Annotated in this window: 47 protein-coding genes and 5 tRNA genes (1 of these 52 running past the window's edge); 9 read left to right on the top strand and 43 right to left on the bottom strand. The window is 67.4% G+C overall.

The features are described from left to right. From HMPREF1868_RS07965 to HMPREF1868_RS07935, 7 genes are all read right to left on the bottom strand, one after another. Window positions 1-921, bottom strand: partial view of a lipid II:glycine glycyltransferase FemX gene (locus HMPREF1868_RS07965; protein WP_062531601.1) — the 5' portion only. 132 nt of this gene lie to the left of the window's left edge; only the first 921 of its 1,053 coding nucleotides appear in the window; it begins with the start codon at window positions 919-921; its stop codon lies off the left edge, out of view. Window positions 922-1,187: 266 nt separating this feature from the next. Beyond that, window positions 1,188-1,736: an NADPH-dependent FMN reductase gene (locus HMPREF1868_RS07960; RefSeq protein ID WP_062531600.1), complete on the bottom strand. Its 549-nt coding sequence runs from the start codon at window positions 1,734-1,736 to the stop codon at window positions 1,188-1,190. Window positions 1,737-1,877: 141 nt separating this feature from the next. After that, window positions 1,878-2,069 (bottom strand): hypothetical protein, encoded by a 192-nt coding sequence (locus tag HMPREF1868_RS07955; protein WP_062531599.1) that lies wholly within the window; start codon window positions 2,067-2,069, stop codon window positions 1,878-1,880. Window positions 2,070-2,243: 174 nt separating this feature from the next. Next, on the bottom strand, window positions 2,244-3,242 hold the full coding sequence (locus HMPREF1868_RS07950) for a DMT family transporter (RefSeq protein WP_082719591.1): 999 nt from the start codon (window positions 3,240-3,242) through the stop codon (window positions 2,244-2,246). 84 nt (window positions 3,243-3,326) lie between these two features. Further along, a tRNA-Pro gene (locus tag HMPREF1868_RS07945) sits at window positions 3,327-3,403 on the bottom strand. Window positions 3,404-3,503: 100 nt separating this feature from the next. Then, complete coding sequence (locus HMPREF1868_RS07940; protein WP_062531598.1) at window positions 3,504-4,397, bottom strand: 4-(cytidine 5'-diphospho)-2-C-methyl-D-erythritol kinase; 894 nt, start codon at window positions 4,395-4,397, stop codon at window positions 3,504-3,506. Between the two features lie 132 nt (window positions 4,398-4,529). Continuing rightward, window positions 4,530-4,823: a Veg family protein gene (locus tag HMPREF1868_RS07935; protein ID WP_009278373.1), complete on the bottom strand. Its 294-nt coding sequence runs from the start codon at window positions 4,821-4,823 to the stop codon at window positions 4,530-4,532. Between the two features lie 187 nt (window positions 4,824-5,010). Between HMPREF1868_RS07935 and HMPREF1868_RS07930 the strand changes: the two genes are divergently transcribed. Continuing rightward, the gene (locus HMPREF1868_RS07930) at window positions 5,011-6,087 is read left to right on the top strand and encodes a M24 family metallopeptidase (RefSeq protein ID WP_062531597.1); all 1,077 of its coding nucleotides are present in this window, start codon (window positions 5,011-5,013) and stop codon (window positions 6,085-6,087) included. 144 nt (window positions 6,088-6,231) lie between these two features. Here the strand turns inward: HMPREF1868_RS07930 and nagB are convergent, their stop codons facing one another. From nagB to HMPREF1868_RS07905, 5 genes are all read right to left on the bottom strand, one after another. Next, a complete protein-coding gene (gene nagB / locus HMPREF1868_RS07925) occupies window positions 6,232-6,966 on the bottom strand; it encodes a glucosamine-6-phosphate deaminase (protein WP_009278371.1) in 735 nt (244 codons plus the stop codon). Window positions 6,967-7,138: 172 nt separating this feature from the next. After that, window positions 7,139-7,777: an RdgB/HAM1 family non-canonical purine NTP pyrophosphatase gene (rdgB, locus tag HMPREF1868_RS07920; RefSeq protein WP_062531596.1), complete on the bottom strand. Its 639-nt coding sequence runs from the start codon at window positions 7,775-7,777 to the stop codon at window positions 7,139-7,141. A gap of 72 nt (window positions 7,778-7,849) precedes the next feature. Then, on the bottom strand, window positions 7,850-9,082 hold the full coding sequence (locus HMPREF1868_RS07915; protein WP_009278369.1) for an ATP-binding protein: 1,233 nt from the start codon (window positions 9,080-9,082) through the stop codon (window positions 7,850-7,852). Between the two features lie 145 nt (window positions 9,083-9,227). Then, the gene (gene rph, locus HMPREF1868_RS07910) at window positions 9,228-9,971 is read right to left on the bottom strand and encodes a ribonuclease PH (RefSeq protein ID WP_062531595.1); all 744 of its coding nucleotides are present in this window, start codon (window positions 9,969-9,971) and stop codon (window positions 9,228-9,230) included. 50 nt (window positions 9,972-10,021) lie between these two features. Next, a tRNA-Val gene (locus tag HMPREF1868_RS07905) sits at window positions 10,022-10,097 on the bottom strand. A 140-nt stretch (window positions 10,098-10,237) separates the two neighbouring features. Between HMPREF1868_RS07905 and HMPREF1868_RS07900 the strand changes: the two genes are divergently transcribed. Together HMPREF1868_RS07900 and HMPREF1868_RS07895 are read left to right on the top strand one after the other, a co-directional pair. Further along, window positions 10,238-11,779 (top strand): Mur ligase family protein, encoded by a 1,542-nt coding sequence (locus tag HMPREF1868_RS07900; protein WP_231782279.1) that lies wholly within the window; start codon window positions 10,238-10,240, stop codon window positions 11,777-11,779. 44 nt (window positions 11,780-11,823) lie between these two features. Then, on the top strand, window positions 11,824-12,765 hold the full coding sequence (locus tag HMPREF1868_RS07895) for an HAD family hydrolase (RefSeq protein WP_062531593.1): 942 nt from the start codon (window positions 11,824-11,826) through the stop codon (window positions 12,763-12,765). 164 nt (window positions 12,766-12,929) lie between these two features. On the opposite strand, the gene HMPREF1868_RS07890 is transcribed toward HMPREF1868_RS07895, so the two are convergent. From HMPREF1868_RS07890 to deoC, 3 genes are all read right to left on the bottom strand, one after another. After that, on the bottom strand, window positions 12,930-13,751 hold the full coding sequence (locus tag HMPREF1868_RS07890) for an ElyC/SanA/YdcF family protein (protein WP_062531592.1): 822 nt from the start codon (window positions 13,749-13,751) through the stop codon (window positions 12,930-12,932). Window positions 13,752-13,788: 37 nt separating this feature from the next. Then, window positions 13,789-14,229 (bottom strand): kinase/pyrophosphorylase, encoded by a 441-nt coding sequence (locus HMPREF1868_RS07885; protein ID WP_197414982.1) that lies wholly within the window; start codon window positions 14,227-14,229, stop codon window positions 13,789-13,791. A gap of 96 nt (window positions 14,230-14,325) precedes the next feature. Continuing rightward, on the bottom strand, window positions 14,326-15,057 hold the full coding sequence (gene deoC, locus HMPREF1868_RS07880; protein WP_062531590.1) for a deoxyribose-phosphate aldolase: 732 nt from the start codon (window positions 15,055-15,057) through the stop codon (window positions 14,326-14,328). 146 nt (window positions 15,058-15,203) lie between these two features. Between deoC and HMPREF1868_RS07875 the strand changes: the two genes are divergently transcribed. Beyond that, complete coding sequence (locus tag HMPREF1868_RS07875; protein WP_062531589.1) at window positions 15,204-15,986, top strand: GntR family transcriptional regulator; 783 nt, start codon at window positions 15,204-15,206, stop codon at window positions 15,984-15,986. A gap of 141 nt (window positions 15,987-16,127) precedes the next feature. Here HMPREF1868_RS07875 and HMPREF1868_RS07870 read toward each other — a convergent pair whose 3' ends face one another. Then, on the bottom strand, window positions 16,128-17,342 hold the full coding sequence (locus HMPREF1868_RS07870) for an iron-containing alcohol dehydrogenase (RefSeq protein WP_062531588.1): 1,215 nt from the start codon (window positions 17,340-17,342) through the stop codon (window positions 16,128-16,130). 403 nt (window positions 17,343-17,745) lie between these two features. Between HMPREF1868_RS07870 and HMPREF1868_RS07865 the strand changes: the two genes are divergently transcribed. The 3 genes from HMPREF1868_RS07865 to HMPREF1868_RS07855 all read left to right on the top strand — a co-directional run bounded on the left by HMPREF1868_RS07865 (window position 17,746) and on the right by HMPREF1868_RS07855 (window position 19,901). After that, a complete protein-coding gene (locus HMPREF1868_RS07865) occupies window positions 17,746-18,810 on the top strand; it encodes a hypothetical protein (RefSeq protein WP_062531587.1) in 1,065 nt (354 codons plus the stop codon). Continuing rightward, a complete protein-coding gene (locus HMPREF1868_RS07860) occupies window positions 18,811-19,776 on the top strand; it encodes a hypothetical protein (RefSeq protein ID WP_062531586.1) in 966 nt (321 codons plus the stop codon). It begins immediately after the preceding gene. Between the two features lie 50 nt (window positions 19,777-19,826). Then, window positions 19,827-19,901 (top strand) — tRNA-Glu (locus HMPREF1868_RS07855). Between the two features lie 314 nt (window positions 19,902-20,215). Here HMPREF1868_RS07855 and HMPREF1868_RS07850 read toward each other — a convergent pair. From HMPREF1868_RS07850 to glgB, 14 genes are all read right to left on the bottom strand, one after another. Beyond that, a complete protein-coding gene (locus HMPREF1868_RS07850; protein WP_062531585.1) occupies window positions 20,216-21,214 on the bottom strand; it encodes a transketolase family protein in 999 nt (332 codons plus the stop codon). 13 nt (window positions 21,215-21,227) lie between these two features. Beyond that, entirely contained in the window at window positions 21,228-22,916 is a 1,689-nt protein-coding gene (locus HMPREF1868_RS07845) for a UTRA domain-containing protein (RefSeq protein ID WP_062531584.1), read from the bottom strand. Window positions 22,917-23,107: 191 nt separating this feature from the next. Next, window positions 23,108-23,192, bottom strand: a tRNA-Leu gene (locus HMPREF1868_RS07840). A gap of 51 nt (window positions 23,193-23,243) precedes the next feature. Then, window positions 23,244-24,227: a Ppx/GppA phosphatase family protein gene (locus HMPREF1868_RS07835; protein WP_062531583.1), complete on the bottom strand. Its 984-nt coding sequence runs from the start codon at window positions 24,225-24,227 to the stop codon at window positions 23,244-23,246. Further along, entirely contained in the window at window positions 24,215-24,787 is a 573-nt protein-coding gene (locus tag HMPREF1868_RS07830; RefSeq protein ID WP_197414981.1) for a septum formation initiator family protein, read from the bottom strand. The genes HMPREF1868_RS07835 and HMPREF1868_RS07830 overlap by 13 nt, the downstream gene beginning before the upstream one ends. A gap of 419 nt (window positions 24,788-25,206) precedes the next feature. Further along, entirely contained in the window at window positions 25,207-26,097 is an 891-nt protein-coding gene (mazG, locus tag HMPREF1868_RS07825; protein ID WP_062531581.1) for a nucleoside triphosphate pyrophosphohydrolase, read from the bottom strand. A 277-nt stretch (window positions 26,098-26,374) separates the two neighbouring features. Further along, on the bottom strand, window positions 26,375-27,148 hold the full coding sequence (locus tag HMPREF1868_RS07820; RefSeq protein WP_062531580.1) for a ChbG/HpnK family deacetylase: 774 nt from the start codon (window positions 27,146-27,148) through the stop codon (window positions 26,375-26,377). Between the two features lie 289 nt (window positions 27,149-27,437). Continuing rightward, a complete protein-coding gene (mfd, locus tag HMPREF1868_RS07815; RefSeq protein ID WP_062531579.1) occupies window positions 27,438-30,902 on the bottom strand; it encodes a transcription-repair coupling factor in 3,465 nt (1,154 codons plus the stop codon). Between the two features lie 337 nt (window positions 30,903-31,239). Further along, window positions 31,240-34,524 carry a 4-alpha-glucanotransferase gene (locus HMPREF1868_RS07810; protein ID WP_062531578.1) on the bottom strand — a complete coding sequence of 1,095 codons (3,285 nt, stop codon included), beginning with the start codon at window positions 34,522-34,524 and terminating at the stop codon, window positions 31,240-31,242. 22 nt (window positions 34,525-34,546) lie between these two features. Beyond that, on the bottom strand, window positions 34,547-36,022 hold the full coding sequence (gene glgA / locus HMPREF1868_RS07805; protein WP_197414980.1) for a glycogen synthase GlgA: 1,476 nt from the start codon (window positions 36,020-36,022) through the stop codon (window positions 34,547-34,549). 9 nt (window positions 36,023-36,031) lie between these two features. Continuing rightward, window positions 36,032-37,126 (bottom strand): glucose-1-phosphate adenylyltransferase subunit GlgD, encoded by a 1,095-nt coding sequence (gene glgD, locus HMPREF1868_RS07800; protein ID WP_062531577.1) that lies wholly within the window; start codon window positions 37,124-37,126, stop codon window positions 36,032-36,034. A 2-nt stretch (window positions 37,127-37,128) separates the two neighbouring features. After that, complete coding sequence (locus HMPREF1868_RS07795) at window positions 37,129-38,277, bottom strand: glucose-1-phosphate adenylyltransferase (protein WP_062531576.1); 1,149 nt, start codon at window positions 38,275-38,277, stop codon at window positions 37,129-37,131. A 30-nt stretch (window positions 38,278-38,307) separates the two neighbouring features. Continuing rightward, window positions 38,308-40,737, bottom strand: a complete 2,430-nt coding sequence (locus HMPREF1868_RS07790) for a glycogen/starch/alpha-glucan phosphorylase (protein ID WP_156439445.1) — start codon at window positions 40,735-40,737, stop codon at window positions 38,308-38,310. A 65-nt stretch (window positions 40,738-40,802) separates the two neighbouring features. Beyond that, the gene (gene glgB, locus HMPREF1868_RS07785; protein WP_062531575.1) at window positions 40,803-43,109 is read right to left on the bottom strand and encodes a 1,4-alpha-glucan branching protein GlgB; all 2,307 of its coding nucleotides are present in this window, start codon (window positions 43,107-43,109) and stop codon (window positions 40,803-40,805) included. 281 nt (window positions 43,110-43,390) lie between these two features. Between glgB and nth the strand changes: the two genes are divergently transcribed. Together nth and HMPREF1868_RS07775 are read left to right on the top strand one after the other, a co-directional pair. After that, window positions 43,391-44,083 carry an endonuclease III gene (gene nth, locus HMPREF1868_RS07780; protein ID WP_062531574.1) on the top strand — a complete coding sequence of 231 codons (693 nt, stop codon included), beginning with the start codon at window positions 43,391-43,393 and terminating at the stop codon, window positions 44,081-44,083. A 25-nt stretch (window positions 44,084-44,108) separates the two neighbouring features. After that, window positions 44,109-44,408, top strand: coding sequence for a DUF6485 family protein (locus HMPREF1868_RS07775; RefSeq protein ID WP_062531573.1), 300 nt, complete (start codon window positions 44,109-44,111; stop codon window positions 44,406-44,408). A 128-nt stretch (window positions 44,409-44,536) separates the two neighbouring features. On the opposite strand, the gene HMPREF1868_RS07770 is transcribed toward HMPREF1868_RS07775, so the two are convergent. From HMPREF1868_RS07770 to HMPREF1868_RS07710, 13 genes are all read right to left on the bottom strand, one after another. Beyond that, complete coding sequence (locus HMPREF1868_RS07770) at window positions 44,537-45,388, bottom strand: PLP-dependent transferase (protein ID WP_082719587.1); 852 nt, start codon at window positions 45,386-45,388, stop codon at window positions 44,537-44,539. A gap of 182 nt (window positions 45,389-45,570) precedes the next feature. Further along, window positions 45,571-46,116, bottom strand: coding sequence for a rubrerythrin (gene rbr, locus HMPREF1868_RS07765; protein WP_009278343.1), 546 nt, complete (start codon window positions 46,114-46,116; stop codon window positions 45,571-45,573). An 87-nt stretch (window positions 46,117-46,203) separates the two neighbouring features. Further along, a complete protein-coding gene (locus HMPREF1868_RS07760; RefSeq protein ID WP_062531572.1) occupies window positions 46,204-47,109 on the bottom strand; it encodes an HhH-GPD family protein in 906 nt (301 codons plus the stop codon). Then, a complete protein-coding gene (locus HMPREF1868_RS07755) occupies window positions 47,099-47,581 on the bottom strand; it encodes an RrF2 family transcriptional regulator (RefSeq protein WP_062531571.1) in 483 nt (160 codons plus the stop codon). Before HMPREF1868_RS07755 ends, HMPREF1868_RS07760 begins: the two co-directional genes overlap by 11 nt. A 47-nt stretch (window positions 47,582-47,628) precedes the next feature. Next, on the bottom strand, window positions 47,629-48,327 hold the full coding sequence (locus HMPREF1868_RS07750) for an HAD family hydrolase (protein ID WP_197414979.1): 699 nt from the start codon (window positions 48,325-48,327) through the stop codon (window positions 47,629-47,631). A gap of 244 nt (window positions 48,328-48,571) precedes the next feature. Next, window positions 48,572-48,648, bottom strand: a tRNA-Asp gene (locus tag HMPREF1868_RS07745). A gap of 157 nt (window positions 48,649-48,805) precedes the next feature. Beyond that, window positions 48,806-49,648 (bottom strand): hypothetical protein, encoded by an 843-nt coding sequence (locus HMPREF1868_RS07740; protein WP_009278339.1) that lies wholly within the window; start codon window positions 49,646-49,648, stop codon window positions 48,806-48,808. A gap of 55 nt (window positions 49,649-49,703) precedes the next feature. Then, window positions 49,704-50,312, bottom strand: a complete 609-nt coding sequence (gene recR, locus HMPREF1868_RS07735) for a recombination mediator RecR (protein WP_009278338.1) — start codon at window positions 50,310-50,312, stop codon at window positions 49,704-49,706. A 2-nt stretch (window positions 50,313-50,314) separates the two neighbouring features. Continuing rightward, window positions 50,315-50,623, bottom strand: coding sequence for a YbaB/EbfC family nucleoid-associated protein (locus HMPREF1868_RS07730; protein ID WP_009278337.1), 309 nt, complete (start codon window positions 50,621-50,623; stop codon window positions 50,315-50,317). Window positions 50,624-50,749: 126 nt separating this feature from the next. Then, window positions 50,750-53,170, bottom strand: coding sequence for a DNA polymerase III subunit gamma/tau (gene dnaX / locus HMPREF1868_RS07725; RefSeq protein ID WP_062531570.1), 2,421 nt, complete (start codon window positions 53,168-53,170; stop codon window positions 50,750-50,752). Between the two features lie 403 nt (window positions 53,171-53,573). Further along, window positions 53,574-54,065: a GtrA family protein gene (locus HMPREF1868_RS07720; RefSeq protein WP_009278335.1), complete on the bottom strand. Its 492-nt coding sequence runs from the start codon at window positions 54,063-54,065 to the stop codon at window positions 53,574-53,576. A 72-nt stretch (window positions 54,066-54,137) separates the two neighbouring features. Next, the gene (locus HMPREF1868_RS07715; protein ID WP_197414978.1) at window positions 54,138-56,600 is read right to left on the bottom strand and encodes a glycoside hydrolase family 3 C-terminal domain-containing protein; all 2,463 of its coding nucleotides are present in this window, start codon (window positions 56,598-56,600) and stop codon (window positions 54,138-54,140) included. A gap of 138 nt (window positions 56,601-56,738) precedes the next feature. Next, window positions 56,739-57,407 (bottom strand): DedA family protein, encoded by a 669-nt coding sequence (locus HMPREF1868_RS07710; protein ID WP_062531568.1) that lies wholly within the window; start codon window positions 57,405-57,407, stop codon window positions 56,739-56,741. Window positions 57,408-57,459: the final 52 nt, after the last annotated feature.

The following is a 57,459-nucleotide window of genomic DNA, read 5'->3' as shown; positions in this document are numbered from 1 at the left end:
GGGGGCGACCTCGGCGACCTCCTTGCAAAACTTGGTCTTGAACTCGTTGAGGCCCATCAGGCTGGGCGAGAACTCGGAGCCGATGGCCATGAGGTCGTACTCCTCGCAACCCAGGCGACCCATCTCGCAGCACTCGAAGTAGACCAGCTTGTCCGAGACGTGCCTGCGCATGGTCTCGTTCCTCGAGGCGGCGTAGTAGCGCGTGGCGCGCGTGCCCGAGATCGTGCAGATCGACCAGGTGACCACGCGGCCGCCCTCGTCGCGCCCGGCGAGCAGGCGGCAGTGCTCGGGGCCAAGGACCTCGAGCATCGTGACATAGTCGGACGCGGGGGCGGGAACGAAGCCGTCGCGCTCGCCCGTCTCGACCATGACCTCGTAGTACTCGTCGAAGGACTCGATCGCGCGCTGGGTCTCGTCCGCGCAGGTGACGGGCGCCTCGCGCAGGGCCTTGCGTACGTCTCGCCTGCCGCGCGGCTTCATGCGCGAGAGGATCGCCTCGTCGCCTCCCGTGACGTCGACGATCACCGTGCGGTCGTAGGGGATCGTGGAGAGCGTGGGGCGAGTCGCGTCGAGCTCGTGCGCCACGGCCATGCGAACGAAGACGGCGTGGGAGCCCATGCCACGCAGGCAGGAGCGAATCGCCTCCACGGCCTGGCGCTCCTGGGCCTCGTCGGGCTCGTCGAGCCAGACCGGGCCATGCTCCGAACGCAGGTAGTGATAGCCGTGGGTCTGGAAGTCCATGACCGACATGATGGCGGCGACTCTCGTGCCGTCGACCAGCTTGAAGTAACCGTAGGGGGTGCGACCCTCGACGGTCTTCTGGTACTCGGCCCAGGACTCGGTCTGCTCAATGGGGAGGGGACGCCCGATGCCCTCGGCAATCTGGCGGTATTCGTCGTAGTCGATCTTCTGCAGCTCCATGATGCCTCCGGAAGCGGCTCGCGTGTTGGTGTGCCCGCGCGATGATGGCGCACGGGACCTGGCTCCATGGTACAGGGGGCGGACGCGGGCTTGCTCGCGGTCGGCGTCGCTGCTCCATAAAGACAGAGGCGCAGACGCCGAGGGAGATTGGCGCCCACCGTCCTGCGAGCCTCCCCCGGCACAAAAAAGCGGGCGGCACGCGATGTGCCACCCGCCCGGGTGCTGCAAGCGATGAGTCGCGCGGAGAGCGTCCCGCCAGCGAGCGCCTACGCCTCGATGAAGGCCTGGAAGTCCGCGACCTGCTTCTTGAGCGCCGCGACCTGCTCGTCGCTGAGCTCGACCACGTTGCTCATCCATGCGCTGCCGTTCACGGCGTAGCCGGTGCCCTCCTCGTCCATGGTGTCCATGCCGATGAAGCGCAGGAGCGAACTCAGGGCTGCGCGCATCTGGGCGGTAGCGGTCTTGCCACCGATGCCGGTGACGGTAACCTTCTTGCCCTTGATGGCGGTGGCGGGCTTACCCTGCTCGACGGGGCGGGACAGCCAGTCGAAGAGGTTCTTGACGTGGCCGGGGAAGCTCGCGTTGTACTGCGGGGTGACGACCCAGATAGCGTCGGCGGCCATGAGCCGCTCGCGCACCTTGGCGACGGCGGCGGGGGTGGGCCACTCGACGTCCTGGTTGATGAGGGGCAGCTCGGAGTAGTCGAGCTCGCTAACCTCGACGGAGTCGCCGAACTCCTCGACGATTGCGGCCTGGACCTGGCGGTTGAAGGACTGCTTGCGGAGCGAGCCCTGCACGAAGAGAACCTTCTTCATGGTAGTTTCCTCTCGATTGGCCCGGACGCGTCCAGGTTCGACCCTCCCCTGCGACGCGCGACCCTGCGTCGCCCGTCCTCGTTGGTAGGCTTCTACCCTCTGCGCGCAGAGATATACAGTGCGCTATTTAATTTTTCGCGATTAATCTTTGGGGAGAAGGGCGTCGTCCGAACCCCGGCGCTCGAGGCTCCTGGCGATGGAGTCCAGGTCCTCCCGCACCGCCCTTCCCCAGCGGTACACGCCACGACCCACGAGGACGATCACGACCACCGGAAGCGCGACGTAGACCAGGAGGACGACAAGCTCCGGCAATCCGAGCCCAAGAACGTGCATCACAACCACCTCCGGACGTAGGAGAGCAGGCAGAGGGGTCGAAGGGCCCCTTCGACTCTTATGCCCAATGCCACGGAGCCCAAGGCATGCGTCCCTGCCGAGCGGAGCGCGCGGTTCGGCCGGCGGCTCTCGGCCCTGCGGCAAGGGCGACGAACGGCCTCGGAAGAGGCGGCCCTACGCCGCCCTGCCCCTCGCCCCCGGCGCCACGTTGACCACCACGATTCCGGCCGAGACCAGCACGAGCGCCAGGACCGAGCGCAGCGGGTCGATGGAACCGGCCTCGCCCAGCAAAAGCGCCGAGAGCAGGAAGCCGAAGACCGGCGTCATAAAGCGGAAGACCGCGATGCGCGACACCGCGTTGACCGAGAGCAGCTGGCTCATGACGGAGTACGCGGCGGCAGAGATGAACCCCATGTACAGGACCAGCAGCACGCCAGCGATGCCGGGGCTCGAGAGGTGGCCGCCCAGGGCGAGTCCGAGACCCGCGAGCACCAGGCCGCCCAGCATGAACTGCCAGCCGCTCAGCATCACGGGATCATGCTCTTGGGTGTGGCGGCGCAGGAGGCAGGTGACGAGCCCGCCGGAAAGCGCGGAGATGAGGATGAGGCCCTCTCCCCCCAGGGCGAAGCCGCCCTTGCCAAGGCTTCCCAGGTTGACCACCACGACGCCGGCGAATCCCAGGACGCAGCCCAGGAGCTTGCGACCGGTGAGCCTCTCCTGCCTGAACGCGAGCGCCGAGAGCAGGATGGCGAAGAAGTTCGAGCTCGCCGTGATGATGGAGCTCGTGGTGCCCATCGCAAAGGCGAGCCCCACATAGAAGCAGAGGTACTGGACGATGGTCTGGAAGGTGGAGAGGAGCATCACCACCGGAAGCTCGTCCACGCGGGGACGCAGGAAGTGACCGCGCCTGACGCTCATGAACGCAGTAACCATGACACCTGCCAGGAAGAAGCGCACGCCCGCAAAGAGGAGCTGGGAGCCATAGTCCCCTGCGGGGATGGAGAAGAGGCGATACCCGAGCTTGATGCAGGGGAAGGCGCTGCCCCAGAGCAGGCAGCAGAACGTGCAGAGGAGGAAGACTCCCCAGCCGGAGGTGAAGAAGGGCGAGAGCCGCGCGCCCTCGTCGCCGTTGCCCGTTGCCGCCGCAATCGCTGAAGCTTCCTTGACGCCCATGAGACTCCTCACGCCGGGATGGTCGCAGAGCGGCGCCCGGCATCAAAAAGGCCGTCGGCACGGATGCCGACGGCCGAACTCTCGTGGTCGGGACGACTGGATTCGAACCAGCGACCTCACGGTCCCGAACCGTGCGCGCTACCAAACTGCGCTACGTCCCGAAAAGCTTGTCTACTCTAGCAGATTTGCCCGGGCGAGAGTGACGTGAAGACAATCGCCGCAAACGCGCCTCGTACTGCCTCGTGCCGTCAGCCTGCCGCCCTAGGCGAGAAGCCCCCCTCGCCTGGAAACCGTACGCGTGGCGCGGGACCAGAGGCCGAGCTCCGAGCTCGCGCGACCGGCGACGCGAGACGCCGCGACCTCGTCCTCGCAAATCGCGAACACACAGCTCCCCGAGCCCGTGACCTGCGCGGCAAGCACGCCCTCCTGGTCGCGCAGCCACCCCTCGACGAGCGCGACCCCTCCCTCGACCCGGGCGGCGGCGTCGGCGAGGTTGTTGTGGAGGGCATCCACGACCGCGCGCACGTCGCCCACGCGAAGGGCCCGGCACATGCCCTCCGGCGAGGGCGGCTCGCTGGGCGCCAGGTCGAAGGCCCGGTAGGCCTCGGCCGTGGAGACGCCTCCCCTGGGTCTGACCAGCGCCACGGGAACACCGTCGAGCGGGGAGAAGGACTCGCGCAGCACGTCTCCCGCGCCGCCCAGGAAGGAGGGAGCCAGGTTGAGGAAGAAGGGCACGTCGGCACCCACGCCGCGGGCCACCGTGACCACGTGCTCGTCGGCGGGATCCTCTCCCCAGAGCTCGCAGAGGGCGAGCAGCATGGCCGCCGCGTCCGACGACGACCCGCCGAGCCCGCTCTGTGCCGGGATGCGCTTGGTGACCTCGACCTGGAAGCAAGGCTCATGGCCGTACTCCTCGCAGAGGCGCTGCGCTGCGACCCACACCGTGTTCTTGCGTGGGTCGACCCCCACGTCCTCGCTCATGCGCAGGCCGGGCTCGCGGCCCGACTCCTCCCAGACGAGCAGCTCGTCGGCAAGGGAGACGGCCACCATGACGGAATCGGCCCGGTGGTAGCCACGCTCGTCCCTGCCCGGATGGATTCCCAGGTGCAGGTTCAGCTTAGCCGGCGCGGCGATCCTGACTCGTTCCGTGCCCATGCGCCTCTCCCCCGTCTGATGGCTCGACATCATCTTGGACGCCCCCCGCCTCCGCCTTCCACAGGCGGGCGGAGGCACGGCTGCCACGGATGCGAGGCGCCCCGCCGGCATCCGACGGGGCGCGCTTCCCTCTTACATCTCCACCTGCGAGTAATCGAGCAGGCGCTCCCCGGTGTCGGGATCATAGAGCTCGACGGTGGAGGTCAGCACGTCCACGTACTGGTAGGACTGGCGGGCGGTGCGGCCGCGCCTCTCCTCTACCTCGATGACGAAGAGGGAGGGGTGGGCGCCCACCAGGGTGCCCGAGCGCTCGATGACGCGGGAGCGACCCATGTTCGCGCGGACCCTGACTCGCTTCCCCTGGAGCCTGACCAGCTCGTCGCGGATCTCGTCCACCCGGTTGACGGGGGAAGTCTCGTTATCCATCGCTTACCTCCAAGAAGTGGCCGCGGCGTGCACGCGATTCCGCAGCCTTGTACCATGCAGCCTTTGAGTGTATATCAGCAGGTGAGTATTCACCAAAGGTAGACAGCCGCAACGCGCCGAGACGGCACCTCGGGCAGCGCGACCCCAGGCCAGCGCGCCAGAACGCGGCCCATCACGAGGAGGACCCATGAACCAGGGACGCAAGGAACGCGTGCTCGAGGGACTCGAGTCGATGGGACTCGAGCAGATGCTGGTGTGCGACCCGCTCTCGATCTGGTACCTGACCGGCTACTACACCGAGCCCTACGAGCGCTTCCTGGCGCTCTACCTGGGCAAGGGCCAGACCGTCCTCTTTGCCAACCGCCTCTTCCCCGACGCCACGGGGGCGGCAGACCGCGTCGTGGGCTTCGACGACACCCAGGACCCCATACCCCTGGTGGCCGAGGTCACGCGCCACGACGCGCCGCTGGGCGTGGACAAGGAGCTCGCGGCGCGCTGGCTCCTGCCCCTCATGGACGCCGGCGCGGCGAGCGGCTTCAGGCTCGCCTCCTCCGCCGTCGACGAGGCACGCTCCGTCAAGGACGAGCGCGAGCGCCAGCTCATGCGCGACGCCAGCCTCACCAATGACCAGGCCATGGACTGGCTCGTGGCACAGCTACGCGAGGGCGTCACCGAGCAGCAGATAGCCGAGGGGCTGCTGGCGGAGTACCGGCGCCTTGGCGCGCAGGACCATTCCTTCACGCCCATCGTGAGCTTTGGCACCAACGCCGCCGACCCCCACCACGAGCCCGACCAGACCGCTCTGACCAAGGGCGACATGGTCCTCTTCGACGTGGGCTGCAAGCGCGACTGGTACTGCTCGGACATGACCCGTACCTTCTTCACCGCCCGTCCCAGCGAGCGCCAGCTCCTGGTGTACGACACCGTGCGCCGCGCCAACGAGGCTGCCGAGGCCATCGTGCGCCCCGGCGTGACCTTTGCCCAGATCGACCTCACGGCCCGCAAGGTCATCGAGGACGCCGGGTTCGGCCCCCGCTTCACGCATCGCCTGGGGCACCAGATCGGCCTGCAGGACCACGAGCCCGGCGACGTCAGCGCGACCCACGACGAGCCGGTCCAGGTCGGCCAGTGCTTCTCCATCGAGCCCGGCATCTACATCCCGGGAGAGATCGGCGTGCGCATCGAGGACCTGCTCATCGTCACCGAGGACGGCTGCGAGGTGCTCAACCACTACAGCCACGAGCCGCGCGTCGTAAAGCTGTAGTCAACGCAGGCGCGAACGGCGCAGGCGCGGGACAACGGGCCCGAGACAAGCGAGAGGGACGCCCGACCTTGGTCGCGACGTCCCTCTCGCCTTGCGCGTTGACTCCGCCACCCGTCGAGCGGACGGCGTCCCCCCTGCCGGCGGCTACTCCTCAGGACACCTGGCCAGTGCCGCCTCGTCCGCTATGACGATGCAGTCGGGATGCAGCTGCAGCGCAGACGCGGGGCAGCTCGGAACCACGGGGCCGTAGCACATGGCCCTGACCGCATCGGCCTTGGCGGCGCCACTCGCCAGGACGAGCACGCGACGGGACTTCATGATGGTCCCCACGCCCATGGTGTAGGCCTGGCGGGGAACGTCGTCGGGGTCGTCGAAGAGGCGACTGTTGGCCTGGATGGTGCTGGGCGTCAGGTCGACGCAGTGGGTGCCCACGGGAAAGCCCTCGGCAGGCTCGTTGAAGCCGATGTGACCGTTGTTGCCGATGCCCAGGAGCTGGAGGTCCGGGTAGCCCGCCTCCTCGACCATGGCGTCGTAGGCTCGGCAGGCGGACTCGGCGTCGGGGTCGGAGCCGTCTGGCACGTGGGTGTTTGCCATGTCGATGTTCACGTGCTTGAACAGGTTGTCGGCCATGAAGTAGTGGTAGCTCTGGGAATCGTCGTGCGAGAGCCCGCGATACTCGTCCAGGTTATAGGTGCGGACCTGCGAGAAGTCTATCTCGCCGCGACGGTTTTTCTCGACGAGGAGGCGGTAGGCGCCGACGGGCGTGGTGCCCGTGGCGAGGCCCAGGACGCTCCTGGGGTCAAGGATGAGCTGGGCGGCGATGACGTCAGCCGCACGGCTGCTCATCTCATCGTAGTCTGCGACGCGAATGATTCTCATGCTTCCTCCGTAGACGCTCACGTTGTGCGGCGGCGCGCGGGCCCGCGCCCTTGGACAAGGACATTATAGAAAGGGCGGTTGCGGACCCCAGGAAGCGCTCGGCATGCGGAGGGTGGGGCGCGCCGGCGGCGTGGACGGCGGCGACTGGCGCGCCGCCCGACGCGACAACGGACTAGAGCTTCGCCGCGAGGTCCATGAGGGCGTGGAAGCGATGCGAAATGGCGTTCTTCTCCTCGGGCAGGAGCTCGGCCATGGTCTTGCCGGGGAGCTCCGCCACGTTGAAGAGCGGGTCGTAGCCGAAGCCGTTGGCTCCGCGGCGCTCGAAGCCGATGGTCCCGGGCACGTCGCCGTCGCCGCGGAGAACCCCCTCGCCGTCCTCGTCGCGCTCGACCAGCACCACAGTGGAGTGGAAGTGCGCGCCGCGCTCGCGCTCGGGGACGTCCGTAAGCTCGGCGAGGAGCTTGTCGTTGTTGGCGTCGTCGTTCCCGTGCTCCCCCGCCCAGCGCGCGGAGAAGATTCCGGGGGCGCCGCCGAGCGCATCGACGCAGAGCCCGGAGTCGTCGGCGACGGCCATGGAGAGGCCCGTCTCGTCCAAGGCGGCACGCGCCTTGATGAGGGCGTTCTGAAAGAAGTCCTCACCGTCCTCGACGGGGTCAGGGAAGTCGCCGAGCTCGCCCAGGGCCACGAAGCGATATCCCTCGAGCCTCTGGGAGAGGATTGCCTCTATCTCCGTGAGCTTGTGCGCGTTGCCCGTGGCCACCACGATCGTGGTGGCCGGGTCCAGGCTTCCTGCGTCTGCTACATCCGACATGTGGTCCTCCTTTGGGAGTTGGTCCGTCGCGTGCGGCACCTCCAACGTCACGTAGGGCGCGCCGCTCGAAGGCTAGCCGAAGATGCTCTCGTCCACGACGTCTGGAATCTGGTCGGGCGTGATGAGCAGGCCGCGGGTGCCTCCCACCATGACCTGGTCGCCGTTGTAGATGACGCCACGTCGCTCGGGGGGTATGTCAAGGGCCTCTCCCACGGAACTCACGTTCTTGAAGAACTTCGAGTTGTAGGTCGCGCTCGACTTGACCTCGAACGCCGCGAAGGGCGTGAGGCCCCTCTCTATGACCAGGTCGATCTCCTCGTCCCTGCCGCTGGTCCTGTAGAAGGACGCGTGTAGCCGTCCCCTCGACGACTGCACGCATTTGGCGTATTCGGCAATGACGGCGTTCTCGAAGACGTTGCCACGCTTCGCGTATGCAGCCAGCGCTTCCGTGTCGTCGATTCCCAGCAGGTGGCACAGGAGGCCTGTGTCCATGAAATAGAGTTTGGGCGACTTTACGAGACGTGCATTGGCATTCGAGCTGTAAGGCCGAAGCTCGAACAGGATGTTGCTGGCGCTCAGGGCCGAGATCCACGACTTCGCAGTCTTCACGTCGACCCCAGCGTCACTTGCCAGGGCCGAGTAGTTGATCAGCTCCCCCGCACGTGCGGCGCACAACCCCATGAAGCGCTCGAACTCGGCCAGCTTGAGGACGCGCAGCTCCTCGCGTACGTCACGGTCCACATAAGTCCGTACGTAGTCGGCGAAGTACCGCGCGGGATGCACTCCGTAGTCATACAGTCGCGGATAGCCGCCGTACAGCACCCAAGCCCACCTGTCATTGCGAACGGCGTCGAGGAGGCGCGCGCCCTTCTCTGGCGCCGACAGGTCTCCCGGCCTGGCCGCCAGCAGCTCGGCGCGCGTCAACGGTGCCATGGTCACGAGCGCCACCCTACCCGCCAGGCTCTGGGACACCTGCTCGAGCAGGAGGTAGTTCTGGGAGCCAGAGACCACAAACTGACCGGCGTCACCGGTCTGGTCGACGACTGTCTGGAGGTAGGAGAAGAGCTCGGGGACGCGCTGCGCCTCATCCAGAATCACGTGGCGGGCATGACGGGCGAGGAAGTCTCGCGGGTCGTCCCGAGCCAGCGCACGCAGGTCAGGGTCCTCGAGCGAGAGATAGGTCCAGTCGGGAAGCATGCTCCTCAGAAGAGTGCTCTTGCCCGTCTGCCGGGCGCCCGTCAACGACACCACTGGATACTCTCCCAGCGCCTCTCTGATGGCCCGCGAGATGTCTCGGGGAATCAAGCCGTTGACCTCCTACCATCAGGATAGATATACGCTTCGTTTAACTGCAACTATACCTGATTTTTCGAGTCGAGATTCCCTGATTTTCAACGTTGAGATTCCCTGATTTGCAGAGCCGGCGCAGCATCCGCCCCGGGCCCCTCCCCTATGCGCCGAAGTTCGTCACCTTGCGCTGCAGCTCGACCAAGCGGGCGATTCCCGCCTGCCCGAGGTCGAGGAGGCCGTTCAGCTGGTCGCGGTCCATGGTGGAGCGCTCGCCGGTGCCCTGCAGCTCCACGATCCCGCCGTCACCCGTGGCGACCAGGTTCATGTCCACCTGTGCGTGCGAGTCCTCGGGGTAGTCGAGGTCGAGCAGCAGCCTGCCCCCGACGAGCCCCATGCTTATTGCCGCCACCTGGCCGGTAAGGGGCAGGCGAGAGATGCGTCCCGCCTCCATGTAGGACCTCAGCGCGTCGTGCAGAGCCACCCAGGCCCCGGTCACGGATGCCGTGCGCGTGCCGCCATCCGCCTGGATGACGTCGCAGTCGCAGGTCACGGTGTACTCGCCCAACCTCCCCAGGTCGCACACCGCCCTGAGGCTGCGCCCCACCAGGCGCTCGATCTCCATCGACCGCCCCTTGCGCCCGCGATACTCGCGGCGTCCGCGCGTGTTGGTCGCCGCGGGGAGCATGGCATACTCGGCGGTCACCCAGCCCGCATGCTGGCCCTTGCGCCAGGCCGGCACGCCCTCCTCCACCGTCGCGGCGCAGAGCACGCGCGTGTCGCCAAACTCCACCAGGCAGGAGCCGTCCGCGTTCTTCATGACGTCGCGCGTGAGCGTGACGGACCTCAGCTGGTCGTCGGCACGGCCGTTCGCACGGACGAGCTCGTACGCACCGGATGCTCCCATGGTTCCTCCCCATATGACGACGGGCCCCGCGGGGCCCGTCCTGGATGCGATGGTGGGCGATGACGGATTCGAACCGCCGACCTTGTGCGTGTAAGGCACCTGCGCTAGCCGCTGCGCCAATCGCCCGTAGGGGCAAAGTGTAGCACGGAGGGGCCACGCGGCACCTGCTCGGGAGGCGCACGCCAGGCGCCATGGCCTGCGTCGCACCTCGCCCGCGGGTTCCTCCCGACCATTCGCGTCGTATACTGTCAGGCATGAACGCCACAGTGAAATCCATCGCGTCCCTGCTGCGCGACCACGGACTGCTGGCACGTGGCCCGCAGTCCGTTGACGCTGCGTCCGTCTCGCTCACCGGGGCAGACTGCGACTCCCGCTTCGCCGGGCCAGACCACCTCTTCGTCTGCAAGGGCGCCGCCTTCAAGCCGGCGTACCTTGAGCAGGCGCTCGAGGCCGGGTGTGTGGCCTACCTCTGCGATGACTCCCGCGCGGACGAGCTCGCGGCAGTCGCGCCGCACGTCTCCGCGCTTGTCGTGCGCGACGACGGCCTCCGCACGGCGATGGCCCTCTCGTCCGCTGCCTGCTGGGGCCACCCCGACAACAAGCTTGAGGTCGTGGGCATCACTGGCACCAAGGGCAAGAGCACGACGGCCTACATGCTCCGGGCGATCCTGGACGCGTGCCACGACACGCCCCAGAGCGCCATCATGGGCTCGATCGACACCTTCGACGGCATCGAGGACGCAGAGAGCGTCAACACCACTCCCGAGCCGCCCGACCTCTGGCGCCACGTTGCCAACGCGGCGCAAAGCGGGCTCCCCTACCTCACCATGGAGGTCTCGAGCCAGGCGCTGAAGTACGAGCGCGTCGTGGGGCTCGGCATCGACGTCGCCTGCTTCCTCAACATAGGCCGCGACCACATATCGCCGCGCGAGCACCCCAGCTTCGAGGACTACTTCGCGAGCAAGCTGCGCATCTTCGAGCAGGCCCGGGTGGCCGTCGTGAACCTGGGGAGCGACCACGCCGACGAGGTCCTGGCGGCGGCGGGCCGCTGCAAGCGTGTCGTGACCTTCCTCGCAGACGGGGATGCCGCCGGCTCCGACGCCGACGTATGGTGTAGGGACCCGCGCCCCTCCGACTCCGGAATTCGCCTCTTCGTCCACACCCCCAGCTGGGAGGGCGAGGTCGAGGTGGGCATGGCGGGCCTCTTCAACGCCGAGAACGCCCTCTGCGCCATCGCCGCCTGCGAGGTGCTGGGCATCGGGCAAGAGCAGGTCAAGGCTGGCCTTGCGCACGTGCGCGTCCCCGGTCGCATGGAGCTCCTGCGCACGTCGGACCCCCACATCACCGGCATCGTGGACTACGCCCACAACAAGCTTTCGTACCAGCGCTTCTTCGCCTCGGTGGCCAAGGAGTACCCCGGCCGCGAGGTCATCGCCGTCTTCGGCGCACCGGGAGGCAAGGCCTACGAGCGGCGCCGGGAGCTCCCCGAGGAGGCGGCGCGCTGGGCGGACTTCGTCGTCTACACGGAGGAGGATCCAGCGCACGACCCCGTGGAGGAGATCTGTGCCCAGATGGCCGCGGCCACACCCGAGGGCCAGGACTTCGAGGTCATCGTCAACCGTCCGCACGCCATTGGGCGTGCGGTCGAACGGGCGTTCCAGAGCCCACGCGGGGCCGTGGTATGCCTCCTCGCGAAGGGAGACGAGACCCGCCAGCACGAGGGGGACTCCTTCATTCCCTGCGAGACCGACGCGACCCTCTTCGAGCGGGCCGTCGCCGCACGCACGGCGCGGACGGGCCGCGGCTAGCTCAACCCTCCCACAAGACGAACGCAGGCCGAGAAAGGACCGCCATGCCCACTGCCCTCTCGCTCCCCACCTTCCCCGTCGACGCCAGCAAGGTCCCAGACCCCATGGCCGAGCGCCTCTCTCGCATAAAATACGTGATCAGCGACACCGACAACACCATGGTGAGCCACGGACAGGCGCTCTCGACCACGGACGGGACCCCCTCCGCCGAGCTCGCGCAGACCCTGGTCGACCTGCGACGCGCCGGCGTCCAGGTGATTCCCTGCACCGGACGCAACCGAGCCATGATCCGCGAGGACGCGCGCATCTTGGGCCTGCCAGGCTGGATTGGCGAGATGGGCGGCGTGCTCTGCCTGCACGAGGGGGCCGACGCTGAGTGGCACTACTTCACGGCGCGGATGCCCTACGATGAGGACTGCGGCAAGACCCCGCACGACCTGATCATGGAGACGGGCGTGGTGGATCGCATGCTTGCCCGCTGGTACGACTGCCTCGAGACCTACAACGACAACAACATCGGCTACCAGTACCGCGAGGTCACGGTGGCGCTTCGCGGGGCCGTGATCGAGGACGAGGCGCAGGCGATGCTGGACGAGACGGGCCTACCCCTCTACCTGGCAGACAACGGCTTCGTGACGCGCATCACGGGCAAGACCATCCTGCCTAGCTTCGAGGGCGGGCGCGTCGAGGACGTGCACACCTACCACATCACGCCACGCGGCCTGGACAAGGGCTCGGCCACGAGGCGCTACGTCGAGCTCATGGGCTGGGACCCGGCCGAGGTCCTGGCCTGCGGGGACTCCCCGGCAGACTGCGCGATGGCAGGCGAGGTGGGCACCTTCCTGCTCATGCGCAACGGCATCAACAACCCCAAGGCACAGGCGGCGCTGGCCTGTGCGGGCAACGCCTTCGTGTCGGCGCAGGACTCGACCGACGGCTTCTGCCAGGCCATGCGCACGCTCCTGGAACTCAAGCGTCAGGCATAAGTAGACGAGGGCCCCTCGCACGAATTCGATTTCGTGCGAGGGGCTTTGTAATACGCGCAGGTTCGCAATGGCCGCGCTCGCATCATTCTCGTCTCGTGCGAGAGTCACATGACGCCATGGGGTGCTTGAGCCACTCCTACGCGGTCTGCTGCCACGCGACGGCGCTACGCGAACTTGGGATTGGCGACGCGCACGCAGTCGGGAAACTCCTCGCGCAGGCGCCTGAACGCCTCCTGGACTTCGGTCGGCACGTCCACATGGACCAGGAAGTCTCTGCCACGCGGGCCGTAACCGCCCTCGTCGTCAGTCAGGCGGGGCAGCTCCCCCATAAGCAGGGTCAGGTAGCGCCGCAGCCCCCACATTCCCAGAGGCTCTTCCTCGAAGTCCAGGCAGGCGAGAGGATCGGCCGCCTCGCTCATGCGGTCCGTGCCTCGCGCCACAACACGCGTCGCATAGGTCGCATAGCTCACGGGAAGTACGTCCGGCCAGTCGTGCCGTGCGATGGCCTCCATGCGCAACTGCATGGTGGCGTCCTGCGAGAGTATCAGCGAGCGACAGGGAACGCCCCTCTCGTCCAGGAGCTCGCGCAGGTAGCCGATGTTGTTTCCGCAGTTGGTTGACCGCCGCTCGAGGAGGTCCGCCTCCAGCCCGTGCCTGGTGCGGAGGTACGCGGCGAAGACGTCCGCCTCGCAGGCGTCGTCCTCGAAGTCGAGGTCGGGGCAGAGGCCGCGCACGCGTTCACGGAAGGTCTGGGTCGTGTGACCGGCCCCACCCACGATCACGTAGGCCTTCGCGACGTCCGCGCGCATCGCCGCCGCCAGCACGTTCCCGCCTGCGAGGATGCTCCCGCCAAAGAGCGCCATCACGTCGGCCTGGGCGAAGCCATAGCGCCCCTGGAGGGCGTCCCGGGTCAGCGTGGGGACGTCACACCTTCCCAGGAACCTCGCTAGAACGTTCATGTCGTGAGCCAGCTGAACTGCGGCCATCTCTGCCACCTCGTCACTCCCCCGGCATGTCCCGGCGTTAGAGCCGTCGTGCGTCGATGCTACGGACGAGCCTACTCTCGCGCTCCACGACGAGGCCGGGCACGTCCATCGGAGCCTCGCCCAGAAGCCGTTCCAGCATGCTCAGGGAAGGGCCCAGGAGGTCGACCGTCGCCATGCCGCGCTCCTCCGCCTCCTGGCGGAGCTCCTCGCGCAGTCCCTCGTCGAGTATGGTGTGGCAGAGCACCGTCGCACTGCCGTCTGGAACGTAGCGATCCAGGTAACGGCGGACCTCCTCCATGCCCTCGACATGCGTTAGGCGAGAGACGACGACGCTCTCGCGCCTGAACTGGATCGCGGCGGCCCTCACGAGCGCAAGCCCCGTCTCGCCCAGCGCGTCAGAGAGCACGTGCACGACCAATGGTCCCCCTGTCCTTGCGCTGCCATCCCCAAGCTCATCGAACTCGACTTCGCGGCACATGGCCTCTCCCCTCATGGAGCCGGACGACCTACGGGCTACATACGCCTTTCCACCTCGGTGGCGCCAAGACCCGCCCGACGCCACCGCAGCTGGATCCTACCCCAGCTTCCTCGCCTCATCGGCGCTCATGCCCAGCACCACCGGCGTCGAGCGGTAGCCCACGCCCATGCGGTCGATCCCCATGTCGATGAGCTCGAGGAAGTGCTCGCGGGTGCGGATGGCGCCGGAGCCCTTGACCTTGATCCTGCCCTCGCCCGCCTCGATCATCGCCGCGACGACCTCGTTGGTCGCGCCGCGCTGCTCGCCCCCCGTGTAGAAGCCGGTCGAGCTCTTGATGAAGTCGGCGCCCGCGGCCACGGCGCAGCGCGTGCCAGCCTTTACCTGGTCGATGGTGAGGGAGTCGGTCTCGACGATGACCTTCACGTTGGTGCCGTAGCTGTGGCAGACGTCGACGACTGCCTTTATGTCCGCGGTCACGTAGTCGAGGTCCCCGGAGCGCAGGCGACCGTAGTTCGCCACGATGTCCAGGTCCTCGATCTCGTAGTTCTTGCAGTACTCCTCGGCCTGGAGCGCCTTGGACGCCGTGGTGGAGAGACCGAACGGGAAGTCGCACACGACGCAGATGCCCGTCTTGGTGCCCCTGACCATGGGGGCGACGATGTCCAGAGAGGCGGGGTTGACGCAGATGGTCTTGCAGCCGAAGTCGATGCCCTCCTGGCTGTACTTCTTGATGTCCTCCACGGTGAACTCGGGCTTGAGCACGGACTGGTCGATGTAGCTCGCGAGCTCGCGCTCGCTCATCTCCGCCGCCTTCTTGCTGGGGTTCATGGCATGTCCTCTCTCTTGTCTCTTTGTACGGCACCTACCGTACTTTTGCTGACGGGAATGTACCACCCCGGCCTGGGGATGTAGGATATGTCTCGTTATTTGTTCGTATGTACCGTACATATATTCAAATCATGGGAGAGGAGCTCGTGGACAACCTCGCCGCCATCGCATCCAGCCCCCTGGACGACAGCTCGCAGCTGCCCCTCTACCAGCAGCTCAAGCAACGCATGCTGCAGCTCATGGCCAGCGGCTCCCTCGACGAGACGACACCGCTGCCCACCGAGATGCAGCTCTGCCAGGCTTTCGGCCTCTCTCGCGCGACGGTGCGTCGCTGCTTCAAGGACCTTGTGGACGAGGGCCGTGTCGTGCGCAGGAGGGGCCACGGAACCTTTGTGAGGCCAGAGACGACACGCGGTGAGAGCAGCGTCCCCCTCAACTTCTCGTCCGAGATGGAGTCTGCGGGGCTCCTGCCCGCGTCGCGGCTCCTGGGCCTGAGACGACGCGAGGCCTCGGGCGGCATATCCCGCAGGCTCGGCGTTGCCGAGGGCACGCCCGTGTGGGAGATCAGACGCCTGCGCCTGGGCAACGACCTCCCCCTGCAGCTCGCCATCGCCTACGTCCCCTGCGAGCTCTGCCCGAACCTCAGCGAGGAGGACCTCTCGACCTCCCTCTATGCGCTCATCTCTCAGGGCTCGGGGGCCCTGCCCGCCCGAGCGGAGGAGAGCTACGAGGCGGTCTGCCTCGACGCACGCGAGGCGAAGGCCCTGGGTGTCAGGGCGGGCAGCGCGGCGCTCAGGGTGCTCAGGACCTCCTTCGACACCACGGGACGCGCGTTCGAGGCCTCAGTGCTCATCGAGCCCGGCGACCGCAGCCGCCTCGTCGTGAGCCTCAGCACCGAGGGCACCGAGCTCCGTCGCGTCTGGGGCTGACGCCCGGCCAAGGTGGCACGCCACTCTCGCCCGCATGATTGCGCGCGTCATGACGGCACGCACTGCGGTGCCCCCCGCCAGAAAGAAGGGTCCCGCCGGAAGACCGACGGGACCCAAATGCTCGACTCTGTGGAACGGGAACTAGAACTCCACGGGCAGGTCGTAGTAGACGCACTTGAGGAGCTGCTCCATGTCCTCCTGGGACGGCTGGCGGGGGTTGGCGCCGGTGCAGGCGTCAGCGATCGCGTTGGCCGCGACGGTCGGGAGCTTCTCGAGGAACTCCTTCTCGTCGATGATGGAGGTCTCGGACTTCACGCCGCCCTCGCCGTAGTTCTTGATGGCCTGGGGGATGTCCAGCTTGTCGTTGAGGTCACGGATGTACTGGACCAGGGCAGCGACGAGCTCCTCGTTGGTCTCGCCCTCGAGGTGCAGGATCTCCTTGGCAACGAAGGCGTAGCGCTCGGCGGCGCGCTCGTCCTTGGCGTTGTACTGGATGACCTTGCCCAGGTACATGGCGTTGGCGCAGCCGTGGATGATGTGGCCGCCGCTGAAGGCGGCACCGGTCTTGTGGGCCATGGAGTGCACGATGCCTAGCAGGCCCGACGAGAAGGCGATGCCGGCGATGCACTGCGCGTCGTGCATGTGCTGGCGCGCCACCTTGTCGCCCGTGTAGGAGACGGGCAGCCACGTGGTGATCTCGCGGATGCCGTGGAGGGCGGGGCCGTCGGTGAAGGTGGAGGCGACGGTCGAGACGTAGGCCTCCATGCAGTGGGTCAGGGCGTCCATGCCGGTGTGCGAGCAGAGCTTCGCGGGCATGGTGTAGGTGAGCTCGGGGTCGACGATGGCAACGTCAGGCGTGATCTCGAAGTCGGCGAGGGGGTACTTGATGCCCTTCTGGTAGTCCGTGATAATCGAGAACGCGGTGACCTCGGTCGCGGTGCCGGAGGTGGAGCTGATGGCGCAGAAGTGGGCCTTCTTGCGCAGCTCGGGCAGGCCGAAGACCTTGCACATGTCCTCGAAGGTGCACTCGGGGTACTCGTACTTGATCCACATGGCCTTGGCTGCGTCGATGGGGCTGCCGCCGCCGATGGCGATGATCCAGTCGGGGCCGAACTCGGTCATGGCCGCCGCGCCCTTCATGACGGTCTCGACGGAGGGGTCGGACTCGACGCCCTCGAAGAAGGCAACCTCGAAGCCGGCCTCCTTGAGGTCCGCCTCGACGTCCTGCAGGAAGCCGCCGCGACGCATGGAGCTGCCGCCCGAGACGATGATGGCCTTGGAGCCCTTGAGGTTCTTCACCTCGTGGCGGGCTCCCTCGCCGAAGTACAGATCACGCGGATTGGTGAAACGTCCCATAAACTCTCCTCCTTCAACTGGCCCCGCCCCCGCGGGGCCGCGATGGTTAGAGAGGCCCTGTGCCACGCGGCGCGCAGACTGTCGCACGCGAACTGGCTCAGCCCCATATCCTCCTGAGGATACCTGCATGAAATAAAATTGGATATACGAAACCACTTGTCTACTTTTAAGGCCCGATTGCTGAATATTTTACCTACATGTATTGACAAAATTGAATGACCAGTATTTACTGTACATTTATATTCATGCCTGGGCGAGAGAGAGGCCCGGCCACCTTCCCCCATAACAGCCCAAACAGGCCACGCTCGCCGCAGCCGTCACGCGCGCCGCGGGACGCGCTCCGCTACGATTGTCGCACCAGCTCCCGGGCTCGGACCCGGGAGAAGAGGCAAGGGAGGCACGCTTGGCATACGAGCCAAACAGGGAGGACTACCAGCGTCTGAGCCTGCAGTTCATGCGCAGCGCCGACCGCATGGGCCCGCTTGCCGCGGCGAGGGCCTTCGCCGGATTCGGCCGCCGCTTCTCGCAGGACCGCGACTCGCTCCCGCAGGACGACGCAGACCGCGCCTTCGGCCTCGTCGCGCGCGCCACCACGGTCATAGACTACGAGCTTCCCTTCTCGGACGACGACAAGGCCCTCGAGCTCATCAAGAAAGGCCACGAGCTCCTGGACGAGGCTCTTCTCCTCGACGAGCACTGCTTCGACGCCCTGCGCATGCAGCAGGCGTCACAGATCGCCTCCTTCGACGGCTACTATGACTTCCTCAGGACCGAGGGCGACGACGTGCGCGCATGGTGCCTGCGCCAGCACGAGCACGCGCTCAAGCGCGAGGGCGGGGAGCGCGGCAGGATCGCCGCCAACCTGGCCCTGCGGCCCTTCATCCGCTGGCGCGCCATGCAGGCGAGCAAGGCAGTCATCTGCGGCCGCAACAAGGACGCCATCGACATCGCCCGCGAGCTCATGCGAATCGATCCCGACGACGAGGCGGACGTGAGGTACACCGCGCTCATCGCCCTTGCGAAGGTCGAGGACGAGCAGGGGCTCGAGGAGCTCTGTCGAAAGGGCGCCCAGATCGAGGCGCGGCGCGGCATGCCCGCGACGCAGGACGCCTGGACGCAGCTCGCGCGCATCGCCCTTGCCTACAAGAGCCACGACCTGGTCGGCGCGCGCGACGCCATCACGAGGCTCGCCGAGACCCATCCCAACGCCCTCTCGGCCCTGGCCATACAGCGCGAGCTCCCAGATGGGGTCTTCTCTCGCCTGGTCACGCAGCCTAGGAGCGAGGACGAACTCATCCTGGCCATATCCGAGGGCACCGTCCTCTTGCAGGAGGGTCGCGACAAGGAAGGGCGCGGTGCCCTGGGCGCGTGGCTGCGCGAGGAATGCCTGGGGCGCCTGGGCCACGACGAGCGCGCCCACGTGTTTGCCGACGAGGTCGAGTGGGGCGTCGGCAGGGAGGCGGAGTAGGTGGACGCGCACGAGGAGCTTGTGCTCAGGCTCGCCCAGAAGCGCAGCATCGCGTTGGGGCTCTCGTCCAGCGGGTACGCGGAGCTCCTCCTCGCCGTGCGCGAGGACCCCAGCTCCTTCATGGACGACAAGGGCGACGAGGCCCTGCTGCTGGTGCAGAAGGCCCTGGAGCGCTACGACGCGTCGCTCCAGGACGACGACCTCCTGGACGATGACGCCTACCTGCAGACGCGGCAGCGGCGCATGGCGCGCATGCGCCAGGACTGCGCGGCCGCGCTTGCGGTCGACCCACAGTGCACGGATGCCCGGCTCCTGGACGCCATCGCGCGGGACCTGGACGTCGACCCCTACCTCGAGCTGCTGCTGGACATACTCGACGACTCGCCCGAGCCGTCCTGGTCCGACGGGGGCGCTGCGGACGCCTGGGACGACGTGTTTGCCCGCCCCCGCCTGCGCGTGCGCGCGGCGATCGTGAGGGCGCTCTTCGACTCCGCCCGCTACCGCAAGGCGGACGAGTGGGCGCAGGGACTGCTACGCGACGCGCCATCGGACTTCCTCGGCGCGCGCCACACCAGCGCGCTCGCCCTGGCGCGCCTGGAGGACGAGGAGGGCTTCGAGGCGCTCGACGCCAGGCTCGGTCGCAGGGGGGACTCCTGGTCGGCCCTCAGCAGGGTGATCCTCCTCTACAAGCTGGGACGCCTCGGTGCCGCGCGGCGCGCGCTCCTGGGCTACAGCCGCCTGAGCGAGGGGGCGGCCTATGCGCTGCTCCGCCCCGTGCTCAAGGAGACCTACATGCCCGACCGGCCCTGCGCGCAGCCCTACAGCTACGAGGAGGCGTCGCTGGCCGTCCACGAGGCCGACCCCGTCATCGTGGACGTGCCCGACCTGCCCGCCTGGGCGGAGGCCATTCCCGAGATCGAGGGCGCGGCGCGCGACTATGCGCGGAAGACCGGCTACGACTGGTAGACGGGGACGCGGAGGGGACGCGCCTGCGACTTTGCTATACTTTGGCCCGCGTCCCCATCGTCTAGCGGTCAGGACATCGCCCTTTCAAGGCGACGACACGAGTTCGAGTCTCGTTGGGGGCACCATCGCAAGCGAAGCGAGCCCGCCTGGCAGCTGCCGGCGGGCTCGACTTTTTGCGCCTCTGGTCACATTCCGGTTGCGGGAGGCTGGCGGCGATGCAGTGCGCCTCGAGGCTGCGTCAGCGTCCATCCAGGCAAACTAGTGTACACAAACTTGGTGCATTATGAAAAAAATCCCAGGTAACTAGTTGCAATATTTTTGCATTTCCCAGTTTGTGCACACTAATCGCACCGTCAGTCCCTCTCATCCGATGCCAACGGACGAGCCGCCGGCACCCTACAGCCCAACCAGCCGCGGGCGCACCGCCAGGCCACCACCGCTACAGCGACGCCAGGCGCCCGAGCACGGACGCCGCCACACCCTCGACGTCCAGGCCGCAAAGCGAGAGGACCCTCTCCCTCGTGTCGGCGGCCTGGTATGCGTCCGGCATGCCCAGCCTGAGCAGGGGCACGCCCAGGCCACGCTCGGCGAGGAGCTCCGAGACGGCTCCGCCCAGACCCCCCACCACGCTGTGCTCCTCAAGCGTCACCACCAGGCGCGCGCCGGCGACCTGCCGCAGCAGCGACTCCCCAGGGAGCGGCTTCACCATCAGCAGGTCGAGCACGCGCGCCTCGACGCCCCGTGCCGCCAAGGCCTCCGCGGCCCTCACCGCCGTCGCCGCGATGGTCCCGCTCGCAACCATCACGACGTCGGGGCTCTCCGCCCCACGCAGCGCGTCCAGTCCCTCGAGAGAGTCCACGCCGTCGGGATGCAGATTGGCCAGGGGCTCGCTCATGCGCACGTAGGCCGGACGCGGGTTGGCGGCAAGCCAGCGCAGCACCGCCGCGAACTCGGCGTTGTCCGCCGGACTCGCAGCCACCATGCCGGGGATGCACCGCACGCAGGCGACGTCCTCCAGGGCCATGTGGCTCGCCCCCAGGATCGCCGAGTCGCAGCCGCAGCTTACGCCCACCAGCATCACCGGCGAGCGCATGATGCCCAGGTTCACGCGGATCTGGTCCAGGACGCGCGCCGTGATGAAGGTCGCATACGAAGGCGCGAAGGTGCAGAACCCCTCGTTGGCCAGGGCGGCCGCGACCTCGATCTGGTTCTGCTCGGCGATGCCGCACTGCACGAAGGCCTCGGGGCAGAGCTCGCGGAGGCCGCCCAGGTTGAGCCGGCGCCCGTAGTCGGACACCACGACGGATAGCTCGTCGCCGCCACGGGCGAGCCCCTCCATCACCTCGCCGAAGACCGCCTTGTGAGACATGCCGGCGAAGCGCGCCGCCTCCTCGGGCGAGACGAGGCCAATGCCTTCGCCCGCGCCCCCAACCGGCATGCCAGCGCCTCTCTCACTCATCGCAGATCTCCCTCTCGCGGGCGTCCAGCTCCTCCATGGCACGCACGTACAGCTCGTCGTCCAGGGCGCAGTCGTGCCACTCCACCCTCATCTCGGCGAAGGAGAGGCCCTTGCCCTTCACCGTGCGCGCCACCACGACGCGAGGCCGGGCCGAGCGTGCCCTCAGGGCTGCCCGCAGCGCCATGACGTCATGGCCGTCCACCTCGCAGACCTCGAAGCCGAAGGAGGCGAACTTGCGCTGGATGGGACCGTTGTCCAGGATGTCCGAGGTCGAGCCGTCCAGCTGCATCCCGTTCGCGTCCACGACCACCGTCAGGTTGTCCAGGCGCCTGAACGCGGCGAAGCCGGCGGACTCCCATATGGAGCCCTCATCGCACTCTCCGTCGCCCACCACGCAGAACACGCGCGAGTCGAGCCCGCGCCTCCTGATCGCCAGGGCGAGGCCGGCCGCGTAGCCCAGCCCCATGCCCAGGCTGCCGCCCGAGGTCTCGATCCCCCGGGAGGGGTCGCGGTGGGGGTGCTTGAACAGGACGGCGTCGGGGCCGAAGAGCCCGCGGTCCAGGTCGTCCTGGCTGATGAGGCCCGCCGCGAGCATGGCGGGATAGAGCGCCACCGAGCAGTGCGCCTTCGAGACGACCAGGCGGTCGCGCCGCTCCCAGGGGGTCCCGTCGCGCCCCGTCCGCATCACGTCGCCCAGAAGGACTGCCACGAGCTCGGCCATGGAGAGGGCACCGCCTATGTGGAAGGGCGTGTCGGGGTAGCGATGGGCGATCCGCGCCACGCCACGACGCACGTCGAGCGCGCCCAGCTCGAGCCTGCGGCGCAGCGCCCGCCCGTCGGAGGCGTCCGCGGGCGGCATGCCGCCCAGGAGCACCGCGCCGTCGTCCTGGAACGATATGCCCGCCACGGACTGCCCCGGCCCCAGCCAGGTGAGGCTCCACTCGATGGGCGTGCCATCCTCGAGCTGGATGTTCTGCTCCAGGACCAGAATGGGCTCGCCGTCGTCGCAGCCCAGGTAGCCGGCATGCTCCTCGTCCACCGGGCATGACAGGTAGCGCACGCTGGACCTGAGGATCTTGCGCCCCGAGCAGCGCTCGACAGCGTCAAAGAGCGACTCGCGCGAGAAGTCCGAGGCCTCGAGGCCCGGACAGGCGCAGAGGTTGGACCAGCTCTCCTGACAGAGTAGCGGCGAGCCGGCCGACGAGCGTACGCGGCGCATGAAGAGCGCGGGGGCGGAGGGGGCGATTCCCAGCTCGCCGGCCACGCTGCGAGGAGCCTCGACGACCTCCTTGGCCAGCACGTCGGTGACGTAGGCCACGCCACGCTCGTGCAGGAGGGTGGCAAACGAGAGGGGCCTCAGCACGCTGGGCCTGGCAAGCCCTCCCTCGGTGACGAAGGTGCCGCTCCCCTTGCGACTGACGAGCAGCCCCTCCTCCACCAGCGTGCGGATGGCACGCCTCACCGTGCCGCGACTGAGGCCGTAGCGGGCCATGAGCTCGGACTCCGAGGGGATGGCGTCGCCCTGCCGCCACTCCTTCGTGGCGATGGCCTGGCGCAGCGCCGAGGCGAGCTGGACGTGCAGGGGGCCCTCGGAGGCAAGCGCTGGTTGGGTCAGATTGCAGCTGGCGTCTGCCGCAAGGGGGTCAGGAAGCGTCGGAAACCCAAAGCGCTGCTCTCTCACGGGATCCCTCTTTCGCTTTGGTCCATGACATGGATAGGTCGTATACAGGACAACTACTGTACAGGCAAATCGTGTACAGGATAGTCCATCCAAGCCAAGCCCATGAAAAAAGGGAGAGTGCCGGGGAGAGGGGCCTCGCGCAAGGCGGCAAGACGCCCGTTCGCGGAATCCGGCCACCGGCGGCGGCTGGCTGGTAGGGGCGGTGGGGTTCGAACCCACAATCCTTTCGGCGAGGGATTTTAAGTCCCCTGCGTATGCCAATTCCGCCACGCCCCCAAGGTCCAGCGGACGCGGACAGCTCGATGCGGCCCACGCGACAAGGGCATCTTAGCGCAGCGGGGCGAGGCGCGGGTGCCAGCCCAGGGGCGATTCCGCGCCGGTGCGTGTCGCCTCGGCGCATATGGCAAGGCCGAAGAGAAGGTCGCTCTCGCTCACCGTGAGGCGGTCGAAGCCCGCGACGCCCATGAGCTCCACCACGGCCAGGGCCCCGCCCAGGATCACGCCGGAGCGCTTGGGCTGAAGCCCCGGAAGCTCGGCCCTCTCGCCCAGCGAGAGTCCCGCGATGCGCACGGCGAGCGACTCCACGTCATCGCGGCCAAGCTCGCTCAGATGCACGCGCAGGGGGTCGTAGGGCACGGGGGCGTCGCGCACGGCGACGAGGCTCGTCACGGTGCCACCCGTGACCACCAGGCGACTGGCACGGTCGCGCAGGCCCTCACCTTCGAACGCCGTCTCGAGGGGTCCGCGGCAGAACGCGCGGGCGGCAGCGACCTGGTCGTCGGACGCCGGGCCGTCCCCTGGCAGGAAGCGCTCGGTCACGCGGCGGCACCCCACGTCCACCGAGGTCACGGCCTCGAGGCGCAGGCCCCTCTCACCCAGGCTGCCCACGGCGAGCTCGGTGGAGCCGCCGCCGTTGTCCGCCACCAGAATCCGCTCGTCGGGGAAGTCCTGCGCAACGCCCAGGAAGGTAAGCGAGCCCTCGACGCGGCCGGCGATGACCTCGGGCAGGAGGCCACGCGCGACGAGGTCGCCCTCGAGCTCGGCCGAGTTGGAGGCGTCCCGCGCGGCAGAGGTGAGCGTGCAGCAGACGACCCGCGCCGCGGCCTGTCGGGCGTTGGCGAGGTAGCGGTCCACGCAGTCGAGGACGCGCGCCCTGGCGGCATCGCCGATCCTGCCGGTTGCAGAGAGGCCCTCGCCCAGGTTGCATATGGTCGAGGTCTTGGCCATGCGCCTCACGCGGCCTCCCTCGACGTCGCACACAGCGAGGCGCGCGGTCACCGTGCCGACATCGATGCAGGCTACTCGTCCCATACTGCCTCCGGGTCGTAGCCAAAGACGAAGTCGAGGGCCTTCGTGGGCCACGCACGCGTGTCCTGGTACTCGACCGGGGCGGAGGGGTCGGCCTTCCCCTGGCTGTCCAAGCCCTCGACGGTCACACTGGTCTCGCCCTCCTGGACGTACCCGCGCTTGCGCGCCTCGTCCTCGATGCCCTCCTTGGACGTCAGGCTCTTGAGGTCGCCCTGGAGCGAGTCGTTCTTCTCGCTCAGCTCGTCGTACCTCCTCTGCAAATCCTCGCCGCTGCGACGCGCGGCGTAATAGCCCTTGACGGGACCATAGAGCGAGGCTGCCACGACGACCAGGACGACCAGGACGACGAGGGCCACCTTGTGCCCCAGCAGGCGAGTACCCAAGCTGCGGGCGGAGTCTGCGACGTCCGAGGGGTCCAACCCCCTGAGGGAGGACAGCCTGCGGGCGGCAGACGCGGCCAGCCCGCCCAGGCCTCCTCCCGCCTCGCGCCCCGTGGCACTCGCGTCCGGGCGGGAGGCGGGGAAGGATGCGGCCCGGGCGTCCTGCCCGGGATTGCGAGCCATGCGGCCGCGCGCGTCATCGGCGGCGGGCGAGGAGGGCCTTCCCCGGCGCGCGCCCGTCGGGACGATCTTCCGTCCCCGTCCGTCGCCACGTCCGGCGTCATGGCCCGACGTGCGCCCAACGTCCCGCGAGAGGGGCCTGGGGTCGCGCGCATGGCCGCGCCTGCGCCCGGCCCTCGCAGCCTCGACGGCTGCCGAGCCGGTGCCTGCGCGACCCATTGGGTTGGTGTCGCCTGGATTCTGGGAGTTGGCCATACCCGCCGTCGCTTCGTCTCAACTTCGTTTTTGGCAGCTGCGGCCTTAGCCGCTCCCTCAGTTATATCAGAGCGGGACGCCGTGCCCCGCGAAGGCACGTGGCTTCGCAAGCTCAGCAGACACCACGGAGGGGCTGGGGCGGCGTAGGTCTGGCGGCGCTTCGATAGCTAGCCGCGAGCGGCACGCTCCTCTTTCTTGACCTCGTCCCAAAGCTCGTTGAGGGCAGATGTCCCCAGCTCGTCGATCGCGAGGCCACACTCGCGGGCAAGCGCCTCCATGCGCGCCCAGCGACGACGAAACTTGCGATTGGAGCTCGCGAGCGCCTCCTCTGCGTCGACGTGGGCATGGCGCGCGACGTTGACGAGCGAGAAGAGCAGGTCGCCAAACTCCTCTGCCGCCTCCTGGCTTCCGGGCTCCTCGGCCTCGAACTCGGCGCGCTCGCTGGCGAACTGGTCCCACACGTCGGCGATGGACTCCCACTCGAAGCCTGCCTTCGCGGCGCGCTTCGAGATCTTCTGGCACTGCATGAGGGAGGGCATCGAGCTCGGTACGGAGTCCAGGAGCCCCTCGGGCGCGACGTCGGACGAGCGCCCCTCTCGCTCGGACCTCTTCACCTCGTCCCAGATGTCCAGGACCTTCCCGGCCGAGTCCACCGCACCCGCTGCGGCGGCGTCGCCAAACACGTGGGGGTGGCGACGGACGAGCTTCTCGTTGAGCTCGCGGCAGACGTCGTCCACGTCGAAGTCACCCTCGTCCTGGGCGATCTGCGCGTGGAGGAGGACCTGCTCGAGGACGTCACCGAGCTCCTCGCGCAGGTGGGGCATGTCGTTGGCGGCAATGGCGTCGACCGCCTCATAGGCCTCCTCGATCATGTTGCGCGTGATGGAGGCGTGCGTCTGGACCTTGTCCCAGGGACAGCCGTCAGGCTGGCGCAGGCGCCAGATGGTGCGCACGAGACGGTCAAACTCGGGGTGGGAGGCGGGCGCCCCGGGGCGCGCTGCCGTCTGGGCGTCCGCCTCATCCGTCAGCCCACTCAGATTGCCCTGCTCCGCTGCCATGTCTCGCTCCTCGTCTGCTCGTCTGCCCACGCGCCCGCCAGAGCGCAGCTGGTCCTAGCGAAGAGCATAGTCCTGGAGGAGCCCGGTGGCCCGCGAGCAACGGCGTTGGCGGCAAACCGACTTCTTCGCCGCAATTGTCGGCACTTCCTCCAGTCCAAAGTACCGACGACCTCGCAGCAACTTGACGCTCGAGCGCAAACCCGTCCGCTTGTCGGCACCTTTCAAGGTGAGAAGTACCGACAAACCGTCCCCGCAGCATGCGGGCGGCAGGTGCGGGCTACGCAAGGTCGCGGTAGTCGATGAGCCTCAGGTCGTCGCGCGACTCGAGCCAGGCGCGCAGGGCGGGGTCGACGAGCGCGTCGACCTCCTTCGTTCGGTCCGTGGTCAGGGAGCTGCTGTGCAGGATGAAGTCGTCCAGGTAGCCGGGATGGCAGACGAAGACGACCGTCTCGCCGTCCGCCATGGACTCGACCGTCTGCCTAATGGCTGCGGCGGGGTCGTAGTCGGGGCTCATGCTGCGCATGACCATGCGCACGGGCGTCCCACCGCAGTCCACGGTCGCGGCCGGATCGAAGGAGACCGGCTGCTCGAGCAGGCCATGCGTGCGCGCGACATGCGAGACCGCCCGGTTCAGGTTGGGCGAGAGGACCGCATGCGCCTCGAAGTAGTCCGGGTCCCTGCCCGTGAGCTCGCGGAAGCGGGCGAGCTGCGCCTCGAGCTCGACCACCGCCTCGTCGAAGGCGACGAAGTCCTCCCCGCGCTGGTATCTGGCGCGGTACTCGCGACTACTCCTGAAGTTGCCGTCTGGCCCGAGGAGGCTGGGAACGAGAGACGCGTCCGCGACTGGCACACCCAGGCAGACGTTGCTGTGCTGCCCCAGGGCCACGTCGGCACCGGAGTCACGCAGCCACGCAAGCCCCCGCTCCGTCTCGGGCATGTTGGGCATGACGCCCACGGAGCGAGCGAGCCCCTCGGCCGCGCTGCGCACGAGCCCGACGTTGACCGCACAGGAGTATCCCAGGTCGTCCGCACGAATCAGCAGATGCTTCATGGAGGCTCCTCTCGCCCGTTGATTCAATGAGCATACTCCCGCAGGGAGCACGACAGCCCGCAAGCCATGGCCTCACGAAGAGCGGCCGACGACCCCGCCAAGCTTGTCGGTACTCCCTTGGGAAAAAAGTACCGACAAACTCGCGGCGCCAGCCCACTCGGGCTATAAATCATCCGTTTGTCGGCACATTTCGAGGCGAGAGGTACCGACAAACCGCAGCCGGCGGCAGCCCTTGCCCCTCGGCGGCAGCCCTACAGCCCTGCCGCCCACCGCGGCATGCCCCTCTCGCCTACTCGCCCTCGTCGTCCCCGCCCACGGCCTCGAGCACCCGCAGCGCCACCGGCAGCAGCTCCTCCCTGCCGGTCCGGAAGGGATAGCTGAGCTTCTTGCTCTTTGGGTACACGATCGCCCGCTCGGCCTTGAGCTTTGCCACCACCGAGCGCGGGACCTCCATGCCCTGGTAGGTGATGCGCCCATTGGAGAGCGAGACGCTCGTCACGCCCAGCCTCTGGCAACGGATGCGCACGCGCGCGCGGTCGAAGAGGTTCTTGCCCGCCAGCGGGAGCGCGCCGAAGCTCTCCTCGAGCTCCCCCTGCAGCGCGTCGACGTCCGCGAGCTCCGCCGCCACCGCCAGCCTGCGGTAGGCCAGCACGCGCCTGTCCACCTCGGGCAGGTACTCCTCGGCCAGGTAGAAGTCGGCCGGAAGGTTGATGTTGACCTCCGCCTGCGAGACGTCGGCAGCCTCCCCGCGCGCCTCGCTCACCGCCTCGCCGAGCATCTGCGTGAAGAGGTCGAAGCCCACGCTGGAGAGGTTGCCGTGCTGCTCGCCGCCCATGAGCGACCCGGCGCCGCGGATCTCGAGGTCGCGCATGGCGATGCGCATGCCGCTGCCCAGGTCCTGGTACTCGTTGATGGCCGTGAGGCGGTCCGTCGCCTCGGGCGTGAGGGGCATCTCGCCCGGGAACATGAAGTAGGCGTAGGCCTGGACGTGGCCGCGGCCCACGCGACCCTTGAGCTGGTAGAGTTGGGCCAGGCCCAGGCGCTGGGAGTCCTCGATGATCAGCGTGTTGGTGTGCGGGTTGTCGATGCCGCTCTCGATGATGGTCGTGGCCACGAGCACGTCTATCTCGCGCTCGCTGAACTCCATCATCACGTCCTCGACCTGAGCTGCGCTCATCTGACCGTGCGCCACGCCCACGCGCGCCTCGGGGGCCGCCTCCTGAACGCGCGCGACGGCGTCCTCGATGGTGGTCACGCGGTTGCTCACGTAGTAGACCTGTCCCTTGCGCTCGAGCTCCGCACGAATCGCGTCGCTCACCACGTCGGGATCCCACTCGCCCACCGTGACCTTGACGGGCAGGCGCCCTGGCGGGGGCGTGAGGATGAGGCTCATGTCACGCACGCCGCTCATGGCCATCTGCATGGTGCGCGGGATGGGCGTGGCGCTGAGCGTCAGCACGTCCACCTGCTCGCGCATGTTCTTGAGCTGCTCCTTGTGCTGGACGCCGAAGCGCTGCTCCTCGTCGATAATCACGAGCCCCAGGTCATGCGGGTTAACGTCGGCGGAGAGCAGGCGATGCGTGCCGATGAGCACGTCCACCGTACCTTCCGCGAAGCCCTCGAGCGCCTGGCGCTGCCGGGCCGGCGTCACGAAGCGCGAGAGCACGCGCACGTCGAGGTCGAAGGGAGAGAAGCGCGCGAAGAAGGTCTCGAAGTGCTGCTGCGCCAGGATGGTGGTGGGGCACAGCACCATGACCTGGCGGTCGTCCTGGCAGCACTTGAAGGCGGCGCGCAGGGCCACCTCGGTCTTGCCGAAGCCCACGTCGCCGCAGAGCAGGCGGTCCATGGGCTGCGTCGACTCCATGTCGGCCTTGATGTCTGCGATGGCGCTTGCCTGGTCGGGCGTCACGTCGTAGGGGAAGCTTGCCTCCATGTCCTGTTGGGCGGGCCCGTCGGGCGCGAAGGCGTGACCCTGCACCGCGGAGCGTCGCGTGTAGAGGTCGACCAGGTCGAAGGCGAGCTTCTTCGCGCTCCTGCGGGCCTTTCCCGTGGCGCGCGACCAGTCGGCGGTGTTGAGGCGGGTGAGGCGCGGGCTCGAGCCGTCGGGGCCCACATAGCGCGTCAGGCGGTCGACCTGCTCGAGGGGAACATAGAGCTTGTCCTGGCCCGCGTACTCGAGCAGGAAGTAGTCGCGCTCGCGGCCGCCCACCTCCTGACGCACGATCTGGCTGAACAGGGCTATGCCATGCGTGGAGTGGACCACGTAGTCCCCGGGCTTGAAGGGAAAGCTCACGCTGGTGGGGTCCACGCGGCGCGCCTTACGGCTGCGCTTCGCCATCCTCGACGTCAGGTCCGACACCGAGAGCACGGCGAGGCGGGCCGAAGGCACCACGACGCCGGCGGGCACGGGCGCGTCGAAGAAGGTCACCGCGTGGCGAGCCAGGGAAGCGGGCCTCTCGCCTGCCTCCGGGGACGTCACGGGAACGGAGTTCTCGGGCGCCGCGGCAAGGGACTCGACCAGAGGGATCGACTCGTCGGTGAACGAGAGCTCGAGCGCCTCGCGAGCCGCGCGGTCCGGCACGGCGAAGACCACTGACATGTCGTCGTTGAGCAGCTGGCGGACGCGGCCCAGGAGCTTGGAGTCCGAGCCGGCGATGGAGGGCTGGCGCACCTCGAGCTCGGCTGCGGCCGAGCCGCCCACCCGTTGGATGGAACTCAACGAGACCCGCTGCTGGCTGCCGAAGTCAAGCTCCCGCGGAGAGGTGAAGAGCCCCTCGAGCGACGTGCGGGCAGCATTGGCCAAGGCCATGACCTCGTCGTTCGCGCGTTGACAGTCGTCGAAGAGCGCGCGGGGCTCCGCCAGGATGACGAGCGTCTCCCCGCTCATGTGGTCGATGGGCGAGGCGCTCGAGCCATAGAGCTCCACCAGGTAGCGGTCCAGCGTGGGGTCTGCCGAGCCCTGACGGATGAGCTCGAGGTCCGCCGCGACCTTGGAGCTCTCCTGCGCGCGGCGGAAGAGGGCGTGGCCTGCCGCCTCGATAGTCTTGGGAGTGAGCGCGATCTCCCTGCAGGGAGAGATGCGCACCTCCCGGAGCTCGCCGATGGTCTGTCCCGTGGAGGGGAGCATGCGCCGCACGCGGTCCACCTCGTCGCCGAAGAACTCAATGCGCACGGGCGAGCTGGCCTGGGCAGGGAATACGTCCACCGCGTCGCCGTGGACGTGGAAGCAACCGGGAGCGCCCACGTCGCCGGAGTCGCCCGCGTCGGCGTAGCCCATGGACACCAGAAGGCGCCCCACGTCCTCGAACTCGAGCTCGTCTCCCACGGCAAAGCTCGAGGAGGCGAAGTAGCCAGAGCCCACGGGCGGCACGCGCCGCAGGAGGGCGCGCGCGCTTGCCACGACCACGCAGGGCTCGCCGGCGCTCAGGTGGGCGATGGCATTGCAGCGGGCACCCACCACCGCGTCGTCGGCGGGCTTGTCGGACCAGGGCCAGTCGCGGCGCTCGGGGTAGCGGCACACCAGCTCGCCACCCAACCAGGCGGCGAGGGCACGGGCCGTGCGGTCGGCCGCCTCCTCGCCGGACACCACCACGAGGCAGGGGCGCGGGGCGCGCGCCCAGAGCGCCGCCGCTACGAGGGGACGGGCGCTCTGGGCCACGCCCAGGGTGGCGTCACCTCCGGCATCGAGCTCGCCCAGGAAGGGGGCGAGCTCGGGCGCCTGGAGGAGCTGCTGGGATATGCGGTTGATGAACATGCGCTTCCTCTCGGTTCCTAGCCGCGGGGTCGTCCGTCTCCCCATTGTCGCGTGACCACGGCCCCCTGTGCGCCAGAGCGACGCGACCACGTCAGACGCGTGCCGAAATCGCGCGACTACGTCAGACGCGTCTGGCGAGAAGCCCTTTCCTGGGCTTTTGCGGCGCCTTCTGACGCGGCGGACGTAGTCGCGGCGGACAGAGACGCGTTCGACGTAGTCGAGTCCGTTGCGCGCGCGTTTAACGTGCTCGAAGCGGACAGGAACACGCGTCACGACGCGCCAAGGCGAGAGGGACGCCACCATGCCGGCAGCGCCCCTCCGGGACATGCGGCCACGACTATGCGCGGCCGCTCCTCTCGGCCAACTCCTTGAGCAGCTCGGCGGACGCCTCGACGTCGGCCTGCCGAGCCTGCCAGCTCCAGTTGCCCTCGGCCACGCCCGGCACGTTCATGCGCGAGCCGTCGTCCAGCATGAGGACGTCCTGCAGCGGAACCATCACCACCTCGGCGTCGGTGTCCAGGCACTCGTCCAGGAGTCCCCTCGCCATCGACTGGCCGCGCACCACGAAGCCCTGCCCGTCCGGGTCGTCCACCCCGAAGCTCTCCTGGCACCAGCCCAGGAGCGTGCTGGTGTCGTGCGTCGAGCTGTAGACGACCTTCTCGGGCTTGGGATGGTATCCCTGCCTCACATCCTCGTCGCTGAACTGGATCACGTCCATGCCGGGGAACCCCGTGGCCGCGACCAACGCGCGCACGGCCGGGGTGATGGTGCCGAGATCCTCAGCGATGAAGGGAAGCTGCCCGAAGCGACGGTGCGCCGCGTCGAAGAGCTCGATCCCGGGCCCGAAGTTCCAGGCGCCGTCCAGGGCGCCCTTGCCCTGGGGGATGGTGTAGTAGGACGAGAAGCCCAGGAAGTGGTCCAGGCGCACGTAGTCATAGAGCTCGAAGGCGCGCTGGAAGCGGCGCATCCACCATGAGTAGCCGTCCTTGCGCAGGAAGTCCCAGTCGTAGGTGGGGTTGCCCCAAAGCTGCCCGTCCTTGGCGAAGTCGTCGGGCGGGGTTCCGGCCTGGAGCGCGGGGTATCCCCTCTCATCCAGCTTGAAGACCTGCCGCTCCGCCCAGACGTCGGAGGAGTCGGCCGAGACGTACATGGGCATGTCCCCCACGAGCTTGATGCCGTGCTCCCGAGCATAGCGGTGCATGTCGTCCCACTGGCGCTGGAACTCGTACTGCGTGGCGCACTCGCGCATCACGGCATGGACGAGCTCCGGGTCCTTGCTGAGCGAGAGGTCCCAGGTGCGGTAGCGCTTCGGCCACTCCTGCCAGGCGCCCTCCCCCAGCTTCTCCTTAATCGCACGGAAGGTAGCGTAGGGGATGAGCCAGTCCTCGTTTTTCTCGATGAAGCGGCGGTAGCTCGCGGTGCCCTCGAAGTCCGACATGAAGCTGGTGCGCTCGCCCTCGACGCCCCACATGAGGGAGCGGTTGCCCGCGAAGGCCGAGAGCCCCGCGTACGGCGAACCGAAGCTGTCGGTTGGGTTGACCGGCAGCACCTGCCAGTAGCGTTGGTGGGCGGAGGCAAGGTAGTCGACGAAGCGCCGACAGGGCTCGCCCAGGGTCCCGGGCTGCCCCGGGTGGTCCTGGTTGGGAATCGAGGTGACGTGCGCCAGCACACCCATGCCACGGTGCATGGGGGCCTGCAGGCGAACCCGCTTGTGGAAGTACAGGACCGAGGTGCCCAGCGGCCAGAGGAAGACCTCCGCCTCGCCGTCCTCGACCTTGGGCACGCGCCCGGACACGACGTCGTCCACGCGCTCGCCACGCATGGGCACGCGGATGCTATGGGAGCTTGAGAGGCTGGCGTTCGCGAGGACGCAGACCACCTCGTCGCCGTCCGTGCGCCAGAAGCCGAAGACGTCGTCGTTGAGCGCGAAGGACTCGAAGTCACCGTTCACGAAGACGGGCAGGGACTTGCGCACCGCGATGGCGTTGCGGTAGATGGTGGCGCAGTTCTTGTCCTCGTGGCCCCAGGGGAAGGCGGCGCGGTTGTATGGGTCGGAGTAGCCCTCCATGCCCGCCTCGTCGCCGTAGTAGATGCAGGGCACGCCAGGCAGAGTCATCTGCAGGAGCGCCGCGACCCATAGCCTGCTCACGGCGAGGCTGCGATGGTTCTGGTCCAGGCGGAAGCGGTAGCGCTCCTCATCGCTCATGCCCGAGGGGTCTGGCGCGTCACCCAGGATGGTGAGCAGGCGTGCCCGGTCGTGGCTGCCCAGGAGGTTGAGTGCAGAGTAGAAGGCGGTGCGGGGGTAGTTCTCGCGCAGGGCCTCGAGCGACTCCGCCAGCTGGCGCGCGCCGATCTTGTTGGTGAGAAAGTCCTCCAGGCCGGACCTGAGGGGATAGTTCATGGTCCCATCCAGCTCCGAGCCCTGGAAGTAGCGGCGAAGCTTGCCGTACGCCACCTTGTGGGAGGCGTCCTCCCAGACCTCACCCAAAAGCAGGGCGTCGGGAGACTCGGCGAGCTCGGCGCTCTTGATGTCCTCGATGAACTCGTCCGAGAGCTCGTCGGCGACGTCGAGCCGCCAGCCGCGCGCGCCCGCCTTGAGCCACTTGCGGATGACGCCGCCATGCCCGCAGACGAAGTCGCGGTACTCGGGGTTCTCCTGGTTGAGGTCGGGCAGGTCCTTGACCCCCCACCAGCTGGAGCAGCTGCCGTCCTCGTTGAACCTGAACCAGTCGCGGTAGCGGGAGCGCTCGCCGGAGCTGGCGCCCCTGCCGCCGTAGTTACCAAAGGCGTCGAAGTACTTGGAGTCACGGCCCGCATGGTTGAAGACGCCGTCCAGGATGATCGAGATGCCCCTCTCGCCCGCGTCCTTGCAGAGGCGCTTGAAGCTCCTGAGGTCCCCCAGCATCGGGTCGACCTTGAGGTAGTCGGCAGTGTCGTAGCGGTGGTTCGAGGCCGCCTCGAAGATCGGGTTGAGGTAAATGGCCGTGACGCCCAGCGCCTTGAGGTAGTCGAGCTTCTCCCTCACGCCCTCGAGCGTCCCGCCGTAGAAGTCCCACGCCGCGATGGAGCCGTCCTCGTCGCGCTGGTAGCGGGGGTACTCGTCCCAATCACCGACCAGGCGGCGCGCCGGCCCCTTGCGAGGCTTGTCGAGCGCCTCGTGGACGCGCCTCTCCCAGTCGTCGCCGCGCCGGAAGCGGTCCGGGAAGATCTGGTACACGATGCCACCCGTATACCAGTCGGGGAAGCTCGTGCGCCGCTGCTCGTACACGGTGATCTGGAACGAGGGGGGCTCCCCGTACGAGAACACGCCCTCGCCGCAGGAGCGCTCGCCCGTCGCGCCATAGCGCCAAACGTCGCCGTTCGCGGCGGTGACCCTGAAGGAGTACCAGATGACCTCGGGCTCCTCGGGAGTTATGGTCACGGAGAAGCGCAGGTGGTCACCCACCTGGCTCCGGTCCATGTCGAAGACGCGCTCGCCCTTCTCGTCCACCCAGACGCGCAGCTGCGCCGTCGCCTCCGGCTCGTCCCAGACGTCCAGACGCAGCGCGACGGAGCCGCCCACGGGGGCGGCTCCGAACGGGTCTCTGTAACGGACGTCAGAGCTGATGTGCCTTGCCCTCACGTGCTCCGCCTATCTCTTGTGCTCAGCGGGCGATCTCTGGGTGTAGGTCGTGATAGATGCCCATGTACTCGTCCGCAGCCCGACTCCAGCTGAAGTCGGTTTCCATGGCCTGCCGCCGTAGCTTAGCCCAAGCCTCCTGATCAGTCCAGAAGAGCTCGCAGGCAGAGAGGAGCGTGTTGGCCATCTCGTCGGCGTTCATGTTGGCGAAGCGGAATCCAGTGCCCTCGCCCGTGAACTTGTTGTACGCCTGGACGCTGTCCTGGAGCCCGCCGGTCTCGCGCACGACGGGAAGCGTGCCGTAGCGCATGGCGATCATCTGGGAGAGTCCGCAGGGCTCGAACTCCGAGGGCATGAGCAGGATGTCACCGCCGGAGTACATGCGATGGCTCAAGGCGTTGTCGAAGGCGATGCGCGCGCTCATCTGGTCGCCGTAGGTCCAGTCGAAGTAGCGGAAGGCGTCCTCCTGGTCCCTGTCTCCGGTGCCTAGGATGGCCACCTGCACGCCCCGCTCCATCAGGCGGCTCATGGCGTAGCGCACCAGGCCGAGGCCCTTCTGGTTGGTGAGTCGGCCTATCATGACGACGAGGGGTCGGGTGGGATCCTCGGCCAGTCCGAGCTCCTGCTGGAGGAGGCGCTTGTCCTCCGCCTTGCCCGACATGTCGTCCACGGAGTACTTGTGGTTGATGAGCTCGTCGGTGGCGGGGTTCCAGGCGTCGACGTCGATGCCGTTGAGGATGCCGCGCAGCGATGCGGAGCGGCGGCGGAATATACCGTCCATGCCCTCGCCGTAGAAGGGCATCTGAAGCTCGCTGGCATAGCTCGGGCTCACCGTCGTGATGATGTCCGAGTAGCAGAGGGCACCCTTCATGTAGTTGATGGAGTCGCGGTCGCAGTAGAGCTGGCCCGCGGCCGTGGGGTTGTCGGCCAGGCCCAGAACGTCCTCGAGGACCTTGTCGGAGTATTGCCCCTGGAACTTGACGTTGTGCACGGTGAAGATGGTCTTCACGTTGCGGCAGGCCTCGGACGCCTGGTAGAACTCGCGGATGAAGACCGGGGCGAGCGCCGTCTGCCAGTCGTTGCAGTGCAGCACGTCGCACTGGAGCTCGGGCAGGAGCTCTATGGCCTCGCAGATCGCCTTCGAGAAGAAGGCGAAGCGCTCGCCGTCGTCGAAGTAGCCATAGGCCGCGTCACGCTTGAAGTAGGCCTCGTTGTCCACGAAGTAGAAGTCGACGCCGTGGTAGGTGAGCTTCTCTATGCCGCAGTAGACGCTGCGCCAGGCAAGGGGCACGTAGAAGTCCGCCACGTGGACCATCTGCTCCTGGTACTCCTGCGGGATGAAGGAGTACTTGGGCAGAATGACGGATGCCTTGGCGCCCGCCCGCCTGAGCTCGGCGGGGAGGGAGCCGGCGACGTCGCCCAGGCCGCCCGTCTTCACGAACGGAACGGCCTCGGCTGCCGCGAAGAGCACCCGGATCTTTCTTCTGACCTGATCGGGCATGGCAATCACCTATTCAGCCGCCTTTTCCTTGATGAGGAGCGCGTCAGGGGTACCCCTGAGCTCGGTGCCCGCGGGAACCACGTTGTTGCGGTCGACGATCGCGTTCTCCACGCGCGCGCCCGCCTTGATGACACAGGACTGCATGACGATGGAGTTGTTGACGGTGGCGCCGCTCTCGACGATGACGCTGCGGCCCAGGATCGAGTTGGACACGGAGCCGTAGATGCGGCAGCTGCCCGACACGCGGCTGTTGGTCACGCGCGAGCCGGTCTCGAACTTGGCGGGAGCGTTGTCGTGGGCCTTGGTGCGGATGGTGCGGCCCTTGGGGAAGAGCTCCTCGGTGGTCTGGGGGTCGAGAAGGTCCATGTTGGACTCGAAGTAGGCGTCCTTGTTGAAGATGGCCGCCACGTAGCCCTTGTAGTCATAGCTCTGGACGTTGACGCGGCCGTAGTCGCCCGCCATGGCCTCGAAGAGGTCGAGGTAGTCGGTGGCCTTGTACCACTCGAGCATCTGGAGCAGGAACTCGCGGCCCACGACGAAGCAGTCGATGAAGGCCGTGTCACCGAAGACGACGCCGTGCTTGACGCCCTTGACCCGAGTGCCGTCCACGTTGAAGCCGGTGACGTCGACGTCCTTCTTGGTGGCCGTCTTGGTGATGACCGTCACGTCGGCCCCGCTCTTGCGATGCGCGTCCACGACCTCGCCGTAGTCCATGTTGTAGACGAAGCTGGCGGACGATATGACCACGAGGTCGCTCTTGCTGCGCTCGAGGAAGACCTTGTTGTGCTCGAGGTCGCGCAGGAGGAAGCGCGACCCGGTGCGCGAGGTGCCGAAGGCGGAGCCAGGCAGGATGAAGAGGCCGCCCTTCTTGCGGTTGAGGTCCCAGTCGCGGCCGGATCCCACGTGGTCGATCAGCGAGCGGTAGTTGTAGGGCATGATCAGGCCCACGGTGCGGATGCCGCAGTTGACCATGTTGGAGAGCGCGAAGTCGATGACGCGGTAGCGGCCCAGGTAGGGCATGGACGCCACGGGCCTGGACTCCGAGAGCACGCTCGGATACTTCGTGGAGTAGTTGGCGGTGATGAGTCCTGTGAGCTTCTCCATTGCTACTCCTCCCCCTTTCCAACCACCACGTCATTCCCGATGACTGCGGTGTCCCTGGTCTGATCGACGCTTCCGAGCACGACGTCCTCCTCGACGATGGAGTTCTCGCCCAGGATGGCGCGGACGACGTGTGCGCCGGCCTTCACGCTGGCGCCAGGCAGGAGGACGGAGTCCTCGACGATGGCGCGCTCGCCCACGAAGCTGTCGGTCGAGAGGATCGAGTGGACGGCCTTGCCATAGATGCGGCAGCCGTTGCCCACCAGGCAGTCGTCGATGGAGCCGTTGGCTCCGACATACGCGGGCGGCCTGGTGGAGGCGTTGCTCATGATGGGTGCCTTGACGTCGAACAGGTCGAAGTCGGGGTTGGCGCCCAAGAGGTCCATGCTCGTCTCGTGATAGCTCGAGATGGTGCCCACGTCACGCCAGAAGCCGTTGTACTCGTAGGTGTAGAGGCGCTTGCCGTCGGCCAGGAGCTTCGGGATGATGTCGTTGCCGAAGTCATGCTCGGAGGTGTTGTCCACCGCATCGGCGTTGAGGGTGTCTACCAGCAGCTTGGCGTTGAAGATGTAGATGCCCATGGAGGCCAGGTTGCTGTCCGGCTTGTTGGGCTTCTCGGTGAACTTGACGATGCGCTCGTCCTCGTCCTGGGTGATGATGCCAAAGCGCGAGGCCTCCTCCCAGGGCACGGGCATGACGGCCACGGTGAGGTCGGCCTCATGGCGCTTGTGATTCTCGAGCATGGCCTGGTAGTCCATGCTGTAGAGCTGGTCACCCGAGAGGATGAGCACGTACTCGGGGTCGTTCTGCTCGATGAAGCCGATGTTCTGGGTCACGGCGTCCGCCGTGCCGGCATACCAGGCGCCACCGGTCTGGGTCGCGTAGGGGGGCAGGATGGAGACGCCTCCGTCGCTCTCGTCCAGGTTCCAGGCACCGCCGGTGCCCAGGTAGGAGTGAAGCAGGTAGGGCCTGTACTGCGTGAGCACCCCGACCGTGTCTATGCCGGAGTTCGCGCAGTTTGACAGCGCGAAGTCGATGATGCGGTACTTGCCTCCAAACGAGACCGCGGGCTTGGCCACGTCCTTGGTGAGGACGCCGAGCCTACTGCCCTGTCCGCCGGCAAGAAGCATCGCTATGCATTCCTTCTTGCTCATGAGCTCCCCTTTCGTTTCTTCGCTGCTGCTTTACTCACCAATATGCCAAATGTCCTTGGCGTATTCCCCAATGGTTCGGTCGCTGGAGAAATAACCCGAGCGAGCAGTGTTCAGGACGGCCGTGTGGTTCCAGACGACCCTGTCAGCGTAGCGGGAGGTGAGCTCCTCCCAGGCGCTGACGTAGGAGTAGAAGTCCTTGAGCACGAGGTCGTGGTCGTTGTTGACCATGAGCTCGTCGCGGACGCTCTCGAAGTTGCCCGAGAGGTGCGCGAGGGTGCCGTCGGTCAGCTCGTCCACGATGCGGCCCAGGCGCTGGCGGTCGGCGTTGTAGAGGTCCCACGCCCAGTACTGGCCACCGGCGCGGAGCTCATCGACCTCCTCGGTGCGCAGGCCGAAGATCTTGATGTGGTCCTCGCCCACGAGCTTGCAGATCTCGACGTTGGCTCCGTCGTAGGTGCCCAGGGTGATAGCGCCGTTCATCATCAGCTTCATGTTCGAGGTGCCGGAGGCCTCGGAGCCCGCCCAGCTGATCTGCTCCGATATCTCGGCGGCGGGATAGATGAGCTGCGCGCTCGACACCGCGAAGTTGGGGACGAAGGCGACGCGAATCTTGTCGTTGACGCGGGCGTCCCCGTTGATCGCCTCGGCGACCGAGTTGATCAGGCGGATGACCTCCTTGGCGAAGGTGTAGCTCTGGGCCGCCTTGCCCGAGAAGATGAAGGCCGTGGGCGTTGGGTCGAAGCTGGGATCGCTCAGGATCCTGTTGTAGACGTCCATGATCTTGAAGACGTTGAGAAGCTGGCGCTTGTAGGCGTGGAAGCGCTTGACCTGCACGTCGAAGACCATCGAGGTGTCCAGCGTGACGCCGGTGGTGCGCTTGACGTAGTCGGCGAGCCGCTGCTTGTCCCACTTCTTGGCCTTCTCGAACTCCTCCAGGAAGGAGGGGTCGTCAGCGTAGGGCTCGAGCCTCGAGAGCTGGTTGGCGTCCCTCAGCCAGCCGTCACCGATGGCGTCGCAGACGAGCTTCGCGTAGGGCGGGTTGGCATTGCCCAGGAAGCGACGGTGGCTGATGCCATTGGTCTTGTTGTTGAACTTCTCGGGCGTGAGCTCGTAGAAGGCGTGCAGGGTCGTCGCCTCGAGTATGCCCGTGTGCAGCGCGGAGACGCCGTTGACCGAATGGGAGAAGATGACCGAGAGGTTGGCCATGCGAACCTGGCCGTCCCACAGGATCGCCGTCTGCTGCAGAATCTCCTGCCAGTTGTCGCGGTCGTGGGGGAAGTCCTCGCGGTAGCGGCGGTCGATCTCCTCGATGAACATGTAGGTGCGCGGAAGCAGCGAGCGGAAGGTGTTGATGGGCCACTTCTCGAGCGCCTCGGGCATGACCGTGTGGTTGGTGTAGCTGATGGTCTCGCGGGCGATCTTGAAGGCGAGGTCGAAGTCGACGCCCTTGTCGTCCACCAGGATGCGCATGAGCTCGGGGCCGCACATCGCAGGGTGCGTGTCGTTGGTGTGGACCGAGACGTGCTTGCCCAGGTTCTCCCAGTCGGGACCGTGCTTCTTCTCGTAGCTGCGCAGGATGGTCTGGAGCCCGGCGCTGACGAAGAGGTACTCCTGCTTGAGGCGCAGGATGCGCCCGTGCTCGCCGGAGTCGTTGGGATACAGGATCTGCGAGATCGCCTCGACGTCGGAGCGGAACTTCATCGCCTTGGCGTAGTCTCCCGCGTTGAAGGCGTCGAGGTCGAAGTCCTCCTCTGCGGGCTCCGCGCTCCAGAGGCGCAGGTTGTTCACGGTCTTCCCGCCGTAGCCCACGATGGGCACGTCATAGGGGACCGCCTTCACCAGGTCGCCGCCCTCCTGGGTGAACCAGAAGCGGCCGTTCTCCTCGTGGCGCACAACGTGCCCGCCAAACTGCACGACGACGGCGCTCTCGTTCTTGCGGGTCTCCCAGGGGAAGCCATGCTCCAGCCAGTTGTCCATCTTCTCGACCTGGCGGCCGCCCTCGATCTCCTGGCGGAAGAGGCCGTAACGGTAGCGCATGCCGTTGCCGTTGCCGTTGATGCCCAGCGCGGCCATGGAGTCGAGGAAGCAGGCGGCGAGTCGGCCGAGGCCGCCGTTGCCGAGGCCCGGGTCGGCCTCCTGCTCGACCATCGTGTCGAGCGAAATCCCCAGCTCGGCGCAGCCCTCCTTGACGATGTCGCGGATGCCCAGGTTGAGCAGGTAGTTGTCGAGCAGGGGCCCGAGCAGGAACTCGAGCGAGAAGTAGTACACCTCGCGGCCGTCGCGCTCCTGGCCCGCGTCGAGGTTCCTGGTCTTGTTGGCGATGAGGGAGCCGAGCACGTAGTAGCGCTCCTGGTCGCTCATGTCCTCGAACTTCTTGCTGAAGCTGCTCTCGCAGGCCTCGCGATACTTGCTCACGAAGTCGGCCTTGTCCTTGAAGATCCTCTTGATGCTGTCTGCCATGTCCATCCTCTGTACGGGTTCGTCGCGGCGGGACCCTAGCCCGCGCGCCTGGCTCGCTCCCTACGCTACGCCTTCTTGGAGGCTGCCCTCCGCGGGGCCTTCTTTGCCGCAGGCTCCGCCTTCTTCGCCGCCGTCGACCTGCCCTTTGCGGGCGAGACGGGAGCGGCCTTCGCGCTCGCGGCGCTCGGCTTCGCCGCAGGCTTGGCTTTGGCTGCTGGCTTGGTCTTGGCTGTAGGCTTGGCCTTCGTCGCGGGCTCCTTCTTTGTTGCCGCCGGCTTCGACTTCGCGGCCGGGGCCTTCCTTGCCGGGGCCTCCCTCTTTGCGGCGGCCGCCGCAGCTGCCTTGGGGGCCTCGGCCTTCTCCGCCGCCTTCATGGCGGGCTTGGCGCTCGCCTCGGACTTGACGGCGGCCTTCTTCGCCTTGGCGGGCAGGGGCCCGTCGTAGCGCAGCACCAGGCCTGCCAGCGGCGGAAGCCTGAGCTCGATGGACTGGTCGCGCATGTTCCAGGGCTCGTCCTCGCTCTCGAAGCGCACTCCCTCGTTGGTCACGCCGGAGCCGCCGAAGGCCTGCGCGTCGGAGTTGAACGCCTCCACCCAGTAGCCCGGCTTGGGGAGGCCAACCCTGAACTGCTCGCGGGTGTTGACGTCGAAGTTGATGAGGACCACCAGGTCGTCCTTCGGGTCCTTGCCATGACGGACGAACGAGATGACCGACTGGTCGCTGTTGTCCGCGTCGATCCACTCGAAGCCCTGGGCGTCGTAGGCATGCTCCCAGAGGGCGGGCTGCTCGTTGTAGAAGCGGTTGAGGGCGGACACGTAGTACTGCTGGTGCGCATGGCTCTCGTACTGGTCTGCCAGGAAGTACTGGACGCCCTCGTAATAGCGCCACTCGATGAACTGCGCGATCTCGTTGCCCATGAAGTTGAGCTTGCCGCCCGCGTGGGTCATCTGGTAGAAGGCCAGGGCGCGCATGCCGGCGAACTGGCGCCAGTAGTCGCCGGGCTGGCGGGTGATGAGCGAGCACTTGCCGTGCACGACCTCGTCGTGGCTCAGGGGCAGCACGAAGTTCTCGTTGAACTGGTACATGGTCGAGAAGGTCAGCAGCCTGTGGTTGCCCGGGCGGAAGGGGAAGTCGGTCTGGCAGTAGTGCAGGGTGTCGTTCATCCAACCCATGTCCCACTTGAAGTGGAAGCCCAGCCCACCGTCTGCGGAGGGGTAGGTGACGAGTGGCCAGGCGGTTGACTCCTCGGCGATCATCATGACGTCCGGGTGGTACTTGCCCACCGTGTCGTTGCAGTCCTGGATGAACTGGATGGAGGCGAGGTCCTCCTCGGTGCCCTTCTCGTTGAACTTCTTCTGGCGCGGGTCGTCGATGCCGAAGTTGAGGTAGAGCATGCTGGTGACGCCATCCATGCGCACGCCGTCGGCGTGGTACTCGCCCACCCAGTAGAGCAGGTTGGACACGAGGAAGGTCTTCACCTCCCCGCGCGCCAGGTCGAACTTGAAGGTGCCCCAGTTGGGATGCTCCTCCTTCTCGTACAGCTTGTCGCCGTTGAAGTGGACCAGGCCGTGCTCGTCACGGCAGAAGCCGCCCGGCACCCAGTCGAGGATGACGCCGATGCCGGCCTGGTGGCAGGCGTCGACGAAGTGCTTGAACTGGCGGGGGTTGCCATAGCGCGAGGTGGGCGCGTAGTAGCCCGTCACCTGGTAGCCCCAGGACCCGTCGAAGGGATGCTCCATGACGGGTAGGACCTCGATGTGCGAGTAGCCCATCTTGCTCACGTACTCGACCAGCTCGTCAGAGAGCTCGTCGTAGCTCAGGTACGAGCCGCTGTGCTCGTCCGAGTCGGGGTCGCCGTTGCCGGCCAGCCCGTCGTCATGGCGCTTCCAGCTGCCAAGGTGGACCTCGAAGATGTTGAGGGGGGAGCCCAGCATGTCGCGCTTGGCACGCCCCGCCATGTAGGCGTCGTCAGACCACTCGTAGCCCGAGATGTCGGCCAGGCGAGAGGCAGTCCCCGGGGGACACTCGGCATGGAAGGCGTAGGGATCCGCCTTGTAGAGCAGGTCGCCCCTCTTCGTCCTCACGAGGTACTTGTAGAGCTGGCCCTCCTCGGCGCCGGGGACGAACCCCTGCCACACGCCGCCGCTGGCAGTCTCTTCCAGGGGGTTCGCGTCGGGTTCCCAGCCGTTGAACTCTCCGATGACGCTCACGCCCAGCACGTCGGGGACCCAGACGGCAAAGTGGAAGCCACGCCTTCCGTCCTCGGTGCATGGGTGCGCGCCCATCTTCTCGTAGCTGCGATACCAGTGACCCTCAGCCAACATGTAGAGGTCATCTTTGCTAATGGTCAGGTCAGGAGTGCGAACGTTCATATCTTCCTCCAGCTTCTTCAGCCTGTGCCGCGCCTTGCGGGGGGGCAGTACCGAGGAATCTTCACAAGACGCCTATATATTCTAGGCCATAGCCTGGGTCGGCACCCATGGCTGCTTTGCCAAATCTGCAAGCGTGGCCAATATTTTGCGGGCGATGGGTATCGGGGCGATCCGCCTGCAACCTCGCCGCCACTCGGAGCCCGCGTCGGATGGAGACCTCGCAGCATGCGGCCCCGCACCTCTCGCCTAGAATGCTCGAAGGGAGAGGAAAGGAGAGGAACATGTCCCGTGAGTCGAAGCGCTCCAAGCGCGAGCGCGGCATCGAGGTCTGCCACCGCATGGGAGATCTGTACCCCGACGTGAGGAGCGCCCTGGACTTCGACGGCCCCTTCACGCTGGTGATCTGCGTGCTGCTCTCGGCCCAGACGACGGACGTGGCCGTGAACAAGGTGACGCCCGAGCTCTTCCGCCGCTGGCCCACGCCCGAGGCCATGGCGGCGGCGGAGATCCTCGAGGTGGAGGACGTCATCCACTCCCTGGGCTTCTACCACACCAAGGCACGGCACTGTGTCGAATGCGCCCAAGCCATAGTCTCGAACTTTGGCGGAGAGGTGCCTGGCACCATGGAGGAGCTCGTCACGCTCCCGGGAGTGGGACGCAAGACGGCGAACATCGTGCTCAACAAGGCCTTCGGCGTGGTGGACGGCATCGCCGTGGACACCCACGTGTACCGCATCGCCTCCAGGCTCAGGCTGGTCGACGCCCCCACCCCCGCCCAGGCCGAGCCCCAACTGCTCGACGTGCTGCCCCGCGAACTCTGGGGGCCCGTCAACGAGCAGTGGATCCACTTCGGACGCGAGACCTGCACCTCGCAGCGCCCCAAGTGCGACGCCTGCGCCCTGGTCGACCTCTGCCCTAGCGCCTTCAAGGCAAACGGCAAGCCCAACGCCAGGCCACGCCGTCGGAGTAGCTAGCGTCGGCCACGGGAGAGGAGTCGCCATGGCAGAGGAGCCAAGGGGGCACTTCTGCAGTTGTGGGGACATCCGCTGCCCCCACAACCCCAACAATCCCAAGAACCTCGCTCGCGGCCTTGGCTGCGATGCCTGCATCAGGAAGAACCTGGCACTGGGCGAGGTTCCCACCTGCATCTTCAAGAACCTGGGCTCGATTGAGGGCTGGGACGACTTCTCCGTCGAGGGCTTCGCGCGCTTCGTGGCGGGACATCCACGGAGCCCCGAGGAGCGCGAGCGCTGCGCGAGGGTGGCGGCGGAGTTCGAGGCCGCGCACGCGGAGAGCTAGGCGCGCAGGCGCAGCCCTTCAAGATAAGACGTCCGCATGCGCCAAAGGACCCCCGGGCCGGCGGGTCGCTGCCGGTCCGAGGGCCTCGAATCATCTCGTGAGACGCCCCTCTCGCCCAGGCGGAGGCCTTATGCCGCAGCGAGCGCTTGGTCGAGGTCTGCGATGATGTCGTCCACGTTCTCGATGCCCACCGAGAGGCGGACGAGGTCCTCCGAGAGGTGCGCCGCCTTCAGCTGCTCGGCGCTGAGCTGCGAATGGGTGGTCGACGCGGGATGGATGATCAGCGACTTGACGTCGCCCACGTTGGCGAGGTGCGTGAACAGCCTCACGTTGTCCACCACCCTGAGCCCCGCCTCGCGGCCACCCTTGACACCGAAGACCAGCGCACCGCCAAAGCCGCCGTGCAGCAGGCGCGAGGCCGTCTCGTGGCTGGGGTCGCCCTCGAGACCCGAATAACGCACCCAAGAGACCTTGGGGTGCCCCTCCAAGAAGCGCGCCACCGCGAGGGCGTTCTGGCTGTGGCGCTCGACGCGCAGGGAGAGCGTCTCGATGCCAATACCGATGAGCTGCGCCGCGTAGGGCGAGAGGGTCGGCCCGAAGTCTCGCAGCTTGTTGGCCAGCACACGGGTCGAGAAGGGGGCGGCAGGGGCGGCGTCCGCGAAGACCACGCCATGGTAGGAGGGATCGGGGTCGGTAAGCGTGGCAAACTTGTGCGGTGTCGAGCTCCAGTCGAAGCGTCCCGTATCCACGACCGCACCGCCCAGCGTCGCGCCGTGACCGCCGATCCACTTGGTGAGCGACTCGATCACCACCGCGGCACCGTCCTCTGCAGGCCGGTAGAGATAGGGGGTCGCGAAGGTGTTGTCCACGAAGACCGGTAGGGGCTCGGGCAGAGAGGAGGCCGCATCGACGAGAGCGGGAGAGAAGAGGGAGTCGCGCGACCTGCGGGAAATCGATGGCCAGAATCGTCGCGGACGCACGGAGGCTCCGCTCTCGCCCTCGGGGCCAGGGAGTCCCGAAGCGCGCGGGCATGGAACGCGGGGGCTTTTCCACATGACGCCCACGCCCTCGGCGCAGCCACCTACAAGGAAAGGGCCCGTCCCCCGATGGGAGACGGGCCCTTTGAAAGCTGTCGCGACACGATGCCAACGAGGCCGCGTCCTTAGTAGTTGACGGACTGCTCCTCGAAGTAGCTCTGCGGGTGGTTGCAGACGGGGCAGACCTTGGGTGCGGTGGCGCCGACGTGCAGGTGGCCGCAGTTCAGGCACTTCCAGACCTTGACGCCCGGACGGTCGAAGACCTCGCCCTTCTCGACGCGCTCGACGAGCTTGTTGTAGCGCTCCTCATGGGCCTTCTCGACGGCGCCGACCATCTTGAACTTGGCGGCGATCTCCTTGAAGCCCTCCTCCTCGGCGGTCTTCGCGAAGCCCTCGTACATGTCGGTCCACTCGTAGTTCTCGCCGGCGGCGGCATCCTTGAGGTTGGTCACGGTGTCGGGGACGTCCCCCTCGTGGAGGTACTTGAACCAGAGCTTGGCATGCTCCTTCTCGTTGCCGGAGGTCTCGGTGAAGATGTTCGAGATCTGGACGTAGCCCTCCTTCTTGGCCTTGCTGGCGTAGTACTCGTACTTGGTGTGAGCCTGGCTCTCGCCGGCAAACGCACTCTCGAGGTTCTTCTTGGTCTGCGAGCTCTCGAAGTCAACTGCCATGTGAACTCCTCTCCGAAGATGCGTGCGGGCCCCTCCCGCACGACGTCTCAAAGCAGCCGCGATAGGCGACTGCTTTGATGGTAGCACTCAGACGTGCCAAATGTCCCCTGAACTATGGCAAAAGCCCTCTCGCTCGAGCTCTTCGAGGAGCTCGAGCACCTCGCCTTGGGCCAGCTCGGCCCTGCCGGCCTCCGACTCGACGCGGCTCAGCTCTTCGGCCAGCACCCCGCATCCAACTCCGACCGCATGGTCGTCGGCATGAGCCAGCAGGATGCGCACGAGCTCGGCGCGCTTCTGGCGGTGCGATCCCTCGAATCTGGACTGCCGCACGTGAGCCGCCGACCGACGCGAGGGGTTGGGAAGGACCCGCTTGAGATGGGCACCGTAATCCAGGAGGGCGTAGTACCAGCTGCGTGGCGAGTCGTCGGGAAGCGAGGCGTCCGGGGGGCAGCACGCCTCCACCAATGGGACGAGGTCCCGGTCTCGCACCCCCACCTCCTCTGCGAGGAGCTCGTGCAGGAAGACCGAGCGCACGTTGGTCTCGAGGTAGACGCCTGGAAGGTCGAAGGCGAAGGCCCTGATGCCCGCCGCGGTCGCCGGACCTATGCCAGGCAGCGCCACGAGCTCCGCGTACGAGCGCGGCATCTCTCCACCGGCGTCGCTCACGGCCTGAGCGGCACGCCAGAGCGAGAGAGCGCGCCGATTGTAGCCCATGCCCTGCCACTCCTCCAGCACGTCGACCGAGCTCGAGGCGGCAAGCGCGTCGGGGGTCGGGAAGCGCTCGCACCAGCGCTGCCAGCGACCGTACACGCGGCTCACCTGCGTCTGCTGGAGCATGACCTCAGAGACCCAGATCTGGTAGGGGTCGCGGGTGCGACGCCAGGGCAGGTCGCGGTACAGCTCGGCCCCCCTCGCCCTGACCCGCTCCCTGAACGAGGCGAGCCCGTCACCGAGCTCGCCCTCCCACTCCAGGCGGGCGGCGCTACTCGTCATCGGAAGCCAGGACCCTGGGACCCACGACCTCGAAGCCCTGGCCCCCCGCCAGCACGGGGTGCTTGTGCTCGGCGACGACCTCATAGAGGGTCACCGAGGAGAAGTAGTCGCGCAGGATGCGCTCCGCCTCGCACCAGATCGGGTTGAAGTGGCAGGACGGCATGAAGGGACAGGGTCCGCCGTCGTCCCCGTTGGTGTCGCAGCTCGAGACCTGGATCGGCCCCTGGATGGCCTCAACCACCGTGCGCACCGTGGTCGCCTTGGGATCGACCGCGAGGCGCATGCCCCCATGCGAGCCACGCGTGCTGTCTATGATTCCGGCACGCACGAGGTCGTGCTGGATCGAGCGGGCGAACGAGTAGGGCACGCTGTTGTTCTCGGCTGCGACCCGAACCGAGACGATGTCGCCATCCGCGCGCACCAGCTCGGAGAGCATGCGCAGCGCGTAATCGGTCTTCCGTGAAATATCCACCTGTGTACCTCCCCTGCGAGCCTCGCGGCGTCCCCATCGCGCGCGGCCTACTTCCAGTCGAGCACCTCCCAGTCGCGGCGCTTGGCCGCGTGCTTCAGCGTCTTGCCCGGGCTCACCGCGTAGGGCTTCTGAGAGGCGGAGAGCAGGTCCTCGTCGGAGTGGTGGTCCCCGTACGCATAGGCGATGACCCACCTGCCCGGCCCCACGTGCTCGTCTGCCCAGCGCTCCACGGCGCGGGTCTTCTCGGGCCCCGCTATGACAGGGCCCGCGACCTGGCCCGTATAACGACCTTGGGCATCCACCTGCATGTCCGTGGCGACGAGGCCATCGACGCCCAGGTGGTCCGCCGCCTCGCGGGCGATGTCCAGGAAGGTGGCCGAGACGAGCAACGTGACGCAGCCCTCGTCCTTGCACTTCCGCACCTCGGCCATGGCTGCGGGACGGTAGCGCGGCAGCAGGACCTCGTCGTGGAAGGAGCGCATCAGGGCAGATATCTCCTCAGGACTCCGCTCGTCGAGGGCGTCGAAGATGACCTCCCGGGCCTCCTCCTGGCGCTGCGGGAGATGGAGCACGTAGCGTGCCCCCCACCAGCCCAGGCGCAGGGCCTGCGAGATCGAGAGGTAGCCACGGGCGAAGAGGTAGCGCGAGAAGAGCGAGCCCGACTGCCCGCTGATCGAGGTACCGTCGAAGTCGAAGACGGCCAGCCTCACCAACTCGTCGTCCTGTCGCCTTTCACCTGCAGCCACCAGAGCCAGCCCCCAATAGACGGTCAGGGACCCGTCGGCCCCGGCACCAAAGCCCTCTAATTGTATGACATAAGTGCCAATTTTTGTCCCCCGCCCCACGGCTGCGGGACGAGGCGAGAGGGACGGTGGGTCCGACGGTCCGTGGCCCCGTGCGCATGGCCACGGACCGCGCAGCCGGGGCCAGCCCTTGCCGCCCTTCTCCCATAAGAAAAAAGCCCCGGAGACCGGGGCTTGAAGTCGCAAATGGCGGGATATGCGGGACTTGAACCCGCGACCTCCGACGTGACAGGCCGGCGCTCTAACCAGCTGAGCTAATACCCCGTTCACCAGGTGCGGGAGCTATTCTACACAGAAGCGCTTCGCCTTGTCCAGTGGCCCTGTGAAAAAAGTTCCCTCCACCATTCATGCACAAGCCTTACCTGTTTTGGCGCCTCCTTCGGGGCATCACCGACATGCGCCCGCATCGGCGTTCGGTGCACTAGCCCAGGGGGACGACCACCAGCCTGCCGTCACTCGTGTGGAGCCTCAGGCTGCTCCCCTGGAGCTCCACCGACTCTATGGATCCCTCGCCCCTCACCGCGTTGCCGTCGGCATCGGTCACCTGGGTCTCGACCGATCCGCCCCCAATCTGGTAGGCAAGGAGGTCCCAGCTGCCGTCGAGGTTCTCGGGCACGATCAGGGCGCCGTTGTAGAGGACCAGCTGGACAGGTACCCCGTCGAGCTCGAAGTAGACCGTCTGGGAGCTCCCGCCCTCAGGCCAGCTCACCAGCGCGTACTTGCCGCTGCTCTGCTTGCGCAGGGCAAAGGTCGTCCCGCGGTTGGTGATCGTCCCGTCCGCCTGGGTCTGGCCCTGCGCCTGCTCCTGCCGCGTCGCCGCGCTCCTGGAGGACGAGAGGGCCCTCCAGAAGAGGAAGCCGCCCAGGGCGAGCACCACGGCGACGGCCACCCCGAGGCCCACGAAGAGCTTGCGGCTGGTCTTGTAGCGTGCCTCTCGCCTTTGGACCGAGGGCTTGTGTGAGCCCTGCAGGCGCATCTCGTCGCCCAGGCCTATGCGCGTCCACGACGAGGTGGAATCTGCCGAGATCTTGGAGACGTTCTGCCTCGTCTCGACCGTCGCCCCCTGCCCAGCGGATATGCGCTGGAAGGAGCCCGTCTGGGCGGGGTCCACGCCAATGGGGCGCGGGGCGTCCTGCTCGGCGCTGGCGGAGTCGGGCTCCAGCTCATAGCCGTCGCGGGGGACGTAGCGACGCGCTGCGGGCTGGGCGTTGCCGGCAGAGTGCTTACCGTGACGGGGGGCGGCCCCGCTCGTGTGTTGTGACATGACAGACCTCCTCGCTCTGGCGTGCATCGTAGCGCACCGGTGCCGCAAGTTGTCGCTACAGCACCCGGCGGGCCTCAATGGCCCGCCCAAGGGTCACCTCGTCGGCGTATTCGAGGTCGCCGCCCACGGGCAGGCCGCTCGCGAGGCGCGAGACCTCGACCCCCAGCGGGCGTATGACGCGCGAGAGGTAGGTGGCGGTCGTCTCGCCCTCCACGTCCGGGTTGGTGGCCAGGATCACCTCGCTGACGGAGTCGTCGGCTAGGCGCTGGAGGAGCTCCTTCACGTGCAGCTGGTCCGGGCCGACCTTGTCCATGGGAGAGATGACACCCCCCAGCACGTGGTAGAGGCCATGGTAGACGCCGGTCTTCTCGATTGCGGTGACGTCGCGGGGCTCGCTCACCACGCAGATGCTCGCGCGGTCGCGCGAGCCGTCGGAGCAGACGTCACAGGTGTCGCGCGTCGCGTAGCTGAAGCAGATGGGGCAGAAGTGGACCTGGTGCTTGACCTGCACGATCGCGTCGGAGAGGCGTCGTGCCGTCTCCGCGTCGGACTCGAGCAGGTAGTAGGCGATGCGCTGGGCCGACTTGGGACCGATGCCCGGAAGCCGTCCCAGCTCGTCGAGGAGCCTCTGGAGGGCCCGGCCGTCGTTTGCCTCTCTCGGCATGCCTAGAACAGCCCTGGGATGCTCATGCCGCCCGTCACGCCCGAGAGCTGCTGGTTCGCTGCGGACTGCGCGGCAGAGAGGCACTCGTTCACGGCCGCGACGATGCTGTCCTGCAGCATCTCGACGTCCTCGGGGTCCATTGCCTCGGGGTCGATGGTGATGGAGTCGATGTGCATGTCGGCGGTTCCGCTGACCTTGACCATGCCGCCGCCCGCAGAGGCGGACACCTGGATGTCGCCCAGGCGGTCCTGTGCCTTGGCGAGCTCCTGCTGCATCTTCTGGGCCTGCTTCATCATCTGCTGCATGTTCACGGGACGTATCCTTTCATGGGCGCGCCGGGGCGCAGTCCGTTCGTGGTCGTGCCGCGGCGCTCGGGCCGCCCTCACATGGTAGCCGCGTTGGGCGGGGGCTCCCCTGGGCAGGGGGCGAATCCCCAACTACTCCGCCGCTCCCCCAGAGCCGTCGGGACGCTCGACGCGAGCCGAGACGCCGTCGCCGAAGACGTCGGTGAGCATGTCCAGGATGTCTTTCTGCTCGGGGGTGAACATCTCCCTGGGCTCCCTGGGGGCGGTCCCCGCAGCCGGCTTGGGCTTGGGCGCCGCTGCGGGAGCCGGGCTTGGGGCTGGCTCCCGCCTGGGCGCTGGCTTCGGCTGGCTGGACCCGGGGGCACCCGCCTGACCGGCGGTCTGCGCGGGCGCCACGGCCGACGGGGAAACCACGGGTCCCGTCTGGGAGACTGGCCCCTGGGGCGGCAGGGGTGCGGACGAAGCGGCCGCCGGGGCCTGGTCGGCGTCCTCTCCATACGCGAAGGCGGACGCATCGTCGTAGGGTACGGCCTCGTCTTCCCAGGGGGCCGCATAGCTCGGCCGTGCGGGCCGGGAGGGCGCCGCCGGGGCGGGAATCGTGGACGTCGAGGCCGGCTGCATGGCTTGAACGCTGGGTGCGGCAGGCGCCGGCACCGGCGTGGGAGACGGCGCCTGAGCACGCACGGGAGCCGGCGCTGCGGCGGGAGGCTCGGCGCGGAGCTTGCGCGCTATGTCCGCACCAACCAGGCTGGACTCGGCAAAGACGAGCCTCCTGTGCCCAAAGACCTCCTCCACGGCAGTCCCGACCACCGAGCGGACGTCGTCGCGCTCGAGCATCTTGACCGAGAATCCGGAGCCCTTGGGCAGGTTGACCTGAAGGACCTCGCCGTCGTCCTTGAGGGCGGAGGACTGCAGGAGCAGGGAGCCGCGCGGGGGGTCGGAGGCGAGAAGGCCGTCGCACACCTGCTGCCAACGGCGCTGGAGCTCTCCCCCATCCGTGACCGCGGGGAAGGCGTGCGCCACAAGTCCCACGGTCGACGAGTTGGGCCGAGTGGGGGTGGCGGCCTGCGTCGGCCGCGCGGGGATGGGCTCCGGGTTCGTCGGTGCCGCCTGAACGGAGGCCGGCGCTGCCGCAGGCTTCGGCCTGGACGACACGTTTGGCTGGGCCGGGGCAGGGACGGCGGCCGACGCCGGCTGTGTCGCGGGCGATGGGGCGGATGCGGGAAGCTTCGTAATCCCGGGATGGGCGGGAGCCGCCTGCACTGGCTGCGCGGGCCTCTCGCCCGTGGGAACGGACGACCGGACGGGGGCCGCCGGCGTCGTCGGCACGGGCCTCTCGCCTGTCGGCGCAGGCACCTGGACGGGGGCCACCGGCACGGGGGCGGCCACGGCACCCGCCGTCAGCTCCGCCACCCGCCGCTCGAGCTCGGCCATGCGGTCCGCGAGCGCGTCCAGCGTGAGGTCGGACTTGGGCCGCGCGATCCGGGTGAGCGCCACCTCGAGTACGAGCCTCTGGTTGGTGGCGGTCCTCATCTCCCTCGAGGCGTCCCCCATGATGCCGAGCGCGCGCGACAGTCGGTCCGGCGACCCGAAGGCAGCCGCCTCCTCGTCCAGAGCGCGCAGCTCGTCCTCCGGCAGGTCGACGACTCCGGGCCTCGCCCCGACGGCGGCGACCACATAGCAGTCGCGCAGTCGCGCGGCCAGCTCGCGGGAGAACTGCAGCAGGTCTCGCCCGGCGTCAACCAGAGTCGCCACCTCGCCAAAGAGCGCGGCGACGTCACGCCTTGCCAATGCGAGCGAGGTCTGCGCGAGCTGCGCACCCGACACCTCGCCCAGGAGGTCGCGCGCCGCCTCGGCCGAGACCTGTCCCCCGCCGAAGACCGAGAGCTGCTCCAGGGTGGAGAGCGCGTCTCGCATGCCCCCACGGGCGTGACGGACGACCAGCTCGAGGGCAGCCGGGTCGTAGCCGAAGCCCTCCTGCTGGCACACCTTCTGGAGCTGGTGCAGGATGTCCTCGTGGGCGATGGCATGGAAGTCGAAGCGCTGGACGCGACTCAGGATGGTGGCGGGAATCTTCTGCGGGTCGGTGGTGCAGAGCACGAAGACCACGTGGCTGGGGGGCTCCTCGAGGGTCTTGAGCAGCGCGTTGAACGCCGCCGTCGTGAGCATGTGGACCTCGTCGATGATGTAGAGCTTGTAGCGGCCACGGACCGGCGCGTAGCCGACGCTGTTGATGATCTCCTCGCGCACGTTGTCGACGCCGGTGCGTGAGGCCGCGTCGAGCTCGTAGACGTCGGGATGCTCCCCGGCCGCGATGAGCCTGCACTGCTCGCAGCTGCCATCGGGCAGCTGGCCTGCGCCCCTCTCGCACATGAGCGCCTTGGCGAGCAGGCGGGCCATGGTGGTCTTGCCCGTCCCGCGCGGGCCGCAGAAGAGGTAGGCGTGGCTCTGCCTGCCCTCGAGCACCGCGCGTTCCAGGGTGCCCACCACATGCTGCTGCCCCACCACGTCCGCAAAGGTCTGCGGGCGATACTTTCTATACAGGGATTCCATCTGACCTCCGCGCCTCTTGTCCGAGCCACAAGTATAGCCGCGCGGGGGCACGGTCATGCATGCCCCGGCCCGCGCGGGCGCCCCCGACTGCAGCGGCCCGCATTGAAGGCCCCGGAGCGGCGCGGGCGGTCCACGACTTGCGCCCCCCTCCCGCGTTCTCTATGCCTCCTCCTGACGTTCTCTATGCCTTCTCATGAAACTGCTGTCGTTCTCTATGCCGATTGCTGAAACGCACGCCGTTCTCTATGCCTTCTTCTGAACTCGACCAAAATCTACCTGGGCTTTTGCCGAACGGCTTCAGGAAAATGCATAGAGAACGCAGGGGCGAGAGGAGCGCGATGACTTGGGTGCTGCGCAAGAGGACATGCGATGACCCACCTCACGGCCGGCGCGACACAGGCCCCTACCTCGCGGCCGGCGCGATCCAGAACTTGAGAAGGGGGAAGCTCACCACCACGGCAAGGAGCGTGTTCACCACCGACGCCACCGTTGCCGCAAGCCCGCTGGACAGCCCCAGCGAATTGACGCAGAAGTCCTGCACGTAGCCCGGAAGCACGAGGTTCACGACCACGATCAGCACGGCCAGCACGGCGTACTTGGGACCAGACTGTGCGAAGTCCGCGTCAGACCTGAAGACCAACCTCATCTGGACGAAGAAGTTCACCACCTGGGCGGCCACCTCGGCGACCAGGAAGGTGACAAAGGCGCCAAGTCCGCCGCCCGAAGACGGGTAGTTGAAGATGAGGAAGTGGAACTCGGTCGTGAGGCCAGCGAACACCGCTGTCCCCACCCAGGTGCAGGCGAAGCGCGTGGCCGTGGAGATGTTGGACAGCAGGTTGAACAGGATGAACTGCCAGAGGCCCTCGTTCTTCCTCGTCCATTCCCCGAAGCCCATGGGCACGTCCCCTCTCGTCCGTTCGCTCCGCTTGCGCCAGGTCACTTCCTCTTCCCGCCAATGCCCGCGCCACTAGGTGACTTCCCTTGCCAGCCGACCGGCTTGAACCGCATTGCGAACCACGTTCGCGACGATGCCCACCAGCATGCGAAGCAGCCCGATGACCCAAAACCCCTTCGCCTCCATCACCAGGCCGTCGACGGTGGCCATGGAGAAGACCCCTCCGGCATTCTTGGCAAGCGCCCTCAGGGGCATGTTCCAGATGAACAGCACGTTGAGGTTCGGCGCGCCGCGGCGCTCCCCCGCCCTGCGCAGGAGGTTGAGAATGGACCAGAGCAGCCAAAGGAGCGGGCTGCGCCCGTGGATGAGGTCGCAGAAGCAGGTGTTGCGATCGATGGTGGCGCGCTCCTGCGGAATCGGCCGGCCAAGAAGCGCCGCGAACTCTGCGTCAGTGACCTCCTTGACCCTACCCGTCTCGTAGGAACGCAGGTCAAGGCCCTCATAGGGATTCTTGGCACCCGTTCCCGCAAGCTCGACCTGCGCCCTCAGGCGAATGTCCTCGCAGGAGGCTCCCACGCGCAGCTCGTAGACGCCCCCCTCGATCTCCCAGGACCCGGTCCCCACGTCGAAGTATCGGAAGGCCTTGTCATCCAGGGCAATGGTCACGCCCTTGGTCTCGCCAGGTTCCAGGAAGACCTTGGCGAAGCCCTTGAGCTCCTGCTCCGGACGGAACACCTCCCGCTTCGGCTTTGACACGTAGAGCTGCACGACCTCTGCACCAGCGCGTCTGCCGACGTTGGTGACGCTCAGGGTCACGACGTCCGCGGCAACCCTGGGCCGGGAGTATTCGAAGCGGGTGTACGAGAGGCCGTAGCCGAAGGGGAAGGCAACGGGCACGCCCGCGGTCTGGTAGTAGCGGTAGCCGACGTAGGGCCCCTCGCGATATGCGGCGACGTGACCCCCTGCGGGGAAGGTCTTGGCGGTCGGCGTGTCCGCGAGGCGCCTCGCCCAGCTCTCGGACAACTTTCCCGAGGGGTTCACGCGACCGCAGACCACGTCCAGCGCCGCGCTTGCCCCGGCCTGGCCCCCCAGGCAGAGGTAGGCGAGCGCGCGGGCGTCGTCCGCCCAGTCGCACTCGACCGGCGCGCCACCCACAAGCAGCACCACGACGTTGGGGTTCGCCGACGAAAGCCGACGGAGCAGCTCCACCTGGTTCTGATTGACACGCATGTCGTCACGGTCCATGCCCTCGGACTCGACCAGCTCGTCCAGCCCCATGCAAAGCAGGACGACCTCGGCCCGACGCGCGAGGTCGATCGCTGCGGCGGCCTTGGCGTCATCCTTGCCACCATGGCGCTCGTACCCCGGCTCGAAGCCCACGAGCTCGAGGCCGGAGCACCCGACGCACCCGAGCAGCGTATCGAGCCTGGTGGGGTTCACCAGGCTCGAGCCCGCGCCCTGGTAGCGAGGGACGCTTGCGAAGTCGCCGACGAGCGCGACCCTCGTGCCCGTGGCAAGGGGCAGGATGGGTCCGCCTTGTTCCGTGGCCTCGTTCTTGAGGAGCACGATGGAGTTGGCGGCGACGTCACGTGCGATGGCATGATGGTCCCCGACGTCGAAGGCGTCATCGGCCGAGGCGGTTGCGGCGCAGGTGGGCAGAATGACGCCAAGAGCCTCCCTCACGCGCTCGTCCACGACCGACTCCTCCAAGCGGCCGTCTCGCACGGCGGCAGTGAGCTCCCGCACGGGCGAGAGGCCAGGGTCGGGCATCTCGAAGGTCGATCCCGCGCGCACGCCCGCGACGTGGTCGTTGGAGCCGCCCCAGTCGGTGACCACCGCCCCGTCGAAGCCCCACTCGCCACGAAGGACGTCGGTGAGAAGCCTGACGCTCTCGTTGGCGTAGGTGCCGTTGACGAGGTTGTACGAGCTCATGATGCACTTGGGGCCACTCTCGCGCACCACGATCTCGAACGCCGTGAGGTAGAGCTCGCGCAGGGTGCGCTCGTCGAGGACGGAGTCCGACGCCTGCCGCCTCGTCTCCTGGCTGTTCGCGGCAAAGTGCTTCGGGCAGGCGGCGACGCCGGTCGACTGGATGCCGCGCACGTAGGCCGCAGCCATCTTGCCGGCGAGGTAGGGGTCCTCGGAGAAGTACTCGAAGTCGCGGCCGCAGAGGGGACTCCGCTTGATGCAGAGCCCGGGTCCCAGCACCACGTTCACCCCCTGGGCCAGACACTCCTCGCCCAGGGCGCGGCCAAGGGCCTCTCCCATGCCCGGGTCCCAGCTGTTGGCGACGGTGGCCGCCGTGGGGAAGCACGTTGCGGGCCTGCTGCCACCTATGCCCAGGTGATTGGCTCCCTCCGCCTGGAGGCGCAAGCCATGGGGGCCATCCGAGAATTGCATGGCGGGGATGCCGTATCGAGGCATGGCACGCGTGGTGAACGCGGAGCCCCCTGAGAGCAGGGCGCACTTCTGCTCCAACGTCATGCGGCCCAGCGTCTCTTCGATCCTTCGAGCAAGCTCGTCTGATGTGCCCACGCAACCTCCCCGCACAACGGAATCCCCTCTCCCCACGACTTTAGCGGTAGGAGGGAGAAGGCGCGGCGGGTAGGTCGAGATGCCGGCGGACGAGGTCCACACGCCCCACATGGCCGGCCGAGGCAATCGGATGCGGCCCTACGCCGCGTGCCCACCATTGCGGCGGCTGCCCTTGCCCATGCGGCTCCTCACGAGGCCCACCACGGTGGGCACGAGCGAGACCAGGACGATCCCCACGATGAGCAGCTCGAAGTGCCTCTGCACGAAGGGAATGCCGCCGAAGAAGTATCCGAGCAGGGTGAAGAGGGTGGACCAGGTGATGCCGCCCAGCACGTTGAACAGCACGAAGTTGCGCCAGTGCATGCCACCCACGCCCGCCAGGAAGGGCACGAAGGTGCGGATGAAGGGGAAGAAGCGCCCCAGGAAGATGGCGAGGTGCCCCCACTTGTCGAGGAAGGCCTCGGTCTTCTCCACGCGCTCCGGCGTCATGGCCTTCACCTTGCCCGAGGCGATGATGCGACGGCCGAAGAAGTGCCCGATCATGAAGTTGCACTGGTCACCCAGGATTGCCGCCGCCCACACGACCCCCAACAGCCAGACGATGTCGAAGCCGCCGCCGTTGGCGAAGAACCCCGAGGCGAAGAGGAGCGAGTCACCTGGCAGGAAGGGGAAGAAGACCACGCCGGTCTCGATGAAGACGATCAGGAAGACGAAACCGTAGGCGGCGAGCGGACCCATGGCAATCCAGCTGGCGATGGCGGCACGCGGATCGCGCAGCAGCTCGGCGATGAAGCTTACGAAGCCCATGCTATTCTCCCAGTCCTTCGGCGCAAACCCGCAGGAGCGGGTGCCGGCATGT

The sequence above is a fragment of the Olsenella sp. DNF00959 genome (assembly GCF_001553055.1).
GTDB classification, from domain to species: Bacteria; Actinomycetota; Coriobacteriia; order Coriobacteriales; family Atopobiaceae; genus Olsenella_I; species Olsenella_I phocaeensis.
This window is presented reverse-complemented; position numbering and strand designations above follow the sequence as displayed.

Bases quoted from the DNA above. Each gene is read 5' to 3' on its own strand.
- HMPREF1868_RS07960 (WP_062531600.1), bottom strand. From the start codon at position 1,736: ATGAAGAAGGTTCTCTTCGTGCAGGGCTCGCTCCGCAAGCAGTCCTTC.
- HMPREF1868_RS07955 (WP_062531599.1), bottom strand. From the start codon at position 2,069: ATGCACGTTCTTGGGCTCGGATTGCCGGAGCTTGTCGTCCTCCTGGTC.
- HMPREF1868_RS07950 (WP_082719591.1), bottom strand. From the start codon at position 3,242: ATGGGCGTCAAGGAAGCTTCAGCGATTGCGGCGGCAACGGGCAACGGC.
- HMPREF1868_RS07940 (WP_062531598.1), bottom strand. From the start codon at position 4,397: ATGGGCACGGAACGAGTCAGGATCGCCGCGCCGGCTAAGCTGAACCTG.
- HMPREF1868_RS07935 (WP_009278373.1), bottom strand. From the start codon at position 4,823: ATGGATAACGAGACTTCCCCCGTCAACCGGGTGGACGAGATCCGCGAC.
- HMPREF1868_RS07930 (WP_062531597.1), top strand. From the start codon at position 5,011: ATGAACCAGGGACGCAAGGAACGCGTGCTCGAGGGACTCGAGTCGATG.
- nagB (WP_009278371.1), bottom strand. From the start codon at position 6,966: ATGAGAATCATTCGCGTCGCAGACTACGATGAGATGAGCAGCCGTGCG.
- rdgB (WP_062531596.1), bottom strand. From the start codon at position 7,777: ATGTCGGATGTAGCAGACGCAGGAAGCCTGGACCCGGCCACCACGATC.
- rph (WP_062531595.1), bottom strand. From the start codon at position 9,971: ATGGGAGCATCCGGTGCGTACGAGCTCGTCCGTGCGAACGGCCGTGCC.
- HMPREF1868_RS07895 (WP_062531593.1), top strand. From the start codon at position 11,824: ATGCCCACTGCCCTCTCGCTCCCCACCTTCCCCGTCGACGCCAGCAAG.
- HMPREF1868_RS07890 (WP_062531592.1), bottom strand. From the start codon at position 13,751: ATGGCCGCAGTTCAGCTGGCTCACGACATGAACGTTCTAGCGAGGTTC.
- HMPREF1868_RS07885 (WP_197414982.1), bottom strand. From the start codon at position 14,229: ATGTGCCGCGAAGTCGAGTTCGATGAGCTTGGGGATGGCAGCGCAAGG.
- deoC (WP_062531590.1), bottom strand. From the start codon at position 15,057: ATGAACCCCAGCAAGAAGGCGGCGGAGATGAGCGAGCGCGAGCTCGCG.
- HMPREF1868_RS07870 (WP_062531588.1), bottom strand. From the start codon at position 17,342: ATGGGACGTTTCACCAATCCGCGTGATCTGTACTTCGGCGAGGGAGCC.
- HMPREF1868_RS07850 (WP_062531585.1), bottom strand. From the start codon at position 21,214: ATGCCGGTTGGGGGCGCGGGCGAAGGCATTGGCCTCGTCTCGCCCGAG.
- HMPREF1868_RS07835 (WP_062531583.1), bottom strand. From the start codon at position 24,227: ATGGGACGAGTAGCCTGCATCGATGTCGGCACGGTGACCGCGCGCCTC.
- HMPREF1868_RS07830 (WP_197414981.1), bottom strand. From the start codon at position 24,787: ATGGCTCGCAATCCCGGGCAGGACGCCCGGGCCGCATCCTTCCCCGCC.
- mazG (WP_062531581.1), bottom strand. From the start codon at position 26,097: ATGGCAGCGGAGCAGGGCAATCTGAGTGGGCTGACGGATGAGGCGGAC.
- HMPREF1868_RS07820 (WP_062531580.1), bottom strand. From the start codon at position 27,148: ATGAAGCATCTGCTGATTCGTGCGGACGACCTGGGATACTCCTGTGCG.
- mfd (WP_062531579.1), bottom strand. From the start codon at position 30,902: ATGTTCATCAACCGCATATCCCAGCAGCTCCTCCAGGCGCCCGAGCTC.
- glgA (WP_197414980.1), bottom strand. From the start codon at position 36,022: ATGCCCGATCAGGTCAGAAGAAAGATCCGGGTGCTCTTCGCGGCAGCC.
- glgD (WP_062531577.1), bottom strand. From the start codon at position 37,126: ATGGAGAAGCTCACAGGACTCATCACCGCCAACTACTCCACGAAGTAT.
- HMPREF1868_RS07795 (WP_062531576.1), bottom strand. From the start codon at position 38,277: ATGAGCAAGAAGGAATGCATAGCGATGCTTCTTGCCGGCGGACAGGGC.
- HMPREF1868_RS07790 (WP_156439445.1), bottom strand. From the start codon at position 40,737: ATGGCAGACAGCATCAAGAGGATCTTCAAGGACAAGGCCGACTTCGTG.
- glgB (WP_062531575.1), bottom strand. From the start codon at position 43,109: ATGAACGTTCGCACTCCTGACCTGACCATTAGCAAAGATGACCTCTAC.
- nth (WP_062531574.1), top strand. From the start codon at position 43,391: ATGTCCCGTGAGTCGAAGCGCTCCAAGCGCGAGCGCGGCATCGAGGTC.
- HMPREF1868_RS07775 (WP_062531573.1), top strand. From the start codon at position 44,109: ATGGCAGAGGAGCCAAGGGGGCACTTCTGCAGTTGTGGGGACATCCGC.
- rbr (WP_009278343.1), bottom strand. From the start codon at position 46,116: ATGGCAGTTGACTTCGAGAGCTCGCAGACCAAGAAGAACCTCGAGAGT.
- HMPREF1868_RS07760 (WP_062531572.1), bottom strand. From the start codon at position 47,109: ATGACGAGTAGCGCCGCCCGCCTGGAGTGGGAGGGCGAGCTCGGTGAC.
- HMPREF1868_RS07740 (WP_009278339.1), bottom strand. From the start codon at position 49,648: ATGTCACAACACACGAGCGGGGCCGCCCCCCGTCACGGTAAGCACTCT.
- recR (WP_009278338.1), bottom strand. From the start codon at position 50,312: ATGCCGAGAGAGGCAAACGACGGCCGGGCCCTCCAGAGGCTCCTCGAC.
- dnaX (WP_062531570.1), bottom strand. From the start codon at position 53,170: ATGGAATCCCTGTATAGAAAGTATCGCCCGCAGACCTTTGCGGACGTG.
- HMPREF1868_RS07720 (WP_009278335.1), bottom strand. From the start codon at position 54,065: ATGGGCTTCGGGGAATGGACGAGGAAGAACGAGGGCCTCTGGCAGTTC.
- HMPREF1868_RS07710 (WP_062531568.1), bottom strand. From the start codon at position 57,407: ATGGGCTTCGTAAGCTTCATCGCCGAGCTGCTGCGCGATCCGCGTGCC.